The organism is Streptomyces sp. 71268, assembly GCF_029392895.1.
Taxonomy (GTDB): domain Bacteria; phylum Actinomycetota; class Actinomycetes; order Streptomycetales; family Streptomycetaceae; genus Streptomyces.
This window is the reverse complement of sequence record NZ_CP114200.1, coordinates 645,172-702,842: the sequence shown is the minus strand read 5'-3', so window position 1 is coordinate 702,842 and position 57,671 is coordinate 645,172. Positions and strand designations below refer to the sequence as shown.

Sequence of the window (57,671 nt, the reverse complement as noted above, 5' to 3'; positions counted from 1 at the left end):
CTCCAGGGGTACGCCCGCGCACGGGCGGCCGACGGCGACGGGCCGGCGGCAGGTGCCCCGCCGGCCGCCCCGCACTACCCGCACTACCTGCGCTGGCTCGCCGCCCAGGACCGCGCGGCGGCCGGCGCGGCCTGGCGCGCCGCCCTGGCCGGCGTCACCGAGCCCACCCTCGTCGCGCCCGCCACCACGCGCGCCACGGCCGGCGCGCCCGAGGAACTGACCCAGGTCATAGACGCCCAACTGACCGCGGAGTTGAACGCCTTCGCGCGGCGGGCCGAACTCACCCTGGGCACCGTCGTGCAGACCGTGTGGGCCCTGACCCTGGCCGCCTGCACAGGCCGCGCCGACGTCGTCTTCGGCACCGTCGTCTCCGGCCGCCCCGCCGAGGTCCCCGGCGTCACCGACATGATCGGCCTGTTCGTCAACACCATTCCGGTCCGCGTCCGGCTGCGCCCCGACGAACCGCTCGGCGCGCTGCTCGCCCGGGTCCAGGACGAGCTGACCACCCTCCTGCCCCACCAGCACCTGGGCCTGGCCGACATCCAGCGCGACGCCGGCCTCGGCGCCCTCTTCGACACGCTGACGGCCGTCGAGAACTACCCCGTGGACGACCTGGCGGAGCTGACCGAGGGCACCGGCCTGACCGTGGCCGACGTCCAGGGCTGGGACGCCACGCACTACCCGCTCACCTGCGTCGCCATCCCCGGCGACGCGTTGACGCTGCGCCTGAAGTACCAGAGCGACGCGCTGGACGCCCCGACCGTGCGGCGGATCGCGGAGCGCGTCGTACGAGGCCTGCGGGCCGTCGTGACCTCGCCCGACACCCCGGTCGGCGCGCTCGACCCGCTGCTGCCCGCCGAACGGGCCGCACTCGCCGAGCACGGCCAGGGCCCCGCCGCGCCGCCCCCCACCACCTGGGCGCGCCTGGTCGGCGACCAGGTACGGGCCCGCCCACGGGCCGTCGCCGTGACAGGGCCCACCGGCGAACTGACCTACCGGGAACTCGACGCGCGGGCCCGGCACCTGGCCGGGCGGCTCACCGCGCACGGCGCGGGCCGTGGGCGGCTGGTCGCCCTGCTGCTGCCGCGCTCCGTCGACCTGACCGTCGCGCTGCTCGCGGTGCAGTACGCGGGCGCCGCGCAGGTGCCCATCGACCCCGACTACCCGGCCCAGCGCGTCGCGTTCATGCTCGCCGACGCCGCCCCGGCGCTGGTGCTCACCACCCGCGCCCTGGCCGACCAGGTGCCCGCGTCCGACGCCCGCCCCCTGCTCATCGAGGACCTGACCACCGGCGAGGCCCCGGCCACCGGCCCGGGGGAGGGCGGGACGGGCGGCGCGCCCTCGCCGCGCGACGCCGCCTACGTCATCTACACCTCCGGCTCCACCGGCCGGCCCAAGGGCGTGGTGATCGAACAGCACGGCCTGGCGGCGCTCGCGCGGGCCCAGGCAGAGCGGCTGGCCATCGACCCGGACAGCCGCGTCCTGGCGCTCGCCTCGCCCTCGTTCGACGCCTCCGTGATGGAGACGCTGATGGCCCTGGCCACCGGCGCGACGCTGGTCGTCCCGCCGCCCGGGCCGCTGGCCGGCGAACCGCTCGGCGAGGCCATCGCCGAGCACCGCGTCAGCCACGCCCTCATCCCACCCACCGCGCTCACCGGACTCGACCCCGCCGGCCTGGACTGCCTGCGCACCCTGGTCGTCGGCGGCGAGGCGTGCCCGGCCGAGCTGGTGGCCCGCTGGTCGCCCGGGCGACGCATGGTCAACGCGTACGGGCCGACCGAGGCCACCGCCTGCGTGACCATGAGCCAGCCGCTCACCGGCGCCGCCCCGCCCCCGATCGGCGGCCCGCTGCCCGGCACCACCGCGCACGTCCTCGACCCACTGCTGCGCCCGGTGCCGCCCGGCGTGGTGGGGGAGCTGTACGTGGGCGGCGCCGGCGTGGGCCGTGGCTACCTGCGGCGTCCGAGGCTGACCGCGCAGCGCTTCGTGGCCGACCCGTTCGGAGCGCCCGGCGCCCGCCTGTACCGCACCGGGGACCTGGTCTCCTGGGGGCCCGACGGCCAGTTGCGCTACCACGGCCGGGGCGACGACCAGGTCAAGGTCCGGGGCTTCCGGGTCGAACTCGGCGAGATCACCACCGCCCTGACCCGCTCGCCCCAGGTACGCGCGGCCGCCGTCGTGGTCCGCGCCGACGGCGGCGGCCCCAGGCGACTGGTCGGCTACCTGGTCCCGGCCGCGCGGCCCGAGTCCCGGGACGGGCAACGGGCAGACGCGGTGGACACCGACGCGCTACGGGCCGAACTGGCCGCCACGCTGCCCGAGCACATGGTGCCCGCGGCGCTCGTCGTGGTGGACCGGCTGCCCGTCACCGCCAACGGCAAGCTCGACCAGGACGCCCTGCCCGCGCCCGACTTCGCCGCTGCCGTCGGACACGCCAAGCCGGCCGGGCCGACCGAGGAGTTGCTCGCCGAACTGTTCGCGGCGGTGCTCGCGCTGCCGGCGGTCGGCGCCGACGACAGCTTCTTCACGCTCGGCGGCGACAGCATCCTGTCCATGCGACTGGTGGCCCGGGCCCGCGCGGCGGGCCTGCGACTCACCCCGCGCGAGGTGTTCGAGGAGGCCACCGTGCGCCGGCTGGCCGCGCTCGTCGCCGACCGGGCCGAGCCCACGCCGGCCGCCGAGCCCGCCGGGCCGCCCGCCGCGCCGGCCGGGCCCGCCCCGCTGACCCCGATCATGCACTGGCTGGCCGAGCGCGCCGGGCCCACCGGCCGCTTCAGCCAGTCGATGCTGCTCACCCTGCCACCCGGCATCGAACGCGCGGAACTGGAGGCGGTGTTGGCCGCGCTGATCGACCGGCACGCGATGCTGCGGGCCCGCGTGGACCTGACCGCCGAGCACGGCACCTTCGACGTACCGGAGGCGGCCGACGCGGCCTCCGTACCGCCGCTGCGACACGTCGCCGCCGCGCGGCCGCTCACCGAGGACGCGACTCGGGCCGAGGCCGAGGCGGCGGCGGACGGGCTCGACCCGGCGCGCGGACGGATGGTGCGGGCCGTGTGGTTCGACCACGGCCCCGCGCGCCCCGGCCGGCTGCTGCTGGTCATCCACCACCTGGCCGTGGACGGCGTGTCCTGGCGCGTCCTGGTCGACGACCTGCGCGCGGCGTGGCAGGCCGTGGCCGCCGGGCGGCGCCCCGCGCTGCCACCGGTGCCCACCTCCTTCCCGGCCTGGGCCGCCGACCTGCCGAGCGTCGCCGCCCGGCGCCGATCCGAACTCCCGCACTGGCGAGAGGTGTTGTCGGCCCCGGACGGGCTGCCGGGCGGCCGGGCCGACGCACCCGTCACCGACACCGTGGGCGCGGCGCGGCACCGCGTCGTGGTGCTGCCACCGCAGGCCACCGGCCCGCTGCTGACCACCGCGACCGAGCGGTACCGCACCGGGGTCGGCGACCTGTTGCTGACCGCGCTCGCCAGCGCGGTCGGCGCGTGGGGCGGCGCCGCGCGCGCCCGGTTCCTGGTGCACGTCGAGGGGCACGGCCGCGAGGAGCACATCCTCCCGGGCGCCGACCTCTCGCGCACCGTCGGCTGGTTCACCAGCCTCTACCCGGTCCTCCTGGACGCCCCCGTGACCGGCCCCGTCAGGGAGGCGGTGCGCCGCGTACGCGAGGCGACGGCCGCCATCCCCGACAGCGGCATCGGCTACGGGCTGCTGCGCCACCTCGACCCCGAGGGGCGGGCCGCGCTGCGCGAGGCCCCCACGCCACGGATCGCCTTCAACTACCTGGGCCGCTTCGCCGCAGCGTCCGACGACCGGCCCTGGTCGGCGGCGCCCGAGGCCGGCGTGCTCGGCGGCACCATCGACGGCGCGCTGGCGATGGCCCACCCGCTGGAGCTGAACGCCGTCACCCGGGAGACCCCGGACGGGCCCGCCCTGCACACCCGGCTCACCTGGGCGCCCAGCTCGCTGACCGAGGCCGAGGTGACCGAACTCGGCGCGCTGTGGCTCGCCGCCCTGACCCGCCTGGCCCACGGCGACCCGGCCGACCAGCGCCCGTACGACGGCACCGAGCCACAGCCGGCACCCGCACCCGAGCGCGAGCCCGCCGGGCCACCGCTCTCCCCGCTCAGCCCAGAACAGAGCGCCCTGCTCCAAGCACGATGGAGGAACCGGTGAGTGAGCACGACGGCCTGGACGACATCCTTCCGCTGTCCCCGTTGCAGGAGGGCCTGCTGTTCCACTCCGCGTTCGACGCGCGGGCCCTGGACGTCTACACCATGCAGCTCGCCTTCGACCTGCGCGGCCCCGTCGACGGCCGGGCCCTGCGCGCGGCCGGCCAGAGCCTGCTGCGCCGGCACGCCAACCTGCGCGCCGCCTTCCTCCAGGACGGCCTGGACCGCGCCGTCCAGGTCATCCCGCACCACTGCGAACTGCCCTGGTACGAGCACGACCTGTCGGCGTACCCGGCGGCCGAGCGGGAGCGCGAACTCGCCCGGCTGACCGCCGCCGACCGGGCCCGCCGCTTCGACCTGACCGAGCCGCCGCTGCTGCGCATGACGCTGATCAAGCTCGGCGACCAGGCGTGGCACCTGCTGCTGTGCGCCCACCACATCCTCATCGACGGCTGGTCGGTGCCGCTGCTCGGCAAGGAGCTGTTCGCCTGCTACGCGGCCGGCGGCTCGGACGGCGCGCTCCCGCCGGTCCGCCCCTACCGGGACTTCCTGGCCCACCTCGCCGGCCAGGACGACGCGGCGGCCGAGGCCGCCTGGCGCGCCGCGCTCGTCGGCCTCGACGAGCCGACGCTGCTGGTCCCCGGGCCCTTCGGCGGCGTACCCGAACTGCCCCGCCAACTCGACCTGACCCTCCCCGACGGTACCGGCGCCGGGCTCGCCGCGCTGGCCAGCGCGCAGGGCCTGACCAGCAGCACGCTCTACCAGGCCGCCTGGGGCGTCACCCTGGCCCGCTACACCGGCCGACCCGACGTCGCGTTCGGCACCACCGTCTCCGGCCGCCCCGCCGAACTCGACGGCGCCGACACCATGATCGGCCTGTTCATCAACACCCTGCCGGTGGTCGTGCACGCGCCCAGCGCCCGCGCGCTGGCCGACGTCGCCCACACCCTCCAGCGCGACCAGGCCCGCCTCCTGGACCACCAGCACATCGGCCTGGCCCGCGTCCAACAGGCGGCCGGCATCGGCGAACTCTTCGACACGCTCCTGGTGGTGGAGAACTTCGCTGTCGACTCCGAGGGGCTGGCCGCCGCCCAGGCCGCGGGCGGCGTACGGGTCGCCTCCGTACGCGGCGAGGACGCCACCCACTACCCGGTCACCGTCGTCGTCCACCCCGGACCGCACCCACGGATCGCGCTGCGCTACCGCCCCGACCAGCTCACCGCCGAGCGGGCGCGGGCGCTGGGCGCGGCGTACGCGCGCGTGCTCGGCGCGTACGCGCGGGCCGCGGACCGCCCGGTGGGCTCCGTAGAACTCCTCGCCCCGCACGAACGCCGCCGCGCGCTGTCCGACGGCGCCCCGCTGACCACCGAGGCCCCGGCGGACGACGACACGCTCACCGCCCGGTTCGCCCGCGCCGCCCGCCGCGACCCCGACGCCACCGCCGTCACGCACGGCACCACCCACCTCAGCTACCGCGAACTCGACGCCCGCTCCGACCAGTTGGCCGCGCTGCTGCGCGAGCACGGCGCGGCCCCCGGCGAACTGGTCGCGCTCGCCCTCCCGCCGTCCGCCGACCAGATCGCCGCCGTGTTGGCCGTCCTCAAGACGGGCGCCGGCTACCTGCCGCTGGTCGCCGACGGGCCCACCGACCGTGCCGCCACCGTGCTCCGCGACGCGGCCCCCGTCGCGCTGCTCACCCGTGGCGACACGTTCCCGCAGGGGCCCGGCGGCGTGCCGCGCATCGCCCTCGACGACCCGCGCACCGCCGACCGCCTCGCCGAACTGGCCGGCGCGCCCGCCCCCGCGCCCCGGCTGACCGCCGCCCACACCGCGTACGTCATCTACACCTCGGGCTCCACCGGCGCCCCCAAGGGCGTCGTCGTCCCGCACGGCAACGTGCTGCGCCTGTTCGACGCCACCCGCGAACTCTTCGCGTTCCACCACGCCGACGTGTGGACCCTCTTCCACTCCTACGCCTTCGACTTCTCCGTCTGGGAACTCTTCGGCGCCCTGCTGCACGGCGGGCGGCTGGTCGTCGTGGACCCGGCCACCACGCGCGCGCCGGAGGAGTTCCGCGCCCTGCTCGCCGCCGAGCGGGTCACCGTCCTCAGCCAGACCCCGTCGGCGTTCTACCAACTCGCCGAGGTCGAGTGCGCCACCCCGCCCGACGCCGCGCCGCTCGCGCTGCGCACCGTCGTCTTCGGCGGCGAGGCCCTGGACCCGTCCCGCCTCGCGCCGTGGCGGGCCCGACACGGCGCCGACGGCCCCGAACTCGTCAACATGTACGGGATCACCGAGACCACGGTGCACGTCACGCAGCACGTCCTGGAGGCCGAGGCCAGCGGGGTCGGGGAGGTTTCCGAGCCTGCCGAGGCCGGGGAGGGCGCCGAACCCGCCGGGGGAGCCGCCTCGCAGCCGCTCAGCCCCATCGGCCGGCCCATCGACGACCTCGGCGTCTACGTGTTGGACTCCGCCCTGCGGCCCGTCGCCCCCGGCCACCCGGGGGAGCTGTACGTCACCGGGCCCGGGCTCGCCCGTGGCTACCTGGGGCGGCACGCGCTGACCGCGACCCGCTTCGTGGCCGACCCGTTCGGCCCGCCGGGCGCCCGCATGTACCGCAGCGGCGACCTGGCCCGCTGGAGCGACGACGGCGAACTCGACTACCTGGGCCGGGCCGACGAGCAGGTGCAGATCCGCGGGTTCCGGGTCGAGCCCGGCGAGGCCCGCGCGGCGCTCGCCGCCGACCCCGAGGTCGCCGACGCCGTCGTGCTGGCCCGCCCCGCGCCCGACGGCGGCACCCGCCTGATCGGCTACGTCCGCCCCGCCACCGACCACCTGGACGTGGACCGGCTGCGCGCCCGCGTCGCCGACCGACTGCCCGGCTACCTGGTGCCGGCGGCCGTCGTCCCCGTCGAGCGGTGGCCGCTGACCGGCAACGGCAAGCTCGACCGGCGGGCGCTCCCCGAGCCCGAGCGGGCCGTGGCGCGCGCCGGGCGCCCCCCGCGCACCCCGCGGGAGGAGATCGTCGCCGGCCTCTTCCGCGACCTGCTCGACGTCGCGCACGTCGGCGTGGACGAGGACTTCTTCGCCCTCGGCGGGCACTCGCTGCTCGCCACCCGGCTCGCCTCCCGGGTACGGGCCGCCCTGGACGCCGACGTGTCGGTGCGCGACGTGTTCGAGGCGCCCACCGTCGAAGGGCTCGCCCGCCGCGCCGAGCCGGGCAGCTCGCGCCGCGCGCCACTGGTGCCGCGCCCGCGCCCGGAGCGGGTGCCGCTCTCGCCGGCCCAGCGCCGGCTGTGGTTCCTGCACCAACTGCACGGCCCGAACGCCACGTACAACATCCCCTTCGTCGCCCGGCTGACCGGGCCGCTGGACGTGCCGGCGCTGCGCGCCGCGGTGCGCGACGTCCTTGGGCGGCACGAGAGCCTGCGCACCGTCTTCCCGGCCGGGGACGGGCGGCCCCACCAGGCGGTCGTGCCGCTTGCCGAGATCGGCGAGGTGCTGCCGGTGCGCGCGGTCGCGCCGGGGCTCCTGGAGCGCGAGTTGACCCAGCTCACCGGCGCCGCCTTCGACGTGGAGCGGGAGATACCGCTGCGCGCCACGCTGCTGGCCCTCGACGCCGAACAGCACGTCATCGCCCTGGTCGTGCACCACATCGCCGCCGACCAGTGGTCGGCCCGCCCGCTCCTGGCCGACCTGGCCACCGCGTACGCCGCCCGCCGCGAGGGCGCCGCGCCCGCGTGGGCACCGCTGCCGGTCAGCTACGCCGACTTCACCCTCTGGCAGCGCGAGGTGCTCGGCTGGGACGAGGACGGGGCGCTGCCCGGCGGCCCCCTCGAAGCGCAGGTCGAGTACTGGCGAGCCCAACTGGCCGGCCTACCCGACGAGTTGGCCCTGCCCACCGACCGCCCCCGGCCGGCCCAGCCCAGCTACCGGGGCGGCTTCGTACGCTTCGGCGTCCCCGCCGCCACCCACCGCGCCCTGCGCGAGGTGGCCGGCGCCGCCTCCGGGTCGCTGTTCATGGCCGTCCACGCCGGGCTCGCCGCCCTGCTGACCAAGGTCGGCGCCGGCACCGACGTGGTCATCGGCACCCCCGTCGCCGGCCGCGCCGACGCCGCCCTGGACGACCTGGTCGGCTTCTTCGTCAACAACCTGGTGCTGCGCGCCGACACCTCGGGCGACCCCACCTTCCGTACCCTGATCGACCGCGTCCGGGCCGTGGACCTGGCCGCCTACGCCCACGCCGACGTGCCCTTCGAGCACCTGGTGGACGTGGTCAGCCCGCACCGCTCGCTGGCCAGGCACCCGCTGTTCCAGACCATGCTCGCCTACGAGAACCGGTCCGCCGCCGAGATCGGGCTGCCCGGCGTGCGCACCACGGCCGTGCCCGCACTCGGCGAGGCGGCCAAGTTCGACCTGACGTTCACGCTCGCCGAACGGGCCGGCGCCGACGGCCTCGACGGCATCCTCGAATACGCCACCGACCTCTTCGACCGGACCACGGCGGTGGCGCTCGCCGACCGCCTGGTGCGCCTGCTGACCGCCGCCGCCCACGAGCCCGACCTCCCGCTGCACCGCCTCGACGTGCTCTCGGCCGCCGAGCGCGCGGCGCTGACCGCCCCCGCGCCGCCCGCCCCGGCCCGGCTGCCGGCCCCCGCCGGGCCCACCGCGCACGGTCCCGCCCCGCGCTCCGGCGGCCCGTCGACCTTCCCCGCGCTGTTCGGCGCGCGCGTCGCGGCGGACGGCGCCGCGCCCGCCGTCGCCGGCCCCTCCGCGCTCACCGGCGACCACCTCGCCCTTACCTACCGGGAGTTGGACGACGCGGCGAGCCGGCTGGCCCACACCCTCATCGCGCACGGCGTACGGCGGGGCGACCGGGTGGCGATCGCCCTGCCGCGCACCGTGGAGGCCGTCACCGCGCTGCTGGCCGTGCACAAGGCGGGCGCCGTCTACCTGCCCGTCGACCCCGACTACCCCGCCGAGCGGGTGCGGTTCACGCTCACCGACGCCGAGCCCGCCCTGGCCCTGGTCGCGCCCGGCCAGCACCTGCCCACCCCTGCCGACCTGCCTACCCTGACCCTGCCGGTCGGGCCCGCCACGCCCGTGCCGGCCACCGACCCCGGAACGTGGCGGGCGCTGCGGCCCGACTCGGCCGCGTACGTCATCTACACCTCCGGCTCCACCGGCCGGCCCAAGGGCGTCGTCGTCACCCACGCGGGACTGCCCGCCCTCGCCGACACCGTCATCGACGGCTTCGGCGTGGGCCCCGGCTCCCGGGTGCTCCAGTTCGCGTCGCTGAGCTTCGACACCTCCCTGTGGGAGATCGTCATGGCGCTGCTGTCCGGCGGCTGCCTGGAGATCGTCCCGGCCGAGCGGCGACTCGGCGAGCCCCTGGCGCGGTTCGTCGCCGAGCGCCGGATCACCCACCTGACCGTGCCGCCCGCGGTGCTCGCCGCCCTCCCCGAACGGGCCGTCGCGCCCGGCACCACCGTCATCGTCGCCGGCGAGGCGTGCGCCCCCGAACTCGTGCGCGCCTGGGCGCCGCACACCCCGATGTACAACTCGTACGGACCGACCGAGACCACCGTGGACGCGACGCTGTGGCGCTGCGACCCGGACGCCCTGCGCGGCGGCCCGGTACCGGTGGGCCGGCCCGTCACCGGGACGGCCACCTACGTGCTGGACGCCGCGCTGCAACCCGTGCCCCCCGGCACGCCGGGTGAGCTGTACGTCGCGGGCTCCGGTCTCGCCCGTGGCTACCACGCGCGCCCCGGCCTGACCGCCCAGCGCTTCGTCGCCGCCCCGTACGGCCCGCCGGGCACCCGCATGTACCGCACCGGCGACCTGGCCCGCTGGACCGTGACCGGCGACCTGGAGTACCTGGGCCGCGCCGACGACCAGGTCAAGCTGCGCGGGTTCCGCATCGAACTGGGCGAGGTCGAGGCCGCGCTTGGCGCGCTGCCCGGCGTACGACAGGCCGCCGTGCTGCTCCGCGAGGACCAGCCGGGCCAGCCGCTGCTGGTCGGCTACCTGGTGGCCGACCGGGGCAGCACCGGCCCGCTGGAGGACGCCGCGCTCCGGGCGGCCCTGGCTCGGACGCTGCCCGACTACCTGGTCCCGGCCGTCCTGGTGGAGCTGGACGCCCTCCCGCTCAGCCCGAACGGCAAGGTGGACCGCGCGGCGCTGCCCGCGCCCGAGGCGGCCGCCGCCGACGAGCGGCCACTCGAAGGCACCGCCGCCACGCTGGCCGCGCTCTACGGCGAGGTGCTCGGCCGCGCGCCGGCCGGCGGCGCCGACAGCTTCTTCGCCATCGGCGGCGACAGCATCTCCTCCATCCAACTCGTCAGCCGCGCCCGCGCGGCGGGCCTGGCCCTGACCGCCCGACAGGTCTTCGAACACCGCACGCCGCAAGCCCTGGCCGCCGTGGTCAGCCCCGTCGACGACGCCGCGCCCGCCGCGGCGGGCGCCCGCGAGGGCGGCACCGTGCCGCTCACCCCGCTCATGCACTGGCTCGCCGGCCGGCCCGCCGCCTGGCGCACCTTCCACCAGTCCATGCTGGTCCGCGTCCCCGGCACGCTCACTGAGCCGGCCCTCGCCGCCGCCCTGGGCGAACTCGTCGCCACCCACGGCATGCTGCGCGCCACCGTGGTCCGCGATGCCACCGGCGCCCCCGCCCTCACGGCCGACCGGCCCACCGGGACCACGACCCGCGACGCGTACCGACTCACCGTCGTGGACGCGGCCGACGCCGGCCCCGAGCGGCTGCGTGCCCTGGTCGCCGAGCACTCGGCCGCCGCCGTCGAACGGCTGGACCCGGAGCGGGGCCGGCTGGTCGAGGCGGTGTGGTTCGACGCCGGCCACGGCGAGAGCGGCCGACTGCTGCTGACCATTCACCACCTGGTCGTGGACGGCGTCTCCTGGCGCATCCTGCTCGCCGACCTCGCGACCCTGCTCGGCGACCACCGGGGCGACGGCACCGGGCCGCACGCCACGGCCACCGGGGCCGGCCGCACGCTGGAGGCTCCCGGCACCTCCTTCGGCCACTGGGCCAGGGAGCTGCGCGCCGGCGCGGACCGGCACGAGGACGAGCGCGCGCACTGGGAGGCGACCCTGACCGGCGCCGAACCCCCGCTGGGGGCCCGGCTCCTGGACCCCGCGACCGACACCGCCGCCGGTTGCCGCACGCTGCGTACCGTCCTACCGTCCGACCTGGCCGGCCCGCTGCTCGGCGAGGTGCCCGCCGCCTTCCACGCCACCCCCGAGGACGTGCTGCTCGCCGCCCTCGCCCTGGCCGTCACCGCGGAACGAGGCGACGGCGAAGCCGACTCACTGCTGATCGACCTGGAGTCGCACGGCCGCCACGAAGAACTGGTCGAGGGCGCCGAACTCTCCCGTACGGTCGGCTGGTTCACCACCCAGTATCCGGTTCGCGTCGTCCCCGGCGGTGCCGGCGCTACCACCGCGGTCAAGCGCGTGAAGGAGCAACTGCGCGCGGTGCCGCGCCAGGGCACCGGCTACGGGCTGCTGTACGCGCAGGCCCCCAGCGGCGCCCAGGTCGCCTTCAACTACCTGGGCCGCTTCGACGGCGCCGCGCCCGGCGGCGACCCGGTCGCCGGAAGCTGGACGCCGGCCCCCGAGTCCGACGCCGTCACCGCCCCCACCGACCCCGGCCTCCCCGCCGACCACGCGCTGGACGTGCACGCCTCGGCCGTCGGCGGGCCGCACGGCCCCAGCCTGACCGTCCGCTGGACCTACCCGCCGGGCCCGCTGGACGCCGAGCGGGTACGCCGGATCGCCGACCGCTTCACCGCCACGCTGCGCGAGCTGGCCGAGCACGCGGGCCACGGCACCTGCGGCGGACACACCCCCTCCGACTTCCCGCTGGTCCGCCTCGACCAGGGGCGGATCGACGAGTTGGAGCGGGCCCATCCGGACCTGGTGGACGTGCTGCCGCTGTCGCCCCTCCAACAGGGCCTGGCCTACCACGCGCTCGCCGACACCAGCGCCCTCGACGTCTACGTCGTCCAACTCGACCTGGAGCTGACCGGGGCGCTGGACGCGGACCGGCTGCGGCGGGCCGCGCAGGCCGTCGTGGACCGGCACGCGAGCCTGCGCGCCGGATTCCGGCAACTCGCCGACGGCACGCTGGTGCGCTACACGGTGGCGGCCGTGCCCGTGGCCTGGCGCCAGCGCGACCTACGGGCCGAGCCCGACCCGTTCGCCGCGCTCGCCCGACTCGCCGAGGCCGACCGCGTCGAGCGGTTCGACCTGGACCGGCCGCCGCTGCTGCGCTTCACCCTGGCCCGGGTCGCCCCCGACCGGCACCGCCTGCTGTTCACCAGCCACCACCTGCTGATGGACGGCTGGTCGGCGCCGTTGCTGCTGACCGACCTGTTCGCCGCGTACGCGCACCAGCCGTTGCCCGCCCGCCGCCCGTACGCCGACTACCTGCGCTGGTTGGCCGGACGCGACGAACAGGCCGCGCTGGCCGCCTGGCGGCGGGCGCTGGCCGGGCTGGAGCGGCCCACGCTCGTCGCGCCGGCGGCCGGCACGGCCGTGGCCGCCGTCCCCGGCGAGAGCGAGCTGACCCTCTCCGCGCGGGCCACCGCCGCCGCCGATAGCACGGCCCGGGCCGTCGGCGTCACCCTCAGCACCCTGGTGCGGACCGCCTGGGGCCTGGTGCTCGGCCAACTCACCGGCCGCGACGACGTGGTGTTCGGCGCCGCCGTCTCCGGGCGGCCCCCCGAGCTGGCCGGCGTCGAGTCGATGATCGGCCTGTTCGTGAACACCGTGCCGGCGCGCGTACGGCTCACCCCGGGGCGCCCGCTGCGCGAGCTGGTCACCGAGGTGCACGCCGAGCAGGTCGCGCTCCTGGACCACCAGTACCTGGGCCTGGCCGACATCCAGCGGGCCGCCGGGCACGGCGAACTCTTCGACACCATGACGGTGTTCGAGAACTACCCCTTCGACGACGAGGCCCTCAGCGGCAGCGAGCGCGCCGCCGGCCTCGCGGTGCGCGGCGTCGGCGGCCTGGACGCCACCCACTACCCGCTCACCCTCTCCGCCGCCATGCAGGCCGGCCGACTGCGGCTCGTCCTGAAGTACCGCACCGACTTCTGCGACGCCGACGCCGCGCGCGACATCACCCGCCGCGTGGCCGCCGCCATCGACCACCTCGCGCGCGCCCCCGAGTCCCCGGTGGGCTCCGTGGACACCGCCGACCCGCACCGCCCGCCGCGCTGGCGGCTGACCGGCGCCCCGGCCCGCCCGCTACCGGCCGCCCCGCGCGAGGCGGGCGGCGCGGGCATCGCCGAGGCGTTCGCCGCCCAGGCCCAGGCGACCCCCGACGCCACCGCCGTGCGGCGGGCGGACGGCACCGGCCGGCTCAGCTACGCCGAACTCGCCGCCCGCGCGGCCCGGCAGGCCGAGCGGCTGCGGGCGGCCGGCGCGGGCCCGGAGGCCGTGGTCGGCGTGCTGCTGCCGCGCTCGCCCGAACTGGTCACCAGCCTCCTCGCGGTGGCCTGGGCCGGCGCCGGCTACCTGCCGTTGCACCCGAGCTGGCCGGCCGAGCGCTGCCGGGCCGTGCTCGCCGCCGCCGGGGCCGTCGCCCTGGTCGCCGAGGCCGACGACGCCCGGGCGGCCGAGGCCGCGGGCGCGCTCCCGATCCTGCCGCCGCCCCCGGCCGACCCGGCCACCCCGGCACCTGGCGCCGCCGGCACCACCTGGCGGCCGCCCACGCCCGCGCACCCCGAGCAACTCGCCTACGTCATGTACACCTCCGGCTCCACGGGCGCGCCCAAGGGCGTGGCCGTACCGCAGGCGGCCGTGCTGGCGCTGGCGGCCGACGCCCGCTGGGACGGCGCGGCACACCGCGCCGTGCTGCTGCACTCCCCGCACTCCTTCGACGCCGCCAGCTACGAGACGTGGGTGCCGCTGCTACGCGGTGGCGAGGTGATCGTGGCGCCCGACGGCGACGCCGACCCGGCGGCCTGGCGCGCCCTGCTGCCCGCCAGCGGCGCCACCGCGCTGTGGCTGACCGCGGGCCTGTTCGCGCTCCTGGCCCACGAGGCACCGGAGGCGTTCCACGGCGTGCGCGAGGTCTGGACGGGCGGCGACGTCGTTTCGCCCGCCGCCGTACGGGCCGTGCGCGCCGCCGCACCGCACCTGCGGATCGTCAACGGCTACGGCCCCACGGAGACCACCACCTTCGCCACGTCGAGCCAGCTCACCACCGGGCTCACCGGCCGGGCCGGGCAACCCGACGCCGGGCCCGGCACCGCTGAACCCGACACCACCGGGCCCGGCGCCGCTGAACCCGACACCGCCGGGCTCGGCAGCACCGGGCCCGAGGCCGCCGAGGCCGGGGCGCCGTTGCCGATCGGCACCCCGCTGGACGGGATGAGCGCCAGCGTCCTGGACGGGGCGCTGCGTCCCGTGCCGGACGGCGTGCCCGGCGAGCTGTACCTCGGCGGCGCCGGACTGGCCCGTGGCTACCTGGGCCAACCCGCGCTGACAGCGGAGCGGTTCGTCGCCGACCCCGCCGGGCCGCCCGGCGCGCGGCTCTACCGCACCGGCGACGTGGTGCGGGTGCGCCCCGACGGGCGGCTCGACTTCGTCGGCCGCGCCGACGACCAGGTCAAGCTGCGCGGCTACCGCGTCGAACCCGGCGAGGCCGAGGCCGCGCTGCGGGCCCTGCCCGAGGTCGCGCACGCCGCCGTCGTGGCCCGCGCCGACCTGCCGACCGGCCCGGCCCTGGTCGCGTACGTCGTGCCGAACCCCGCGTCGGCCGGCCGGCCGACGGCCGACGCGGGTGCCGACCCGGCCGGCACGATCGCCGCCCCGACCGGCGACGGCGACGCCCTCGGCCGGGCGCTGCGCGAGCGGCTCGCGCGGACGCTGCCGGAGTACCTGGTGCCCGTGGCCGTGGTCTGTCTGGAGCGGCTGCCGCTGACCGCCAACGGCAAGCTGGACCGGGCCGCGCTACCCGCCCCCCGGCTGGCGCCCGCCGCGCCCGCCGTGCCCGCCGTGCCGCTCGGGCAGCGCGAGGAGCTGCTGTGCCGACTGTTCGCTGACGCGCTCGGCGTCGAGTCCGTCGCCCCCGACCAGGACTTCTTCGCCGCCGGCGGGCACTCGCTGTCGGCGATGCGGCTGGTGGGCACCGTACGGGCGGCGCTGGGCGTCTCGCTCGCCGTGCGCGACCTGTTCACCGCCCGTACCCCGGCCGCCACCGCCGCGCTGCTGCGGCCCGCGACGCAGCAGCGGGCGCCGCTGGTGGCGGGCCCGCGCCCGGCCGAGCCGCCGCTGTCACCGGCCCAGCGCCGACTGTGGTTCCTCGACCGGCTCGACACGGGGACCGCCGCGTACAACGTGCCCATCGCGCTGCGGCTGACCGGCCGCGTTGAGCTGCCCGCGCTGCGCGCCGCCCTGCGTGACCTGGTGGTGCGGCACGAGGCGTTGCGCACCGTCTTCCCGGACACCGACGGCGTGCCGCGCCAGCACATCGTGCCCGCCGACCGAGCCCGGGTCGAGCCCGACCTCGTACCGGTGGCCGGACCCGACGACGAGGCGCTGACCTCCGCGCTGCACACCGCCGCCATACGCCCCTTCGACCTGACCCGCGACCTGCCGCTGCGCGCCACGGTGCTGCGCCCACGCCCCGCCGCCACCGGCCCGCGCCCCGCCGAGGCCACTGCCGACGCCGAGGGCGGCCACACCGGGAACGGCGACACCGACGGCGACGTCCTGCTCCTGGTGCTGCACCACATCGCGGGCGACGAGTGGTCCGTACGGCCCCTGCTCGGCGACCTGAGCAGTGCCTACGCCGCCCGGGTGGCCGGGCACGCCCCGCGCTGGACGCCGCTGCCCGTGCAGTACGCCGACTACGCGCTGTGGCAGCGGGAGGTGCTCGGCGACGAGGACGACCCGGACAGCGGCGTCAGCCGGCAGACGGCGTACTGGCGCCAGCGGTTGGCCGGCGCGCCGGGCGAGCTGACGCTGCCGCTGGACCGGCCGCGCGGCGACCACGCCGGGTACGACGGCGAGGTCGTGGAGTTCACCGTCCCCGACGACGTGCGCCGTGGGCTGCGGGAACTGGCCAGGCGCACCGGCGCCACGCCGTTCATGGTGGCGCACGCCGCGCTCGCCGTCCTCCTGGAGCGCTTGGGCGCCGGGTGCGACCTGCCGATCGGCACGCTCATCGCGGGCCGCGACGAGCACGCGCTGCACGACCTCGTCGGCTTCTTCGTCAACACCCTGGTGCTACGCACCGACGTGAGCGGCGAGCCGACGCCGGGCGAGCTGGTGGAGCGGGTCAAGGCCGCCGACCTGGAGGCGTTCGACCACGCCCAGGTGCCCTTCGAGCGGCTGGTGGACGCGCTCGGCGCGGAACGCTCGCTGGCCCGGCACCCGCTGTTCCAGGTGATGCTGAACCACCAGACGCGCACCCCGGCCGGGCCGCGCCTGGCCGACCTGGACAGCGCGCCGGTCGCCGTACACACCCGTACCGCCAAGTTCGACCTGACCTTCACGCTCGTCCAACACCCCGGCCCGGACGGGGCGTTGACGGGCGGCATCACCTACCGCACCGACCTGTTCGACGCGGCCACGGCGCGCCGGCTCGCCACCCACTTCACCCGCGTGCTCGCCGCGTTCGCCGCCCACCCGGACCGCCCCGTCACCGCGATCGACCTGCTGACGGGCGAGGAGCGGCACCGCGTGCTGTGCCAGTGGAACGACACGGCGGCCGAGGTGGCGCCGGCCACGGTGCCGCAGGCGCTCGCCGACGCGGCGGCCCGCACGCCGGACGCGCCCGCCGTCATCGCCGACGACGCCACGCTCAGCCACCGCGAGCTGTACGAGCAAGCCGCTCAGCTCGCCCACGCGCTCGCCCGCCGGGGCGCCGGCCCGGACCGTGTCGTCGCGGTGCTGCTGCCGCGCTCGGCCCGCTCGGTCCTCGCCGCGCACGCCGTGCAGCACGCGGGCGCCGCCTATCTGCCGCTGGACCCCGCGCACCCCGCCGGGCGGCTGGCCGCCCTGCTCGCCGACACCGCCCCGGCGGTGGTCCTCGCCGACGCCGCCACCGCCGCGACGCTGGCCGCCGCGCTGCCCGCGCCCGGCGCCCGCACCGTGCTCCTCGACGACCCGGCGCTGGTCGCCGAGGTCGCCGGGAACCCGACCACGCCACCGGCCGCGACCCACCCGCCGCACCCGCTGAACACCGCGTACGTGCTGCACACCTCGGGGTCGACGGGCCGGCCCAAGGCGGTGGCCGTCCCGCACCGGGCGCTGGTCAACCGCCTGGTGTGGAACCAGCGGCGCTTCCCGCTCGGACCCGGTGACCGGATGCTCCACAAGGCGGCGCCCGGGTTCGACGTGTCGGTGTGGGAACAGTTCGGGCCGCCGCTCGGCGGCGCGGCCCTCGTCGTCGCCCGCCCCGACGGCCACCTCGACCCGGCCTACCTGGCCGAGACGATCCGCACCCGGCGGATCACCGCCGCGCACTTCGTGCCGTCGATGCTCGCGCTCTTCGCCGCCGAGCCGGCCGCCGCCGACCTCGGCGGGCTGCGCTGGGTCTTCAGCGGCGGCGAGGCGCTGCCGGGCCAGTTGGCCGACGCCTGGTACCGGGACCGCGACGCCGCGCTGATCAACCAGTACGGGCCGACCGAGGCGGCCGTGGACGTGACCGCGCGCCGCGCCGAACCCGGCTGGCCGGGGACCGTGCCGCTCGGCGCGCCGGGCGACAACACCCGCGCCTACGTCCTGGACGCCGCGCTGCGACCGGTGCCGGTCGGCGTGGTGGGGGAGCTGTACCTCGCCGGCGCCCAACTCGCGCGCGGCTACCTCGGCGAACCCGTGCGCACCGCCGAGCGGTTCGTCGCCGACCCGTTCGGCCCGCCCGGCACCCGGCTCTACCGCACCGGCGACCTGGCGCGCTGGAACGCGGCGGGCGAGCTGGAGTTCGCCGGCCGCGCCGACGACCAGGTCAAGCTGCGCGGCGTACGGATCGAGCCGGCCGAGGTGCGCGCCGCGCTGCTCGCCCACCCGGCCGTCGCCGACGCGGCCGTCATCGTCCGCGATGACCCGCCGGGCGCCGCCCGTCTGGTCGGCTACGTCACCCCGGCCGGCGGGCCCGCGGGCTCCGGCGACCCCGCCACCATCGACACCGCCGCGCTGCTGCGGCACGCCGCGACGCTGCTGCCGCCGGCGCTCGTCCCCGCCGACCTGGTGGTCCTCGACGCGTTCCCGCTCACCAGCAGCGGCAAGCTCGACCGTGGCGCGCTGCCCGCACCGCCTCGGCCGGCCGAACCCGGCGCGCCGGCGCGGCCGAGCACCGACGCCGAACGGGTGCTGGCCGAGCTGGTGGCCACGCTGCTCGGCCGTGACGATGTCGGCGCCAACGACAGCTTCTTCGCGCTCGGCGGCGACAGCATCTCCTCCATCCAGCTCGTCAGCGCGGCCCGCCGCGCCGGACTGGTGATCACCCCGCGCCAGGTGTTCGAGCACCGCACCGTCGCCGCCCTGGCGCTGGTGGCCGAGCCCGCGCCCCGGGACGCGGCGGCCGAGCACGACGACGGCACCGGAACCGTGCCGCTCACCCCCGTCATGCACGCCATGTTCGAGCGCGGCGGCGACCCGCGCGCCTACAGCCAGTCCCTCCTGGTCACCCTGCCCACCACGGTGGACCACGAGAGCCTGCTCGCCGCCGTGCGGACGGTGCTCGACCACCACGGCATGCTCCGCGCCACCCTCCGACCCACCGGCCCCGACGCGCCACCGCAGGCTCCCTGGGAGCTTGAGGTCCCCGCGCCCGGCACGGTGGACGCCGCCCGGTGCCTGCGCCGGGTATGCGTCGCGCCCGACGACCCCGACGCGCTGCGCGCGGCCGTGCGCGCCGGGTCCCGCGCCGCCACCGAGGCGCTCGACCCCGAGCGCGGCCGGGTCTTCGCGGCCGTCTGGTTCGACCTCGGCCCGGCCACCCCCGGCCGGCTGCTGCTGCTCGCCCACCACCTGGTGGTGGACGCCGTCTCCTGGCGGGTGCTGCTGCCCGACCTGGTCCAGGCGTGGGAGGCCGCCAGCGCCGGGCGGAGGCCGGAGCTGCCACCGGTCGAGGTGTCCTTCCGCGCCTGGGCCCGCGCCCTGGCGGCCCAGGCCGCCGAGCGCGAGGCCGAACTCCCGTACTGGCGCAAGGTGTTGACCGCACCCGACCCGGCCATCGGCGACCGGGAGCCGGACCCGGCCCGGGACGTGCCCCAGACGGTGCGTCGGCTCGCGGTCACCGTGCCGCCCGAGCTGGCCGAGCCGCTGCTGACCGAGGTGCCGGCCGCCTTCCACTGCGGGGAGCACGAGGTGCTGCTCGCGGCGCTGGCGATGGCCGTGCGGCGGTGGCGGACCGGGCGCGACGCGGTCCTGGTGCTCCTGGAGGGCCACGGGCGTAGCGACGCGGTGTTGCCCGGGGGCCGCGAACCCTCGCGCACCGTCGGCTGGTTCACCAGCCTCTACCCGGTGCGACTGACCGCCGACGGCGTCGGCCCACGGGCCCCGTACGAGGACCCGGAGGCGGCCGGGCGGCTGCTCAAGCACCTCAAGGAGCGGCTGCGCGCGGTGCCGGCGGGCGGGGTCGGCTTCGGTCAACTGCGCTACCTGAACCCGGCGGCCGGCGCCGAGCTGGCCAAGGGCCCGCGCCCACAGATCAGCTTCAACTACCTGGGCCGCTTCGACGTGGGCCCCGCCGAGCCGGCGCCGGCACCCTCGGGTGGGCCGGAGCCCGGGCCGGCTGGCGTCGCCGACGGCGCGGCCGGCGGGCACGGGCGGCCGTGGACCCCGGCCGCCGAGTCGGACGCGCTGTGGCGGGACGAGGCGACGGTCGGCGTGGACACCGCGCTCGACCTGAGCATCGCCGCGCTGCGCCGGCCGACCGGCACCGAGCTGTCGGTGACCTGGCACCACGCGAGCCTGCTGCTCGACGCGGCCCAGATCGCCGAACTGCACCAGTGGTGGCGCGAGGCGCTCCAGGCCCTGCTCGACAGCGCGCGGGGCGGCACCACGGCCGGGCACACACCGTCCGACCTGGGACTGGTGTCCCTGAGCCAGGACGAGATCGACGAGTTCGAAGACGAGTGGAGGAATCTGTGAGCAGGGCGAGTTCGGGGCTTTTGGACATCCTGCCGTTGTCCCCCCTGCAAAAGGGCCTGTACTTCCTCTCGTCGTACGACGAGAGCGCGCTCGACGTCTACACCGTCCAACTCGGCTTCGACCTCGACGGGGAACTGGACACGGGGCGGCTGCGCGCCGCCGCCGGCGCGCTGTTGACCCGGCACCCCAACCTCAAGGCGGCCTTCCGGCAGCGCAAGAACGGCGAACCGGTCACGCTGATCCCGGCCCAGGTCGACCTGCCCTGGCAGGAGGCCGACCTGTCCGGGCTGCCCGAGGCCACGCGGCGCGAGCGCCTGGCGCGGATCACCGAAACCGACCGGCGGACCAGGTTCGACCTGGGCAGCCCGCCGCTGGTCCGCTGCACCGTCATCCGCCTCGGCCCCGCGCACCACCGGCTGCTGCTGACCCACCACCACCTGCTCCTCGACGGCTGGTCGACGGCCAAGGTCATCCAGGAGCTGTTCGCGCTCTACGCCGCGGACGGCGACCCGTCCGCCCTGCCGCCCGTCCGCCCCTACCGCGACTACCTCGCCTGGGCAGCGGCCCGGGACGCGGAGGCGGACGAGCGGGCCTGGCGCGCCGGCCTGGCCGGCCTTGAGGGCCCGACGCTGATCGCCCCGGGCGCGGCAGAGCAGCCCCCGGCGGAGCCGGACAGCGTCGCCGTCGAGCTGGACCCGGGCCTGGCCGCCGCGCTCACCGCCACCGCGCGCCGCCTGGACGTCACCGTCCCCACCGCCGTGCAGGCGCTGTGGGCCCTGGTCCTCGCCGACCTCACCGGCCGCCAGGACGTGGTCTTCGGCTCCACCGTCTCCGGCCGCCCCGCCGAGCTACCGGGCGTGGAGTCGATGGTCGGCCTGTTCATCAACACCGTCCCGGTCCGCGTCCGAGCGCGGTACGAGGAGACGCTCGCCGCCCTCGTCGGCCGCCTCCAGACCGAACAGGCCGCCCTGCTGCCCCACCACCACCTCGGCCTCGGTGACATCCAACGCCTCGGCGGCGTCGGCCCGCTCTTCGACACCCTCGCGGTCTTCGAGAACTACCTCGTCGAGACCCCCGACACCGACACCGGGGACGGCGCCGGGGACGGGGCCGTCTTCGCCGGTGTGCGGGTCAGCGCCGTCACCGGGCGGGACGCCACCCACTACCCGCTCACCCTGGTCGCCGCGCCCACCGCGACCGGCGGGCTCGGCCTGACCCTGCGCTACCGCTCCGACGCGCTGTCACCGGAACGGGTACGGGGCGTCGCCGAGCGGCTGCGCCGCGCCGTGCGGGAGTTCACCGCCGACCCCGACCGCCGCCTGGCCCAGCTCGACCTGCTCACCCCCGCCGAGCGCGAGCAGGTCACCCGCGCGTGGAACAGCGACGTCACCCGGGTCGTGCCGCGGACCCTGCCCGAGCTGTTCCAGCGCTGGGCGCACGAGGTGCCCGAGCGGCCCGCCGTCGTCGACGGCGCCATCGAGCTGACGTACCGCGAACTCAACGAGCGTGCCAACCTGCTGGCCCACCAGCTCATCCGGCTCGGCGTGGGCCCCGAACGGCCGGTCGGCGTGGCCCTGCCTCGCGGCGCCGACGTCTACGTGGCCCAACTGGCCGTCGGCAAGGCGGGCGGCGTGTTCCTGCCGCTCAACCCCGACTACCCGGCCGAACGGCTGCGGGCGCTGGTCGCCGACGCCCAGCCACACCTGGTCCTGGCCGCCCCCGACGTGGCCGCGGACCCCTGGGCGCTCGGCACCCCCGTCGTCCGCCTGGCCGACCTGCCCACGGACGGGCCCGCGCACGACCCCACCGACGCCGACCGGCTGGCGCCGCTGCGGCTGGAGAACGCCGCCTACGTCATCTACACCTCCGGCTCCACCGGCACCCCCAAGGGCGTGCTGGTCGCGCACCGGCCGCTGGTCGACCTCGTCGCCTGGGCCCACGCCCGCTTCGGCACCGCGCCGGGCGACCGGGTCACCCAGTTCGCCTCGCCCAGCTTCGACGTCACCTTCTGCGAACTGGCCAACTCCCTGTTCGCCGGCGCCACCCTGGTCGTGGTAGCCGAGGAGGAGCGGGCCGGCGCGCCGCTGGCCGACTTCCTGGTGCGGGCCCGGATCACGCTCGCCGTCATCCCGCCCACCGTGGTGGCCTCGCTGCCCACCGAGGCCACGCTGCCCGCCGACATGACGCTGATCGTCGGCACCGAGGCGCTGCCCGCCGAAGTGGTCCGCGCCTGGGCCCGCCGGCACCGGCTGTTCAACGCGTACGGGCCCACCGAGGCCGTCGTCAACTCCGCCACCTGGCTCGTGCCCGCCTCCTGGGACGGCGGCCCGATCCCCATCGGCCCGCCGGACGTCAACAAGCGGGCCTACGTGCTGGACGGCGCGCTGCGCCCGGTGGCCCCCGGCGTGCTCGGCGAGCTGTACGTCGCCGGGCCCGGCCTCGCCCGTGGCTACGTGGGCCGGCCCGGCACCACCGCGGAGCGCTTCGTCGCCTGCCCCTTCGGCCCGGCCGGCACCCGCATGTACCGCACCGGCGACCTGGCCCGCTGGAACACGGCGGGGGAGTTGGAGTACGCCGGGCGCACCGACCACCAGATCAAGATCCGTGGCTTCCGCGTCGAGCCCGCCGAGATCGAGGCGTTGCTGACCGACCACCCGGCCGTCGCCCGCGCCGTGGTCGTCGCCCGCGCCGACGCGGCCGGCACCAAGCGCCTGGTGGCCTACGTCGTCTTCGAGGCCGGGGCCTCGGCGCCGGCCAGCGAGCTGACCGCGTGGGTCGCCGCCGCGCTGCCTGAACACCTGGTGCCCGCGGCCTTCGTCGCCCTGGACACGCTGCCGGTGACCACCGCCAACAAGATCGACCGCACCGCGCTGCCCGCGCCCGACCTCGCCCCGGCCAGCGAGGGCACCGCCCCGCGCACCGAGCGCGAGCGGGTGCTCGCCGGCCTGGTCGCCGAGGTGCTCGGCCTCGCCGAGGTCGGCGTCCACGACAGCTTCTTCGCGCTGGGCGGCGACAGCATCTCCTCCATCCAGCTCGTCGGCGCGGCCGGCCGGCGCGGCATCAGGCTGCGCCCGCGCGACGTGTTCGAGCGCCGTACCGTCGCGGCCCTGGCCGCCGTGGAGCAGCGGCCGGCCGAACCCGCGCCGGCCACCGTGCCCGCCACCGGCAGCGCGCCGCTGACGCCCATCCTGCGCTGGCTCGTGGAGCGCGGCGGCCCGATCGCCGACTACCACCAGTCCACCGTCCTGCGCACCCCACCCGGCACCCGGCTCGACCACCTCGTGGCGGGCCTGGGCCAGGTCGTCGACCACCACGACGCGCTGCGCGCCACACTCACCCGTACCACCCTGGAGATCCCGGCGCCCGGCACGCTCGACGCGGCCGGCCTCATCGCGCGCGTGGACGCCGCCGAACTGCCGCCCGCGGCACACGCCGAGACGCTGCGCGCGCACGCCGCCGAGGCCGCCCGCGCCCTCGACCCCTTCGGCGGCACCATGCTGCGCCTGGTGTGGCTGGACGCCGGGCCCGGGCGACCCGGCCTGCTCGCCGTCCTCGTCCACCACGCCGTCGTGGACGGCGTCTCCTGGCGGGTGCTCACCGAGGACCTGGCCGCGGCCTTCCGCGCCGCCGCCGACGGCCGCACGGCCACCCTGCCGCCGGTGGGCACCTCGTTGCGCGCCTGGGCCACCGGCCTGGTCGAGGAGGCCGCCTCCGAGCGGCGCGGCGCCGAACTCGCGCACTGGCGCGCCCTGGCCGACGGCGACCCGCTGCGGATCAGCCCGCTGCCGCTGGACCCGGCCACGGACACCCTGGAGACGCTGCGCACCGTCGCCGTCGAGCTTCCGCCGACGGCTACCGGGCCGCTGCTGACCGAGGTCGCCGACGCCTTCCACACCGGCCCCGACGCGGTGCTGCTGACCGCGCTCGCCCTCGCCCTGGCCGCCTGGCGCGGCCGGCCGAGCCCGGTACTGGTGGACATTGAGGGCCACGGGCGCGTCGAGGAGGCCGTACCAGGCGCCGAACTCTCCCGCACCGTCGGCTGGTTCACCAGCGTCCACCCCGTACGCCTGGACCTGACCGGGCTCGACCCCACGGACCCCGACCACCCAGGCGCCGCCCTCAAACGGATCAAGGAACAGGTGCGGGCCGCCCCCGACAGCGGCATCGGCCACGGCCTGCTGCGCCACCTGCGCCCCGACCCGGAGGGCCGGCTCGCCGCGCTGCCCACGGCCGCCATCGGCTACAACTACCTGGGCCGCTTCGGGGCCGGCGGCGACGCCGAGCGCGACTGGGCGCCCGCCGCGCTCACCGGCTCGCTCGGTGGCGGCGCCGACGACAGGCTGCCCGCCTCGCACACCCTCCAGCTCAACGCCTCGACCCTGGACGGGCCGGACGGCCCACGGCTCCAGGCCGCGTTCACCTTCCCGGCCCGTCTGCTGCCCGCCGACGACGTGGAGCGCCTCGCCCAGCTCTGGCTCTCGGCCCTGGAGACCATCGCCACGGCCGGCTCCCGCCCCGGCGCCGGCGGGCACAGCCCCGGCGACTTCCCGCTGGTGACCACGGGTCAGGCGGAGATCGAGACGATCGAGGCGGAGACCGGCGCGCTCGCCGAGCTGCTGCCGCTCTCGCCGCTCCAGCAGGGCCTGTTCTTCCTCTCCTCCTACGGCGCCGACGACGCGGGCCCCGACGTCTACACCACCCAGCTCACCCTGGAGGTCGAGGGGGAGTTGGACGCCGCGCGGCTGCGGGCGGCGGCCGACGCGCTGCTGGCCCGCCACCCCAACCTGCGCGCCGCCTTCCGCGCCAGGCCCGACGCCGAGCCGCTCCAGGTCATCCCCGCGCGGGTGCGCATGCCCTGGCGCGAGGTGCGCCTGGACGACGGGCCGGCCCCCGACGACGGCGCGGCTCCCGGAGCCCCGGCGGCGGCGCGGCCCGACGTCATACCGGAGGCCGTGCGCGCGCGGGCCCGCCAGGTGCTCGCCGAGGAGCGGCAGCGGCGCTTCGCGTTGGACGCGCCGCCGCTGACGCGGCTGACCCTCGTGCGCCTGGCCGAGCGCACCCACCTGCTCTCCCTCACCTCGCACCACCTGCTGCTGGACGGCTGGTCGGGCCCGCTGCTCATCCGCGACCTGCTGGGCCTGTACCACGGCACCCCCGAGCCGGCCCCGCGCCCCTACCGGGACTACCTGCTCTGGCTCGCCGACCGGGACCGGGCCGCCACCGCCGACGCCTGGCGGGCGACCCTGGCCGACATCGACGGGCCCACCCTCCTGGCGCCCGCCGCCTCGGCCGCGCCCGCCAGCGTGCCCAGCCGCGTCGAGGTGGACCTGCCGGCCGACCTGGCCGCCCGGGTCACGGCCTTCGCCCGCGCCGAGGGCGTGACGACCAACGCCGTGCTCCAGGCCGCCTGGGCCGTGCTCCTCGGCTGGCTCACCGGGCGCACCGACGTCGTCTTCGGCGTCACCGTCTCCGGCCGCCCCGCCGACCTGGACGGCGCCGACCGCATGATCGGCCTGTTCATCAACACCGTCCCCACCCGCGTCGCGCTCGCCCCCAACCAGCGGCTGGTCGAGGTCGTGCACGCCGTCCGCGACCAGCAGGCCCGCATGATGGACCACCAGTACGAGTCGCTGGCCGAACTCCAGCGGGCCAGCGGGCAACGGGAACTCTTCGACACGCTGCTGCTGTTCGAGAACTACCCGGTCGACTCCGAGCGGCTGCGCGCCACCGAGCGGCGCGCCGGCCTCACCGTCACCGGCGCCCAGGGGCACGACGCCACCCACTACCCGCTGGTGCTCGTCGCCCTGCCCGGCACCGACCGGCTCGCCCTGGCCATCGACCACCGGCCCGAACTGCTGCCGCGCGAGCGGGCCCAGACGATCGGCGCACACCTGGTCGATGTGCTCGACCACGTCGTCACCCGGCCCGACACGCCCGTGGCGGCGCTGCGACCGGCCGCCGACCAGCGGGGGCTGCGCGGTCCGATGGAGCCGATCACGCCCACGGGGCTCGCCGACCGGTTCGCCCACCAGGCCGCGGCGACCCCCGACGCCACCGCGCTGATCGCCGGCGACCGGGAGCTGACGTACCGGCAGCTCGACCGGCGCGCCGACCTCATCGCCGCCCGCCTGCTCGCGCGCGGCGCGGGCCCCGAGCGGCTGGTGGCCGTCTCGCTGCCGCGCTCGTCCGACCTGGTCGCCACCCTCGTCGCCGTCGCCCGCACCGGCGCCGGCTACGTGCCCGTCGACCCGGAGTTCCCCGCCGAGCGGATCGCCTACCTGCTCGGCGACGTCCGCCCCGTGCTCGTGGTCGACGCGACCTCCCCGGTGCTCGCCCCGCCGGAGCCCGACGAGGCCCAGGCGCCCGCCCGGCGCGCGCCGCACCGGCCGGACGGCCTCGCGTACGTCATCCACACCTCCGGGTCCACCGGCCGGCCCAAGGGCGTCGTCGTCACCCACCGGGGCCTTGACAACCTCCTGGAGGCGATGGCCGACCTGCTCGACACCGGGGCGGGCGACCGGCTGCTCGCCGTGACCACCGTCGGCTTCGACATCGCGGTCCTCGAACTCTTCGTCCCGCTGTGCACCGGCGCCACCATCGTCCTGGCCGGCCGCGACGAGGTCACCGACCCGCGCCGGCTGGCCCGCCTGGCCGAGCGCACCGGGGCCACCCTCATGCAGGCCACCCCGTCACTGTGGCGCGCCGTCGCCGAAGCCGTGCCCGAGGCGCTGACGGGACTGCGCGTCCTGTCCGGTGGCGAGCCGCTCGCCCCCGACCTCGCGGCCACGCTGGCCGGGCGCGGCGCGCGGCTGGTCAACCTGTACGGGCCCACCGAGACCACCGTGTGGTCCACGGCGGGCGACCTGACCGGCGACGAGGCCCCGCACATCGGCCGCCCGCTGCGCAACACCGACCTGCACGTGCTCGACCCGTGGCTACGTCCGGTGCCCGCCGACACCCTGGGCGAGCTGTACGTCGGCGGCGCCGGCCTGGCCCGTGGCTACCTGAACCGGCCGGCGCTGACCGCCGAACGCTTCGTGGCCTCGCCGTTCGGCCCGCCCGGCGCCCGGCTCTACCGCACCGGCGACCTGGCCGCCTGGCGGGCGGACGGCACGCTGCGGGTGGCCGGCCGCGTCGACCACCAGGTCAAGATCCGTGGCCACCGGGTGGAGCCCGGCGAGATCGAGACCGTCCTGCGCGCGCACCCGGGGGTCGAGGACGCGGTCGTGGTCGCCGCCCCCGACGCGTCGGGCACCCAGCGCCTGGTCGCCTACGTCACCGGGGCGCCCGACGGGCTCGCCGGGTTCCTGGCCGACCGGCTGCCCGCGCACCTGGTGCCCTCGCTGACGGTGCCGCTGGAGAAGCTGCCGCTCACCCCAGGCGGCAAGGTGGACCGGGCCGCGCTGCCCGCCCCCGAACTGGCCCAGGCCGAACGGGCCAGGGCCCCCCGCGACCCGCGCGAGGCCGTACTCGTCGGCCTCTTCGCCGACCTGCTCGGCCAGCCCGAGGCCGGGCCCGACGACGACTTCTTCGCCCTCGGCGGACACTCGCTGCTGGCCATGCGGCTGGCCAACCGCGTCCGCTCCGCGCTCGGCGTCGACGTCGCCATCCGCGACGTCTTCGACCACCCGACCCCGGCCGCGCTCGCCGAGGTCGTCCTGCCGCGCGGAACGCGCCGCGCGCCGTTGACGGCGGGGGAGCGCGGCGAGCGCGAGCCGCTGTCCTTCGCGCAGCGGCGCCTGTGGTTCCTGCACCGGCTGGAGGGGCCGAGCGCCACCTACAACCTCTACTTCGCGCTCAGGCTGACCGGCGACCTGGACGCGGGCGCGCTGCGCGCCGCCTTCGCCGACCTCGTCGCCCGCCACGAGCCACTGCGCACCGTCTTCCCCGAGACCGAGGCCCCCACCGAGGACGCCGACCCGCGCGGCGGCCCGGACGGCGTGCCCTACCAGCACGTACTCGACCCCACCGCGGGCGCCGAGGCCCTCGGCGACCTGGCCCCGTCGCCGGTCAGCGCCGAGCGCCTGGACGCGGAGCTGCGCGCGGACGCCACGGCCGCCATCGACATCACGCGCGAGATCCCGCTGCGGGCCCGGCTGTTGCGGCTGGGCGACGACCACGTCCTGTCGGTGACGCTGCACCACATCGCCGGCGACGAGTGGTCCATGCGCCCCCTGGTCCAGGATCTGCGCACGGCGTACGCGGCCCGCCGCCAGGGCGCCGCCCCCGCCTGGCGGCCGCTGCCCGTCGCGTACGCCGACTACGCCCGCTGGCAACGCGAGGTGCTCGGCTCCGAGAGCGACCCCGACAGCCTGCTGTCCCGGCAGGCCGACTACTGGCGCGAGGCCCTGCGCGGCGCGCCCGAGGAGCTGGCCCTGCCCTACGACCGGCCACGCCCGGCCGTGGCCGACAACCGTGGCGGCGCCGTCACCTTCGAGCTGACCCCGCGCACCCACCGGGCGCTGCGCGCGCTCACCGCCGAGGCCGGGGCCAGCGTGTTCATGGCCGCGCAGGCGGCGCTGGCCGCGCTGCTCGGCGCGCACGGCGCCGGCACCGACATCCCCATCGGCACGCCCGTCGCCGGCCGGGGCGACGCGGCCCTGGACGACCTGGTGGGCTTCTTCGTCAACACGCTCGTGTTGCGCACCAGCGTCGCGGGCCGGCCCACCTTCCGCGAAGTGCTGCACCGGGTCCGCGACACCGACCTGTCCGCCTTCGAACACGCCGACCTGCCCTTCGAGCGGCTGGTCGACCTGCTCGCGCCCGAGCGCTCGCTCGCCCGCCACCCGCTGTTCCAGGTGATGCTGGTCTTCCAGAACCTCAGCGGCGAGTCGCCCACGCTGCCCGGTGTGGAGGTCACCCCGCTCGGCGCCGACCCCGGCGTCTCCCGCTTCGACCTCGGCTTCACCCTGGCCGAGCGGCCCGGCGGGCAGGGCATCGCCGGCCTGCTCCACTTCCAGAGCGCCCTGTTCGACGAGGCCACCGCGCGCACGCTGGCCGACCGGTTCGCCGCCCTCGTCGCCCGGCTCGCCGAGCAGCCGGACACGCCGTTGCACCGCGTACCGCAGCTCACCGCGGCCGAGCACGCCCAGGCCCTGGCCAGCGGCGCGGGCGCGGTCCGCGCGCTGCCCGCGCGGACCCTGCCGGCGCTGGTGGCCGCCGCCTGCGCCCGCGACCCGCGGGCCACCGCCCTTATCGCCGACGAGGGTCAACCTCCCTTGTCCTACGCCGAGTTCGACGCCCGCGTCGGCCGGCTCGCCACCGTGCTGCGCGAGCGTGGTGCCGGCCCGCACACCCGGGTCGCCGTCGTGCTGCCCCGCTCCACCGACCTGGTGGTCGCCGTGCACGCGGCGCAGCGCGCCGGCGGCGCGTACGTCCCCGTCGACCCCGGCTACCCGGCCGACCGTGTCGCCCACATGCTGGCCGACAGCGCCCCGCGTGTGACGCTGACGGACGTCGCGCACGCGGCGGAGCTACCGGCCGCCTGCCACCCGCTGGTCCTCGACGCGCCCGAGACCGTTGCCGAACTCGCCGCCGTCACCCCCACGGCGGCCCCGCCTGCCGAACTGACCGGCGCCCACCCCGCGTACGTCATCTACACCTCCGGCTCCACCGGCCGGCCCAAGGGCGTCGTCGTACAGCACGCGGCGGCCGTCAACCGGCTGCTGTGGATGCGCGATGAGTACGCGATCGGCGCCGGCGACCGGGTGCTGCACAAGACGCCGGTCAGCTTCGACGTGTCGGTGTGGGAGCTGTTCCTGCCGCTGCTCGCCGGGGGGACGCTCGTCGTCCTGCCGGACGGGGCGCACCGCGATCCCGCCCAGGTCGCCGCCGCGATCGGGCGCCACCGGGTGACGGTCGCGCACTTCGTGCCGGCCATGCTCGCCGCGTTCGCCGCCCATCTCGCCGACTCCGGGCCGGCCGGCGCCGACCCGGGCACGCTGCGGCTGGTCTTCGCCAGCGGCGAGGCCCTGCCACCGGCCGTCGCCGCCGCCACCCGCCGCGCCCTGCCCGGCGCCGCGCTGCACAACCTGTACGGGCCCACCGAGGCGGCCGTGGACGTCACCGCCTGGCCCACCGGGCCCGCCGACGAGGGCGCCGTGCCCATCGGGCTGCCGGTGTGGAACACCCGCGCCCTGGTGCTCGACCCCTGGCTGCGCCCGCTGCCCACGGGCGTCGTCGGCGAGCTGTACCTCGGCGGCGACCAACTCGCCCTCGGCTACCTGGGCCGGCCCGCGCTGAGCGCCGAGCGCTTCGTGGCCGACCCGTACGGCCCACCAGCAGGCCGCCTCTACCGCACCGGCGACCTGGTGCGACGGCGCGCGGACGGGGCCCTGGTGTTCGTCGGCCGCACCGACGGACAGGTCAAGCTGCGCGGGCTGCGCGTGGAACTCGGCGAGATCGAGGCCGTGCTGGGCGAGCACCCGCGAGTCGCCGCCTGCGCCGCGGTGGTACGCGAGGACCAGCCGGGCCAGCGCTACCTGGCCGGGTACGTCGTCGCCCCGGCCGGCGCCGACGTGGACACCGACGAACTGCTGGTCCACGCGGCGCGCCGGCTACCGGACCACATGGTGCCCACCGCCCTCGTGGTCCTCGACACGCTGCCGCTGGGCCCCAGCGGCAAGCTCGACCGGCGCGCGCTGCCCGCGCCCGACCTGGCCGGCGCCGCCACCCGCAGCACGCCGCGCGACGCCCGCGAGGCGCTGCTGGCCGAACTCTTCGCCGAGCTGCTGCGGATGCCCGAGGTGGGCGTCGAGGACAGCTTCTTCGCCCTGGGCGGCGACAGCATCCTGTCCATCCAACTCGTCGCCCGGGCCCGCAAGGCCGGCCTGGTGATCACCCCGCGCGACGTCTTCGAGCACCGGACCGCCGCCGCCCTGGCCCGCGCCGCCACCCCCGTCACCGGCGCCCGGGCGCTGCCGCCGGTGGCGCCGACCGGCCGGCTGCCGCTCACGCCCATCATGCGCTGGGCCCTGGCCCGGGCCGACATCGACCACCTGCACCAGTTCACCCACCTGGTCGCCCCGCCGGACGCCGACACGGCGTCCCTGACCACCGCCCTGGACTGGCTCCTGGAGCGGCACCCCATGCTGCGCGCCCGACTCGTCCCCGCCGACACCGAGCCCACCCTCGAGGTGCCGCCCCCGGGCGCCGTCACCGGGGCGCGGGTGCTCACCCGCGTCGACGCGAGCGCCGTCGCGCCGGGTGAACTAGCCGCCCTGGTGGCCGAGCACGCGGCCCGCGCCGTCGAGGAACTCGACCCGCGCGCCGGCCAGATGCTGCGCGCCGTCTGGTTCGACGCCGGACCCGACGCGCCGGGACGCCTCCTCCTGGTGGCCCACCACCTGGTGGTGGACGGCGTGTCCTGGCGCGTCCTCACCCCCGACCTGGCCGCCGCGCACGCGGCGGCGCGCGCCGGGCGCGAACTGCCGAACGCCGCCACGGGCGGCACCTCCTTCCGGCAGTGGGCCCTCGGCCTCGCCGCCGCCCGCCGCCCCGCCCTCCGGACCGAGGCCGAACTGTGGCGCTCCCGCGAGGCGGTGCCGGCGCCCCCGCTCGGCCGCCGCCCGCTCGACCCGGCGACCGACACCGCCGACACCCGCGTCCACGCCGAACGCCAGCTCCCCACCGCCCTCACCCAGGCCCTACTGACCACGGTGCCGGCGACCGTGCACGGCGCCGTGCCCGACGTGCTGCTGGCCGCCCTCGCCCTCGCCATGGCCCGCTGGCGCGCGCTGCGCGGCGAGGCGGGCGGCGGCCGGGACGTGATCGCCGTGGAGGGACACGGCCGCGAGGAGAGCGCGGTGCCCGGCGCCGAACTCTCCACCACCGTAGGCTGGTTCACCACCTGGTACCCGGTGGTCCTCGACCCCGTGGACGCCGACCTGGACGAGGCGCTGCGCGGCGGGCCCGCCGCCCATACCGTGCTCGCCCGGATGAAGGAACAGCTCAGGGCCCCGGCCGAGAACGGCATCGGCTACGGACTGCTTCGCTATCCACCGCTCGGCGCCGAGGCCACCGGCGACCAGCCGCCCGGCGCCACCGGTGATCAGCCGCCCGGGGCCGCGACCCACGCCGGCCCGGCGCCCACGGACGCCGCGCCCGGCGAGCCGACCGCCGACACCACCCCGCCCGTGGTCTTCAACTACTTCGGCCGCTTCACCGGGGACGGCCCGGCCGACCCCGAGCACACCACCGCCTGGGCCCCGGCCCCCGAGGCCCTGCCCGCCCCGGGCCCGGGGCGCGGCCGGTTCCCCGTCCTGTTCCCGTTGGAGATCAACGCCTCCACCGTGGACGGCCCCGAGGGGCCGGTGCTCGGCGCCCGCTGGTCCTGCCCGGCCGGCATCCTCGACCAGGCCGCACTGGACGACCTGGCCGACCTGTGGGTGACGGCCCTGACCGGCCTCGCCGCCCACGACGGGCCGGCCACCCACACCCCGTCCGACTTCCCGCTGGTACGCCTCACCGAGCGCGAGGTCGCCACCTTCGACGAGCGCCACCCCGGCCTGACCGACATCTGGCCGCTGACGCCGCTACAGGAGGGCCTGGTCTTCCTGGCCGGCATGGCCGACGACGACGCCGGCACCGGTACCGACGCCGCAGCCGGCACCGCCGCCGACGGCGCGGCGGGCCCGGACCACGCGCCGGTGGACGTCTACACCATGCAGCTCGCGCTGCGCCTTTCCGGCGCCATCGACGCCCCGGCGCTCCGCGAGGCCGCCGCCGAACTCCTGGCCCGGCACGACAACCTGCGTACCGCGTTCGTGTCCACCGCCGCGGGCACGCCCGTACAACTGGTCCTTGACCACGTCGAGCCGGACTGGTCCGTCACCGACCTGTCCGGGCTGCCGGCCGACGAGCGTGACGCCCTCCTCGCGAAGACCACCGCCACCGACCGCGCCCGCAGGTTCGACCCGAGCGCCCCGCCGCTGCTGCGCCTGCACCTTGTGCGCCTGTCCGCCGACCGCGGCGTGCTCGTGGTCACCAACCACCACCTGGTGCTCGACGGCTGGTCGCTGCCGCTGATCGTGCAGGAGCTGTTCCAGCTCTACGCGACCCGCACCTCCGGCGCCCCACGCCCGGCCCGCCGCCGCCCCTTCCGCGACTTCCTCGCCTGGCTGGTCGCGCGCGAGGCGGGCGAGGCCGAACAGGCGTGGCGCGCCGCGCTGGCCGGGGTCAGCGAGCCGACGCTGCTCGCCCCGGCCGACCCGGCCCGCCGCCCGGTGCTCTCCCGGCACCTGCCGTACCAGCTCCCGGACGCGCTCGACCAGGCCCTGACCGGCCTCGCCCGGAGCAGCGGGGTCACCCTGAACACCGTCGTCCAGTTCGCGTGGGGCGTGCTCGTCGCCCGCCTGACCGGGCGCGACGACGTGGTCTTCGGCGCCACCGTCTCCGGCCGGCCCCCGGAGATCGAGGACGTGGAGACCATGGCCGGGCTGTTCATCAACACCCTGCCGGTCCGCCTCGACCTGCGCCCCGGCGGCACCGTGCGCGAGGCGCTGGCCCGGCTCCAGGACGAGCAGTCGGCCCTCTCGGCCCACCAGTACCTCGGACTCTCCGCCATCCAGCGCGTCGCGGGGGTCGGCGAACTCTTCGACACCCTGGTCGTGTTCGAGAGCTACCCGGTGGACGCGGACGGGCTGCGCCGCGCCGAGGAGTCCGGGTCGCTCGCCGTCACCGGCGGGGACAGCGCGGACGCCACGCACTACCCGCTCACCCTGGCCGTGGACCCGGGCAACGCCCGGCTCACCCTGGAGTACCGGCCCGACCTGTTCTCCGACGCCGACGCGCGGACCCTGCTGCGCCGCCTCACCCGGGTCCTGGAGACGCTCGCCGCCCGGCCCGACGAGCGCTGCGCGCGCCTGGAGGTCCTGGACCCGGCCGAGCGGACCCGGATCACCGCCGACTGGAACGCCACCGACCACCCGTACCCCGACCAGACCCTGCCCGCCCTGCTGGCCGACCGGGTCCGGGCCGCTCCCGAGGCCACCGCCCTGGTCTGCGGCGACGTCAGCCTCACCTTCGCCGAGCTGAACCGCCGGGCCAACCAGCTCGCCTGGGAACTCATCGGCCGAGGCGTCGGCCCCGAGGACGTGGTGGCCCTGCTGCTGCCGCGCACCGTCGACCCGGTGATCGCGCTGCTCGCCGTGCACCAGGCGGGGGCCGCCTACCTGCCCATCGACCCCGACTACCCCGCCGAGCGCGTCGACTACCTGCTCGCCGACGCCGCGCCCCGCCTCCTGCTCACCACCACCGGCATCGCGGCGGCCCGACCGGAGCCGGCCGTGCCCGTGCTGACCCTGGACGAGCAGACCGTACGGGAGCGGCTGCGCACCCGACCGGGGACGGACCCGACCGACGCCGACCGGGTGCGCCCCCTGCACCCGCTGCACCCGGCGTACGTCATCTACACCTCCGGTTCGACCGGCGCGCCCAAGGGCGTGCTGATCTCGCACCGCAACGTGCTCAACCTCTTCCACAGCCACCGCAGGGCGCTGTACGAACCGACCATCGCCGCCACCGGTCGCGCCGCCCTGCGCGTCGGCCACGCCTGGTCGTTCTCCTTCGACGCCTCCTGGCAGCCGCAGCTCTGGCTCTTCCACGGGCACGCCGTGCACATCCTCTCCGAGGAACTCCAGGGCGACCCGGAGGCGATGGCCGACTACCTGCGCACGCGGCGGATCGACTTCATCGAGCTGGCCCCCTCGGTGCTGGCCCAGTTGGAGCGGGCCGGCCTCACCGAGGGCGGGCGCTGCCCGCTGGCGCTGCTCGGCGTGGGCGGCGAGGCCGTGCCGGACGCCCAGTGGGGCCGCCTGAAGCGGTTGACCAACACCCGCAGCGTCAACCTGTACGGGCCCACCGAGTGCACCGTGGACTCGCTGCTCGCCCGCGTGGAGGACAGCGACCGGCAGGTCATCGGGCACCCGGTGGACAACGCCCGGGTCTACCTGCTCGACGCGGGGCTGCGGCCCGTGCCGCCCGGCGTCAGCGGCGAGCTGTACATCGCCGGCGCGGGGCTGGCCCGTGGCTATCTGGGGCGGCCCGCGCTGACCGCCCAGCGCTTCGTCGCCGACCCGTTCTCGCGCACCGGCGGACGCCTGTACCGCACGGGCGACCTGGCGCGCTGGACCGAGGAGGGGGCGGTGGAGTTCCTGGGCCGCGTCGACGACCAGGTCAAGATCCGGGGCTTCCGGGTCGAGCTGGGCGAGATCGAGACGGCCACCGGGGGCCACCCGGACGTCGCGCAGGCCGTGGTCGTCGCCCGCGAGGACGCCGGCGTGCGCCGCCTGGTGGGTTACGTCGTGCCGCGCGCGGGCGCCACCGCCGACCCCGCGCGCCTGCGCGCGCACGTGGCCGAACGGCTGCCGGCCCATCTGGTGCCCGCCGCCTTCGTCGTCGTGGACGCGCTGCCGATGACCGCGCACGGCAAGCTCGACCGGAAGCGGCTGCCCGCGCCCGACTTCGGCGCCGTGGCCGTCGGCCGGGAGCCGGAGGGCGACCGGGAGCGGGCGCTGTGCGCGGCCATGGCGGGCGTCCTTGGCCTGCCCCGGATCGGCGCGGACGACGACTTCTTCGCCCTGGGCGGCGACAGCATCGTCGCCATCCAGCTCGTCAGCCGGTTGCGGGCCGACGGCTGGCGGCTCTCGCCGCGCCAGGTCTTCCTGCTGCGTACGCCGGCCGCCCTCGCCGAGGCGCTGACCGGCGCCGCGCGCGGCGCGGTCGAGGAGGAGGCCGCGGGGGTGGGCACCGCGCCCAGCACCCCGATCATCGAGTGGCTGCGCGAACTCGGTGGCCCCATCGGCGAGTACTCCCAGTCCACCGTCCTCCAGGTGCCAGCCGCGCTCGGCCTGACCGAGTTGACCGCCGCCGTGCAGGCGCTGCTCGACCGGCACCACCTGCTGCGCGCCCGCCTCGTGCGGCACCCGGCCGAACCGGCGCCGGGAACGGCCGAACCGGCTCCGGGGGCGGCCGAACCGGCGTCCGGGGCGGGGGAGCGGTGGGAGTTCGACATCCCCGGGCCCGGGGCCGTGCGGGCGGCCGACCTGGTCGAGCGGATCGACGTGTCCCACGTCGCGCCCGGCCGTGAACTGGCCCACGCCATGGGCGAGAAGCTGCTCGGCACGGTCGGCGAACTCGACCCGGAGTCGGGCCGGATGGCACGCCTGGTCTGGTTCGACGCGGGCCCGGCCCGCCCGGGGCGGCTGCTGATGCTGCTGCACCACCTGGTGGTGGACGGCGTCTCCTGGCGGGTCCTCCACCCGGACCTGCGGGCCGCCTGGGAGGCGGCCCGCGCGAGCGGGCGGGCGACGCTGGACGCGGTGCCCACCTCGTTCCGCACCTGGTCCCACGCGCTGGCCGAGGCCGCGACGCGTCCGGAGCGCGAGCGCGAACTGCCGCACTGGCGCGAGACGCTGGCCGCCGCGTCGGCCCCGCTGGCCGCCCGCCCGCTCGACCCGGCCCGCGACACCGTACGCACCCTGACTCACCTCAGCGTCGAGCTGCCGCCCGAGCACACCGGGCCGCTGCTGACGGCGGCCGTGCGGGAGACCGGCGCCAGCGTCAACGAACTGCTGCTCGGCGCCCTCGCGGTGGCCCTCGCGCACTGGCGCGAGCAGCGCGGCGACGCGCGGCCCAGGAGCATGGTGGTGGCGATGGAGGGCCACGGCCGCGAGCAGGACATCGCCCCCGGCACCGACCTCTCGCGCACGGTCGGCTGGTTCACCTCCGTCTACCCCGTACGACTCGACGCGGCCGGCGTGGACCTCGCGGAGGCGCTGACCGGACGGGGCGGCGGGGCCAGGGCGCTGCGCGAGGTGGTGGGACGGATCGGCGACCAACTGGCCGCGGTGGCCGACAACGGCATCGGCTACGGCCTGCTGCGCTACCTCAACCCGCGCACCGGCCCCGAACTCGCCGCGCTCGGCACGCCCGAGGTGCAGTTCAACTACCTGGGCAGGTTCGCCGGCAGCGCGCCGGCCGCGACCGGCACCGACGGCGCGGCCGGCGCCGAAGGGCGGCCGGACGCCGGGCCCGACGGGCGCGGCGACTGGGCCCCGGCCCCCGAGGCGGGGGTCATGGGCGGCGGCCGGGACCTGGACATGCCGGTGGGCTACCTGCTGGACATCACCGCCTCCACGGTCGACGGCCCGGACGGGCCGCGACTGAGCGCGGGGTGGGTCTGGCCGGCCGACCTGCTCCCCGAGGCGAGCGTGCGCGAACTGGCCGAGGCGTGGACCACGGCGCTGCGTGCCCTCTCCCGCCTCGGCGACACGCCGCCGGACGCGGGGGACGGGCCGGCCTGACGAGCGGGCGCCGTACGGCTGGTGCGCCGGGGCCCGCGCCCCGGCGCACCACGGGCACGCGGGGGCGCCGCCCCGCCAGAGGCGCGGGGAGCCCCGGGGCGCCCGTATGTCCGGCGGGGTCTCCCGGCCCGGCGGGGCGACAGGGCCCAGGGCATGCGCCGGGCCCCGCAGGGCCGAGAGCGCCGTGCGGGGCGGAACGGCCGGGCGCGGGGCGGCCGTTGCCACCCCGCGCCCTGGCGCGCGCGTTACAGCTTCCGCAGGATCTTCTCGATCTCGTCCACCGCGCCGTTGGCCCAGCGGTAGGAGCCGACGGTGTAATGCTTGATCGGGAAGGCGTGCCCGGCCTTGACCGCGCGCACCCCCTTCCAGACCTTGTTGTCCAGCAACTGCTGGGTGAGGGCGGGGGCCTTGCCGTCGAAGAGGTGCGGGTAGAGCAGCACGTCGCAGTCGTCCAGGATCTCCAGCTCCTCGTACGACTTCTGGACGAACCCGGCCTCGTCCTTGGCGATCCTGGCGCCGATCCGCAGGCCCAGGTCGCGCATGACGGTCAGCAGTGGCGAGCCGAGGAAGAACGCCCCGTTCTGGCCGCCGCTGAGCGGCGCCCAGGTGGTCTTGGAGATCTGCGCGGCGTGGGCGTCCTTGACCTCCCTCAGCCGTCGGCGGTATTCCGACTTGGCGTCGGTGAGCGCGTCGCGCCGGTTGACCGCGTCGGCGACCTTGTCGAGCTGCTCGTACCACAGGGCCCCGCTGTCGGACCAGTTGAAGTACGCGACCGGGGCGATGGTCTTCAGCGGCGCGGTCTTGTCCTTGTAGAACTGGTCGACGATCAGGTCGGGCTTGAGCGCGCCGATCGCCTGCGCGTTGGGCGTGCCGGCCACGCCGATCGTCTTGACCCGGCGCAGCTTCTGGTAGACGTCCGCGGGCAGCGCGGCCGGGTTCGCGATGCCGTCGGGGATGCCCACCGGCACGATGCCGAGGTCGAGGAGCATCAGGGTGTCCCAGTTCTCGCAGGCGATGACGCGCTGCGGGTGGGCCGGGGCCTCGATGGTTCCGTTGTCGGTCCTGACGCTGCGGGTGTCCTGCTTCCCGCCGCCCTCGCCCCCCTTGTCGTCCTTCTTGTCGTCGTCGTTGGATTCGCTCACCCCGCAGGCTGTCAGTCCGATGGCGGCGGCTGTTCCGGCCAGTCCGCCGAGGAACGCCCGGCGCTTCACAGGCGTGAACGGGGTGGCGGATCGGGTCATCTCAGATCTCCTCGCACGTCGAATACGGCGCGACGATGCCGCGCATGAAAGGTTAGGCTTGCCTAACTTACTCCTTGACCGCAAGATCTAAGGAGTTGGCCGCCGTTGAGGAGTGAGGAGCCCACCAGGATGAGCGGGGCGTCGATCCAAGAGCACCGGTACGCGAGCCGTCGGCCGGGCAGGCTGAACGTCACGAGGGTGCGCCAGGTGCGCCGGATCACCCCGCGTATGACCAGGATCACCTTCGGAGGTGACGACCTGTCAGGCTTTCTGAGCAACGGCACCGACCAGCACGTCGCGCTCTACTTCTACGAGCCGCACGTCGAACTGCCCCGGCCCTTCACCGCCGAGGCGGCCCGCGCCCTGCTGCCCGTCGCCCGCCCCCGGCTGCGCCGCTACACCATCCGCCACCACCGCCCCGAACAGGCCGAGGTGGACATGGACTTCGTCCTGCACGGCGCCGACCAGCTCGCGTCGGGCTGGGCCGAGACCGTACGGCCCGGCGACGAGAGCATCTGGTTCGGGCCCAGCCCCGCCTACCAACTCGACGTCGAAGCCCCCTGGCACCTCTTCCTCGGCGACGAGACGGCCATCCCCGCCATCGCCGTCACGCTGGCCGCGCTGCCCGCCGGGGCCAGGGCCCGGGTGCTCATCGAGATCGCCGACGCGCAGGAGGAGCAGCCGCTGCCCACCGCGGCGGACGCCGAGATCACCTGGCTGCACCGCGACGGTCGCCCGGCGGGGCAGCCGCTGCACGACGCCGCGCTCGCGACGCCCCTGCCGCCTGGGGCCGGCCGGGTGTGGGGCGCGGCCGAACGCGGCGTCGTCAAGGCCCTGCGCGGCCACTACGTCCGCACCCACGGCATGGACCGGGCACACACCCACCTCACCGCGTACTGGACGCGGGGCGAGACCCAGGACAGCGAGGTCTGAGCCCGCCCCATGTCCGGTCACCACCCCCGAACCGGCACCCCGGCCCCCCCGGGCCCGCCCGCGCCCACCAGCCGCGACGCCCCCACCCAGCACGGCCAACGGAGGTCAACCCGACCATGCCCACACTCCCCGCCGGGAGCGGCACATGACGCGCCCGCCCGCCGCCGTGTCACACCCCTCGAACCCCGCCGCCCCCGCCACCCCCGCCGTACGGACCGGCCCCGGTGGCCTGCTGCTGTGGTGCCTGCGCGACAACGCGGGCCGCGTCACCATCGCCGTCGTCGGCGGACTGCTCTACCAACTCGCCCTCATCGGCCTGCCCTGGTGCGTCGAACGCGCCCTCGACCAGGGCATCACGGTGGACGACCCGCCCGCGACGCTGCGCTGGGCCGGCGTCATCGCCGCCGTCAGCGTGGCCGCCGCGCTCGGCGAGATCGTCCTCGGCTGGCAGTCCACGGTCAGCGCGACACTCACCGGAAACCGGCTCTACCTGCGCCTGGCCGACCGGATCGGCGTACTCGACGAGGCCGCCATGGACCGGTACGGCGAGGGCGACCTCAGCATGCGCGGCACGCGCGACGTGGACCTGGTGCGCACCTGGCTGATGGGGTTCGCCTCCTTCGTCACCGGCGTCATCGGCTTCACCGTCATGATCATCGCCATCCTCGGGCTCGACCCGCTGCTCGCCGTCGTCGGCCTCGCCTGCGTACCACCGCTGGTGATCATCAACACGGTGCTGTTTCCCAAGTGGTTCGGAGCGGCCAACGCCGACCTGTCCGCCGCGCACGGCGCCCGGGCCGACGCCGTCGAGGAACTGCTGTCCGCCAGCGCCGCCGTACGCGGCCTCGGCGGCGAGCGGGCGCTGGTCGAACGGCACGACGAACGCAGCTCCCACGTCACCCGGCACACCCTCGTCACCGCCCGCGTCTCCGCGAGTTGGGCCGCCGTCTCGCCCTTCGTGCCCGGGCTGGCCATCGGCGTCGGCCTCGCCGTCGGCGGCCTGGCCGTGTTGCGCGACGACATGACCATCGGCGGCATCGTGGCCTTCACGAGCTGGATGAGCATGCTGGTGCTCTGGGTCGGCGTGCTCACCCTGCGCCTGAGCCAGCTCAGCCAGGCCCGCACCGCCGCCCGCCGCCTGGTGGAGGTCTTCGAGACCGAACCCGCCCTGGCCACACCGGCCGACCCCACCCCGCTGCCCACCGCCGGGGACCTGGTCGCCGACGGCGTCACCGTCCACCGCGAGGGCCGTACGATCCTCGCCCCCACCAGCCTCACCGCACGCCCCGGCGAACTGGTCGCCCTCACCGGCCCGATGGCCTCCGGCAAGACCACGCTGCTACGCGTCCTCGCCCACCTGAGCGCCCCGAGCGAGGGCACCGTACGGTACGGGGCCGTCCCCCTGGACCAGGCCGCCCCCGACGAACTGCGGGCCCGCGTCGCGTACGTACCGCAGCGGCCGGTCACCGTCAGCGGCACCCTCGCCGACAACCTGCGCCTCGGCGGCGAGTTCAGCGACGAGGAGCTGCGCGAGGCGTGCCACCTCGCCGCGCTCGACGACTACCTCGCCGAGCGCCCCGACGGCCTGGAAACCCCGCTGGGAGAGGGCGGCAACACCCTCTCCGGCGGCCAGTCCCAGCGACTCGCGCTGGCCAGGGCGCTGCTGCGCAAGCCGTCCGTGCTGCTGCTCGACGACGTCACCTCAGCGGTCGACACCGAAACCGAGAAGGCCATCGTGGAACGACTCACCAGCCGAGGCGACGGGCTCACCGTCGTGTTCGCCACCCACCGCCCGGCCGTGCTCGCCGCCGCCGACCGCGTCATCACCCTGGCGCACACCGCCCCGGCCGCGGCCGACGAGGAGCGGGTGAGCGCGGGTGGCTGAGCAGCCAGGGCTCTCCGAGACCCCCGACCAGACGGCCGTACTGCGCCGCGCCTGGCCCTACCTGCGCCCCGAGCGGCGCGGCATCGCGCTGGCCCTGGTCGGCAGCGCAGCGGCCACCGCCTGCACGGTCGCCGTGCCGGCCGTCATCGGCGCCGGCGTCGACCAGCTCATCGAGGACGACCGCGACGGCCTGCTCACCGCCGCCGGCGTGCTGGTGGGCCTCGTCGTGGTGCGCCTCGTACTGTTCCGGCAGTCCGAGATCTGGCTCACCACGGTCGGCGAACGCGTCGTGCGCGGCCTGCGCGAACTGGCCGTACGACGCCTGGCCCAGGCCCCGCTGCGCTTTCTTGAGGCACACCGCTCCGGCGATCTGCTGCGGCGCACCACCACGGAGATCGCCGACCTCGCCAACTTCGTCCGTGGCCAGTTGCCCGAGGTCCTCACCGTCCTCGGCTACCTGCTGTTCACCACCGTCCTGCTGCTCAGCTACTCGCCGCTGCTCACCCTCGCGTTGCTCGTGGTGTTCGTGCCCGGCATCGTGTGGGTGCTGCGCCGCTTCAAGCGCGCGGCGGGCCCGGCCTTCGCGGCCGAGGCGGCCGCCGCCGGCACCGTCGCCGCCACCTACCGGGAGCTGGTGACGGCCCGCGAGATGTTGCAGACCAACAACGGTGTGGGCGGCTGGCGAGCGCGGTTCCTGGCCGACAGCGAGCACCGCTACCAGGCCGCGCGGCGCACCCAGAAGTCGCTGTTCATCATCAGCCTCTCGCGCGTCGTGCAGGGCCTGACCACGGTGGTCCTGCTGCTGCTCGGCGGCTGGCTGGCCGCCGACGGCCAGATCAGCGTCGGCACCGTCGTCGTGTTCATCCTGGCCACCCGGCAACTCTTCGACTCGGCCACCCAGGCGTCCAACCTCGTCGGCCAGTTGCAACTCACCAAGGTCGGCCTGGCCCGGCTGCTCGACCTGCTCACGACGACCGCCCCGCACGTCGCCGAGACCACCGAGAACGACGCGGCGCCCGACACCGCACACCCCCGCGAGCCGACGGCCGCGCCCCCGAAGCAGGCCTCCACGGACGAGGCGGCCCCGCCGGACCGGCCGCTACAGGCCGTACGCGGCACGGCCCCGATCCCTTCAACGACGCCCGCGCGGGGTGACCTTGAGGTGCGCGACGTGCGCTACTCCTACGTCGCCGACGCCGAGGTCCTGCACGGCCTGAGCCTGTCCATCCCGGCCGGCGACCGGGTGGCCCTGATCGGCCCGACCGGGGCGGGCAAGACCACCCTGGCCAAGCTGATCACCGGCCTGTACACCCCCGACGCGGGCAGCGTCAGCTACGCCGGCGTTGACCTGCGCGCGCTGCCGCCCGGCGAACTGCGCCGGCGTGTCGTCCTGGTGCCGCAGCGGGTGCACCTGATCAGCGGGACGCTCCAGGACAACCTGGCCCTGGTCCCGCGCCGGCCCACCGACGACGAGGTCCGCCAGGCCGTGGCCCGCCTCGGCCTGGAGGACTGGGTGGCCGGGTTGCCGGACGGCCTGACGACCCGGCTCGGCGGCGGCGAGGGCCGGCTGTCGGCCGGCGAGGTGCAGTTGGTCGGCCTGGTACGGGCGGCCCTGGTCGACCCCGCCGTGCTGGTTCTGGACGAGGCCACGGCCGACATCGACCCGCAGACGGCCCACAAGCTGGAGACGGCCATCGACGTGCTGCGCACCGACCGCACCCTGATCGTCATCGCCCACCGCGAGTCCACGATCGAGCGGCTGCCCCGGGTCATCCGCCTCGAACACGGCGGCCTCGACCCGCTGCCGGCGCCCCGGGGCGCGCCTTCGTAGGTGTGACGGAGGGACGACGAAAGGCGGTCAACGACGGGGTTTCCGGGTTTCCTCGTCGGTGACCGCCCCGGGCCGGCGCCCGGTCGCCCGTGGCTAGACGGGCCGCACGCGGGCGCGCAACAGGCAGAACACGTTGCCCTCCGGGTCCGCCAGCACGTGCCAGTCCTCGGCGCCCGTCTGGCCGACGTCGGCGGGCCTGGCGCCGAGCGCGAGCAGCCGTTCCAACTCGGCGTCCTGGTCGCGGTCGGTGGGGTTGACGTCGATGTGCAGCCGTGGCTTCGCGGTGGGCGGGGCGTCGTTGGGGCTCAGGATGATGGTGGGCTGCGGACCGCCGAAGCCGACCTCGGGCGGACCGATCTCGATGCCCCCGTCGTCCTCCCGGCCGATCTCTACGTAGCCGAGCACCTCGCACCAGAAGGCGGCGAGTCGCTCGGGATCGGTGCATTCGAGGATCAGCTCACTGATGCGGCATGCCATGCCGGGCAGTGTACGGAGCCCTCGCCGCGCCGCGCGATCATGTTTCGCGGCCCGGCGGCACGCCTCCCACCAGGCAGTCGGCGGCGGGACATCGGGACATTCGGGCGGCGGCGGGCGGGGAGGGGCCCGGTGGTGCGCCGGCCCCGAACCCCGGGGCCGGCGCCGGGTCACACCTTGCGGTAGCCGTACGCCTCCTCGGCCGCCGCCGCCACGGCGTCGAGGTCGGCGCCGGTGGCCGAGGTGACCACCGCCGCCACCGCCCCCTCCACCAGCGGCGCGTCCACCAGCCGGGTGCCGGCCGGCAGTTCGTCCCCCTCGGCCAGCAGCGCCTTCACCGTGAGGACGGCGCTGCCCAGATCCACCAGGAGGGCCACGCCTGCGCCGCCGTCCACCGCCCGCGCCGCCTCGACGACGAGATCCGCGCTTGTGCCGAGACCGCCGTCCCGGGTGCCGCCGGCCGGCGCGACCGGTGCCGTCGTCAGCCCGGCCAGCCCGCGCGCCAGCTCGGCGACCGCCTCCGCGACCGGCCCGCTGTGCGAGACCACGACCACCCCGACCCGCCCCTCCTGCGCCACCCGCTGCACCGCGCTCACCGCGCCACCTCCGCGAGCGTCGCGAACAACAGGGCCGACGAGCTGGCCCCCGGGTCCAGGTGTCCGACGCTGCGCTCACCGAGATAGCTGGCCCGGCCCTTGCGGGCCCGCAGCGCCTCCGTGGCCCGCGCGCCCTCCTCCGCCGCGGCCCGCACCGCGTCGAACGGGTCGCCCGCCGCGTCGGACGCGCCGAGCGCGTCCGCGCCGGGCACCAGCGCGTCCAGCATCGTCTTGTCGCCCGGCGCGGAGCCGCCGAGCTGCGCCACCGCCGCGACGCCCGCGCGCAGCGCCGCGCCCAGCTCGGCGACGCTCACCCGTTGCGCGTCGCCGAGCTCCTTGCCCGTACGCCGCAGCAGGGTGCCGTACAGCGGCCCGGAGGCGCCTCCCACCGTCGAGATCAACTGCCGGCCGGCCAGCGCCAGCACCGCCCCCGGGGTGCCCGGTGGGCCCGCGTCCAGGGCGGTGGCCACGGCGGCGAATCCGCGTCGCAGGTTGCTGCCGTGGTCGGCGTCCCCGATCGCCGCGTCGAGTTCGGTGAGGCGGTCCGCCTCGCGGTCCACGGCGGCGGCGGCCGCCGCCAGCCACCGCAGGAAGAACGCGGCGTCCAACCCCTCGTCGGGGCCGCCGCCCGACCCCGCGTCGGGGTGGGCGTGCGCGGGGGCGGGGTCGCTGTTGGAGGCGGATGCAGTGCCGGACACGGGTGGGTCCCTTCGCTCGTACGACCGGCCGGGGCCGGTCGTTCTCCGTCGCTCTACGCCAGCGTACGCAGCGCGTGCGCATCAACCGCCCGCCGCCGCGCGCCACGTGCGCTGGCGCGGGCGCGGGTTACAGCCCCCACCGCAGCGCGGGCGTGCGCACCGGCGCGTCCCACAGGCGCAGCAACTCCTCGTCGGCCTGGCACAGCGTCACCGCGCAGCCCGCCATGTCCAGCGAGGTGACGTAGTTGCCCACGAGGCTGCGCAGCACCGGCACACCACGCTCGGCCAACACCCGGTGCACCTCGGCGGCGAACCCGTACAGCTCAAGCAGCGGCGTCGCGCCCGCGCCGCCCACCAGCAGGAGCACCGGGTTGGTGGGCCGCAGGTCCTCAAGGACGGCGTCCACGGAGAAGTCCGCGATCTCCCGCGAGGTCATCATGGGCCGCCGCTCCCGGCCGGGCTCGCCGTGGATGCCCACCCCCAGCTCCAGCTCGCCGTCGGGCAGCGCGAACGTCGGCCCGCCCTTGGCCGGCGTGGAGCAGGCGCTGAGCGCGACGCCGAAGCTCCGGGACGACGCGTTGACCTGGCGGGCGATCGCCTCCACCCGCTCCAGCGGCGCGCCCTCCTCGGCGGCGGCGCCCGCGATCTTCTCCACGAACAGCGTGGCCCCGGTGCCACGACGGCCCGCCGTGTGCGTGCTGTCCGTCACGGCGACGTCGTCGTCCACGAGCACCTTGGCCACCCGCACGCCCTCGTCCTCGGCGAGTTCCATGGCCATGTCGAAGTTGAGCACGTCGCCGGTGTAGTTCTTGACCACGAACAGCACCCCCTGGCCACTGTCCACGGCGGCCGCCGCCTTGACCATCTGGTCCGGCACGGGCGAGGTGAACACCTCACCGGGGCACGCCGCGTCAAGCATCCCGGTGCCCACGAAACCCCCGTGCAGCGGCTCGTGCCCGGACCCGCCGCCCGACACCAGGGCCACCTTTCCGGCCACCGGCGCGTCGCGGCGTACGATCACCCGCCCCTCCACGTCCACGGTCAGCTCCGGATGCGTGGCGGCCATCCCGCGCAGCGCGTCGGCGACCACGGTCTCGGGCACGTTGATGAGCATCCTCAACTGTCTCTCCTCGGCAGGTCAAAGACGGGGTTGTGAGCTGTGTCTGTGCGGGTCAGAGCGAATGCCAGCCGTTATCGATCTTGGTGCTTCACGGTGGTCGAAGGTGGGTTCCGGCGATACTGGTTCCCACTCCCTGACAAGGCGTCAGGCGTTGGTGCCCGGGCCCGGGTTTCCGGGAGCGAACACTCGAACCAATATCAGGCGCGGGCGTCTCTTGGCCAGGATGGCATCACCACTCCAGGCGGTCTCTCCTACCGCGCTTTGGTCCGCCGTTGCCCGTGCGGTGCGGACCTGTCCGGATGAGCACGTTCGTCGCCAGATGGTGAGGCGCGGCGGCTGCGGTGCCACGGTGGAGGTAGCCGCGTTCGCCACCTCCACCAAGTGGGCGACCACGCCGATGACGACTCTCGGCGGGAACAAGAGATCGCCCCCACACCTCGCTCGCCAACGGATGCCGCTCCCGGGTCGGATCCCGTCAAGGTCGTGTCAGTCGGTGCCCGGGCGGCCGTGCCAGTCCAGGCACACGACCAGCGCGTCGTCCGCCGCCGGCCCGGAGCCGCGGTGTCCCAGCAGCTCCTGCAACATTGTCCTGGGCACCTGGGAAGCGGGCAGGAGACGTGTACTGGTGATCGCCCTGGCCAACGCCCACTGACCGTACTTCTCACCCGCCGGCGAGAGGGCGTCGTAGACGCCGTCGCTGATGAACAACAGCCGGTCCCCGGACTCGACCTTGAAGCGCTGCGTGGTGTAGGTCGTGTCCTCGAACATCCCCAGGGGGATCTGCGCATCGAATTCGATGGCCTCGACGACATCCCGGCGAAGCCGCCAGATGCGGGGCGAGCCAGCGTCGATGATCTCCACGTCTCCGGTGGGAAGGCAGAAGCGGAGCATGAGCGTGGACAGGAACTGCCGGCCGTGGTATTGGCCGTAGACGGCCTGGTCGGCCAGGTACGCCTGGTCGGCGAGGTTCAGCCCGGCGCGGCGGGCGTTGCGCAGGGCGTTGGTCGCGAGGTTGGTGAGCAAGGCCGCGTCGATGCCCTGGCCCATGCCGTTGCTCACGGTCAGGAGGAGGTCGTCGGCGGACGACGACCAGTCGAAGCTGTCACCGAAGATCGCGTAAGCGGGCTCCAGCTGCGCGCCGACGTCGTACTCGGGTCGCGAGCAGGAGCGCCCGGGCAGGAGCTGCCACTGCATCTCGGCGGCGAGGGTGAGCCGTTCCGCGCGGCGGGCCTGCAGGAAGAGATCGGTGTCCCGCTCCGCGACGGCGATCTCGTGCGCCAGCGCGGCCGCGCACTGCGCGAGGTCCGCCAGAGTGTCGGGGCTGACGTCGCTCTCACGGCCGGGCAACCGCACGCTGAGCACGCCGAGCCGGTCACCACGGACACTGACCGGCAGGTGGACCGTTACGGTGGAGGACGCGGCGTCGGGCACACAGTGCGCTTCCTGGGCGATGAAGGCGTGACCCGGGGCAGTGTCATGGACCGGCAGCGAATGGTGGGTGTGCGGGAGAACGCCTACGGGCTGCAGTTGCGTCATGGCATAGTCAGCCATCAGGAGATCGACCGCCACAGCGCCGTGTCGCCGCTCGATCACCGAGCGGACCACGTCGAAAACCTCATGAGGCGCGGCCTCGCGCAACAGGCGCTCAACCGCGCTGGGTCTGTCCACCGGTATCGGACCTTGCCTTCCTTGACATATCTTCATGCATGCGACTTCTTATACCGACCAGCCGGATCGAGCACAAAACGCTCACACGGGAGTGTCACATGCGCGAGGACCCCATGGCTCTCCAGCAACAGGCCACCGCCGCAGTGCCTGAGGTCAGCCGTGTCCTTGAGCTCCTGGAGATCGCCTGGGAACGGGGCCGGGACGCCCTGAGCACCGCTCCTGTCTCCACGGCACAGATTCGTGTGATGTACATCATCGAACGCGAGCCAGGCATCAACCTCAGTGCCCTCCGTCGTCACCTGGCGGTGGCCGCTCCCACGGCCACGCGCCTGTGTGACCGCCTTCAGGCCGCCGGATTCCTCCGCAGGACTCCCCGCCCCGAGGACCGCCGCGAGATGCAGCTGACGCTCACCGACGCCGGCACCGCGCACCTGCGCGAGGTCCGGCGACGCCGTGAGCAAGCCCTCCGTCAGGCCATGAACCGGATGACCCCCCTCACACGCGACGCCTTGGCCACTGGCCTCGCCGCCCTCTGCGAAGCCGTCGCCGAGCCCCTCCCGTACGCGCGGGAGCAGCTCGTCGAAGAGAGCGGCTGAGCGCAGCCTCGGGACGCCGGTCTGGTCTGCGCGCACCGCCCGGGTCCGAAGGTCGGGCGGCTCCCGTGGCCGGTGTGGCGCGGTGATCGCTACGCATCCGGACGGTGAGTCGTCGGGACATGTGGAGGACCGTCTGGAGGCGGCGGTTCGGGGCACCTGGTCAGTTCCCGGGGCGGCCCATGCGAACGGCGAGGGCGAGCGTGTCGTCCGGGTGCAGTACGACCGTTCGCATGTCTGTCGCGATGGCTCCGGGAAGGGAGGCTGTCGGGTCCCGTGACCGCTTCCGGGCCGAGTCGATGAGGCGCGCCTCGCCCTCGATGGGATCGCGGCGACTCTCGGTGAGTCCGTCGGTGTACAGCAAGAGCAGGTCGCCCGGTTCCATCCGGGTCTGAAGCACCCTGTCGCTGCCGGCCAACGGGAAGCCGATGCCGCGTCCTCGTACGTTGAGGAAGTCCGCCCGGCCGTCCGTGCGGACGAGGAGCGCTGGAGGGTGGCTGCCGTTGGCCAGGCTGAGTTCGCCCGTCGCCGGGTTGAGTCGGGCCAGGAGCACGGTGGCCAGGAGATCGCCGTCCAGAGGCATGAGTATCTCGTCGGCCCGTTTGACGATCGCGGTCAGCGGGTGTCCGTCCAGCGCCAGGGTCCGCACGGCGTGGGTCACGTTCAGGGCGCTTCGGGTGCTGGTGATGCCGTGTCCGAGGGCGTCGACGACCGTGATGTGGACGGTTCCGTCGGGCAGACGGAACCAGTCGTAGAGGTCGCCACCGGTGGGGTCGTGCGTGTCGGCGGGTTCGTAGTGGACGGCGAGTTCCAGGCCCTCCACTGCCAGGGGAGGGGGACGAAGGGCGTTCTCCATGTCCTGCAGCATCCGGCCGTGCGCCTGGCGCAGTTGCTCGTCGCGTTCTTCGAGCTGGATGTACAGGGCGAGGACGCCGCTGTTGGTCTCGGCCAGTTCGTGCTTGAGGACGCGGTGTTCGGCGGCGAAGGCGTCCACGCGTGCGAGTGAGGCCCGTAGTTCCTGTTCCAGCTCTTCGCTCTCTGATCTCCGCGCCACGCGCGGTGCGCACGCGTCGGGGGGCGGCTCGGCTCCCTCCGGGACAGGCACGTGCCAGGTGGCCGTGGTGTCGCAGACCGCCTGGGCGGCGAGGGGGAGCCCGGCCAACGGCAGCGGGCTCCGCGACGCCGGCGACACCAGGCTGACGGAGAGAAGCGTCGGCTGCCCCTTGGAGCCTGGTTGGCAGGTGGAGCCGAGCCTGACCGTGCGTCCGGCTCGCAGTTCGTGGCCGGCGACGCCGCTGATCGAGAGAACCAGCCGCGCGCGCACTTCGAGGGGGAGACCGTAGGCGTCGGCCACCTGGCGCAGGGCGCGGCGCAAGGACCGCAGCGTCCGGAAGGTGTCAGACAAAACGGCCACCCGGTGCCCTGGCGGCGAGGAAGGTCGCGTCGTCCCGCGTCGAACGGTGAGCGTGAGCCACTGCCGCCGCGAGCAGCGCGGGCGGCAGCCGGAGCAGGAAGCGCGAGGGCGCGTGGGCCCACCGCGGGAGGATCCCGTCGGAGTGCAGCACAGCGATGACTCCCGGGCCCGTGGGCAGGGTGTGTGTGCGCGGGGTGGGCATGTTCCACCCGACGACACCGGGCAGGCCGGTCATCCCGTGGCGGATGGTCTCGGGAGTCACGACCAGGGCGCGGATGTTGCCGACGCCGCAGTACTCGGTCCGGTCGTGGTGCAGCCGCATGATGCCGACCGCGGCACCGCGGGTGTGGCGTAGCGCCCGGTGGACGGCGAAGAGCATGTCGTGGAGCGCGCGGTCGGGTGCGCGGTGAAACACGCGCAGGGCGGCCTGTGCCGCCTCCGATGCCTCGGGGCCGTGTCCGAGGCCGTCCACGACGAAGGCCGTACGACAATCCGCGGTGTCCGCCGAGGCGCACGCGTCACCACAGGGCTGTTCCCCGTCGACGGGAAGAGAGAGGGAACCGATCTCCTGGTGGGCCTTCGGCCGGTGGTCGGCATCGGTGAGCCGGGCACAGGCGAGGGTCGCGGTGCCTGGCTCGGTGCGGATGGTGAAGTCCGTGGCGATGCGACGGACGGCGCCCAGGCCGGCGCCGAGGGTCGCGGTGGTGCTGTATCCGTCGGTGAGGGCGCGGGGAAGGTCGGCGATGCCGGGCCCGCGATCGACGGCGAGAATCTCCATCCCGCCTCCGAGGAGGAGCGGCTGCAGGTACACCGAGCCGCCGGTGGCGTGCTTGGCGAGGTTCCCGGCGAGTTCCGACGCCAGCACGGCGGCCTGGTCGGGGAGGGAACCGGTCAGACCGCACGACTCGGCGACGGTGCGGGCGGCTTCCGCGGCGAGCTGGACGGCGCTGTGGTGGTCGACACGGACCTGAACGGTCGATGTGGCGGGTGCCGGTGTCACGGTGTCGTCCATCGGGTGGCCGTGACGGTGGTGCCCCGGCCCGGCGCCGAGTCGATGCGGAAATCATCCATCAGCCGTCGTGCCCCGCCCAGTCCATGGCCCAGTCCGGCCCCCGTGGTGTACCCGTCGGTGAGGGCCTGCTGGACGTCATGGATACCCGGCCCGTCATCGCTGATGACCAGCCGTAGACCCCGTGCGCCCGGACGTTCGAGCAGGGTGAGGGTGAGGGTGCCGCCCCCGCCGTGGATGTAGGCGTTGCGTACGAGCTCGCTGGCGGCGGTGACGATGCGGGTCTGGTCGACGATGCCGAATCCGAGGGCCAGGGTGGCCGCGCGGACGGCGTGACGGGCCGTCAGCAGGTCCTCCTCCGTACGCACCGGGTATGAGTTCGGCTCACCCGCCCGTGGATCGAGGCGGGGGGCGGTTTCGGAGGAAGGGGACTGTTCAGTGGAACGCAGCACTGGGTGCCCCCTCGGGGAGCTGGCGGTTTTGTTGCCATCCGAGCAAAGCCATGCCCCGTTCGGCGTTGAGCGCGGTCTCGACCCCGTCCAGGTGCAGACCCAGTTCCACCAGGGTGATCGCCACCGGAGGCAGCATGCCCGCCACGATGACCCGGGCTCCGAGAAGCCTGGCCATGGTGGTGAGCTCCATGAGGGTGCGGGCTACGAAGGAGTCGATGATCTCCAGTCGGGAGATGTCGATGAGGACACCGCTCGCGTCCTCCGCCGCGATGCGCTGGGTGAGTTCGTCGGTGAAGGCCAGGGCGGCCTTATCGTCGAGTTCGTCGAGGAGCCCGGTGACCAGCACGTTGCCCAGCCGCAGTATGGGCACACCCGCCACGGGCCGGGCGTTCATCGCACTGCCGATGATTCGGCCTTCAGCTGATCACCTTCGGTGATCTTGATGGCGACGGACAGGGCATCGGCGAGGGTGGACCGGGTGAGGATGGAGGAGAGATCGATACCGAGCTGGGCGATGGTCACCGCGATGGGGGGCCGGATCCCGCTGATAACGCAGTCGGCGCCCATCAGCCGTACCGCGTTGACCGTCTGCATCAGGTGCTGCGCGACGGCCGTGTCCACCGTGGGAACAGCGGTGATGTCGATGATCGCGACGAGCGCTTCGTGATCCTGGATGCCCTGCAGCAGGTTCTCCATGACCACCTGGGTGCGTGCGGTGTCGAGGGTCCCGATCAGCGGTACGGCGAGCACGTGACGCCACAGACGCACCACGGGAGTCGACAGCTCCAGCAACTGCCGGCTCTGCCGCCCGATGATCTCCTCCCGGCCCTCGACGTAGGTGTTGAACGAGAGTGCGCCAGCGGCGTCCAGCAGCCTGTTGATCAGCAGCGCGACGGCGAGCGCTTCGTCAGCGGCCCGCACGGACTCCTGCACGGACTCCAGCAGGGCTTCCTTGAGGGTGAGGACCGCGAGGGACGTGTCGGTGGGTGAGGCCCCACCCCGCGCGCGGCGCAGCGAGAGCTCGGTGATCGCGCGGTGCAACTCGGGATGCGCCGTCACCACGCGCTCCACCGGCAGACCGCCCGCCAGACTCGCCGAGAGGGCGGCGACCACGGCGTCCGCCTCCTCATGCAACTCCGCTTCACTGATCCCGGAACCAGCCTCGCTACGCTGCAGTTGCAGCTGCACCCACCGGTCGGCGATCTTGTCGGCACGCTCGTTGAGTGCGTTACTCACGCGCTCTCGCGTAGCGGTCTCACTACTACTCACCAGATGCTCCTCACGTGCGACGCCCAGCACACCGTCACGAGTCGGAGTCGAGTAGGTGCGGAAGAGCGGGTGCCTCCTGCGCCCAACAATATTTGTCGGCGGCTAAATATTAGCGACATGCGCAGTACGCGCAAGCGAGCATCACGCGATGCGCCCGTGGCGATAAGGGACTTAAGCGAAAGAACGGCTGGACGCTGGCGGAGGAAGCCACGCCCCGGATCGACAGGCGTCTCTGGCAGCGCCCGCCTGGTGTCGCCGAGCGAGGCAAACGAGCGGCGAGAGCCGACCGACCGCCGGAGCTTCGGGCGCTACTCCACCCGAGTGAGCGCCGTGGCGAATTCGTAGGGTGACTGGCGCTACTGGTAGTGACGGACGACGGCGACCGCCGAGCGGGTGCGCCAACGGCTCAGACCGGGCCGCAGGGTGTTCCCGTAACGCAGGGTGATGGCTGCCCGGGCCCCGCTGGCGAGCGTGCTCCGCCGTCCTGTCACCCCAGCGGACGAGCGTTCGTGCCCGCCGACACCGGTGCCTACGGTGAGAGCGACAGGGCTTGCCCGCACGCCGCGCCCCCCGGACGCGGGCCGGGACCGTGGCCCACGGTCGCCCTGATGGCGCGAGGTCCGTCCGGGCGAGACGAGACACCCACAGGTGAGGGACATCATGGAGCTCTACTCCACCGTGCGCGAGGGCGGTTGGCTTCCGTCGGATCAAGGTCTCCTGCGGGACTGGCTGGACGAACGAATCGCGAGGATCGCGGAGGACGCCCGACTGAGCAGGCTGGAGGACCTCAAGCCCTCCGTCGCCGCCCTCCGTGACCTGATCGACAGAGACCCGAAGATCCACATGCTCTTCCACGACATGCTGTGGCAGTTGTCCCACCGCGAGACACCGACCGGCTCGCCACAGGTCACAACGGTGGACCAACTGCTCCTGCTGTTCGACGACGCCATCGAGAGCGCCCCCGAGTTCAACGGGACCCAACTCGTCGGCTTCCCGATCAACGCGATCCTCAACTGGGCGATGGGTACCCAGGCTGGTTTCGCCGCGTTCCTCGACAGCGACGTCAACAAGGCACTCAAGGACATGCTCGATGAGTGGTGCGTGTACCTGAAGAGCTCCGCGTCGACCTATGTGCTCGACGCGGAGAAGAACCACTGGTTCAGCAAGGAAGCGCTCGACGCGATGCCCGGCTTCGCCAAGACCTTCGTGTGCGACCCCGACACCCCACATTACGGTTTCACGTCGTGGGACGACTTCTTCACGCGCGGACTCAAGCCCGGCGTGCGCCCCGTCGCCACGGACCAGAACACCGTCACGAGCGCAGCCGAGTCCGTCCCCTACCGACTGGCCCGCAAGGTTCAGTTGCGGGACACGTTCTGGCTCAAGGGGCAGCCGTACGCCCTCGCGTACCTGCTCGACTCCGCGAACAAGGGCGCGGCCGAACCGACGCCCGAGGACTTCGTCGGAGGCACCGTTTACCAGGCGTTTCTCAGCGCCCTCAACTACCACCGCTGGCACAGCCCGGTCGACGGTACGGTCAAGGCCGTCCGCAACATCCCCGGCACGTACTACTCCCAGACCCCGGCCGCCCTGTGTGACGTCGCCGCCCCCGACCTGTCACAGGGGTACATCGCTCACCTCGCCGCCCGCGCGGTGGTCTACATCGAGGCCACGCGACCGGCTGTCGGCCTGATGGCCTTCATCGCCATCGGTATGGCCGAGGTCTCCTCCTGCGAGGTCACCGTGAAGGCCGGCCAGCAGGTCAAGCGCGGTGACGGGCTCGGCTCGTTCCACTACGGCGGCTCCACTCACTGCCTGGTCTTCAAACCAGGCGTGAACCTGGACTTCGTTCCCACGGAGTTCCCCGGGAAGTCCAACGTCCTCGTCAACGCCCCACTCGCGAAACTGAGGACGTGACCCGCGCCTGACGGCTCGCCTCGCAACCACGGCTGCCGTGGCCCACCCCCCCTGGTCCCAAGGAGCAGGAGACATGACTACCAGCGATGAACTGGTCGACAGCGATGAACTGGTCGACGCTATAGGCAAGTTGAGCGACAGCGCGGTCGCGGACCTGATGGACTTCATCAGGATCCGGTCGGTCTACGACGAGAAGGACCTGAGACCGGTGAAGGACGCCGCGAACTGGTGCCAGAAGAAGCTGACGGGCGCGGGCGTCAAACCCGAACACGTCGAGCAGAAGTGCATCGGCGACCCCACCAAGAACGCGCCGTTGGTCTACGCCACGTGCGGACCCGACGAGGTCCCCGCAGGGACGCCCACGGTGCTGCTGTACGCCCACTACGACGTGGTGGACGACGGCGGGTGGGAAGAGGCATGGGACCCGAAGCTCGTCGACGACAAGAAGCGGGTGCGGGGCCGGGGAGCGGCTGACGACAAGTCGGGGGTCATGATGCACCTCGGTGCGCTCCGCGCCTTCAAGGGCAAGCCACCGGTCCCGCTGAAGATCGTTCTGGAGGGCGAAGAGGAGTCCGGCGACACCCTCGAAGGGTACGTGCGTAAGAACAAGGATCTGTTCACGGCAGACGTCATCGTCATCGCCGACACCGGCAACTACAAACTCGGCGAACCGACCCTCACCACCAGCCTGCGCGGCGTGGTGGCCGTGGACGTCACTGTGAGCACGCTGAGAAAGCCCAAGCACAGCGGCGTGTACGGCGGTCCGCCACCGGACGCCTTCATGGCGCTGACGCGCATCCTCTGGGCCCTCCTCGACGACAAGGGCGATGTCGCGATACCGGGCCTGGTGCGCGACCACTGGAGCGGCGAGGAATCCGACGAAGCCGCCTTCCGCGCCGAGGCGGGCATCCTGCCGCAGGTGAAGCTCATCGGCAGCGACACCCTCGGCAGCCGGCTCTACGTCCGACCATCCGTCAACGTCACCGGCCTCAGCGGCCCGCGACCGTACGCCAAGCCCGTCAACCAGCTCACCGATACGGCGAGCGCACGGGTCAGCTTGCGCATCGCTCCGTCGCAGGATCCGGAGGACGCCATCGCGAAACTGGAGCGGTTCATCGAGCGGCCCGAGCTGAACCCCTGGAACGCCGAGGTCACGGTCGAGAGGGCGGACTCCGGTGCGGGATTCCAGGCGGACACCACCCAGCCCGGCTACACGGTGGCCAGGAAAGCCATGGAGAAGGCGTACCCCGGCAAGGAGACCGTGTACGTCGGGGACGGGGGTACGATCCCGCTGGTCACCGAGCTCCAGCAGATCAACCCCAAGGCGACGGTGCTCCTGATCGGCTGCGAGGAGCCGCTGTGCAACATCCACTCCTCACCCGAGAGCGTCGACATCGACGAACTGGCGGCCATGACCCTCGCCGAGTGCTCCCTGCTACGGCTCCTGGCCTCGAAGCGGTGACCCACCCCCGAACGCCCTCGTGGTTCGCAACGCGGCCACAGCGCCCAGCCGCGGCCGGACCCGGGCGCGCTGGCGCGCCCCGTTCAGGCGTCCTCGTCCAGCTTCTCCACGACGCGGACGGAGATCTCAGCCAGGGTGCGGAGTTCCGCCGGGGTGAGGTGGTCCAGGAAGAGGGACCGGACGGCCTGTACGTGCAGGGGGGCCGCCGCCGCGATGGCCTCGCGTCCCGCCTCCGTGATCACCGCGTAGGCGGCCCGGCCGTCGTCCGGGGACTCCTCGCGTGCTACCAGCCCGCGCCCGATCATGCGCGTGATGTGGTGGGACATCCGGCTCTTCTCCCACTCCAGCGCCCGCGCGAGGTCCTGGTACTGCCGACGGCCGTCTGGCACGTCCGTCAGGTTGACCAGGACCGCGTAGTCCGTCGCCGACAGACGGGATTCCGTCTGGAGCAGATGTGCCAGGCGGCCGATGAGCCGCTCGTGCAGGCGGACGAAGCTGCGCCACGCGTGCTGCTCCTCCGCCGTCAGCCAGTTCACCCCGTCAGCCACGAGGGCGAGTGTAGTGAAGTGGTTGACGCGTCATCGGGCCGGCCGGGGGTGCGAGCCACCGTTACGTCGCGCCCCGGGAGCGCCCCGGGGCGCGACGGCTGGCGGCGGGGACGGCTGGGACGGTCGCGTGCCGGGCGGGGCCGGGGGCGGCGCTCCGTACCGAGACCGCCCCCGGCTCCCGTGCCGTTACGCCGCGGCCGTCTCGGCGACCGGGGTGTTCAGGAGCTGCTGCTCCCAGACCGTCGCGACCCCGGTGGCGCCCGCGTGCTCCAGGACGGCCATCTGGTCCTCCGGCGTGACGCGGTCCGTCCGGGCCCAGTCGCGCTGCCACTCGGACATCACGGCCAGCCAGGTGATCGGCACGACCCCGGCCTGGGTCATGCGCCGTACCGCCATGTCGTGAGCCTCGGCCGACACGCCACCGGACGCGTCGGTGACGACGTGGACATGGAACCCTTCCCCCGCCGCCTGGATGGCGGGCATGGCCACGCAGACCTCCGTCCACAGGCCGGCGATGATCAGCTTCCTGCGTCCGGTGGCCTTCACGGCGTCCACCACGACCTGGTCCTCCCAGGTGTTGATGAGCGTCCTGTTGATCGGCTTCTGGTCCGGAAAGACGTCCTGGAGCGCCTGGATCAGCAGGCCCCCGCGCTCCTCCACGACCGTGGTCAGGATCGTGGGGACGCCGTAGCCCTTGGCGGCCTTGGCCAGGCCCACGACGTTGTTGGTGACCATCATCGGCTCGTGGCTGTGCAGGTTCGCGAACTGGTACGGCTGGTGGTCGATCAGCACCAGGACGCTCTCCTCGGGGGTCAGCAGGGCTTCGAGGCCGGCCTTCGGGGGCGTGCTCATCGAGATCTCCTTCAGGAGTGCGGGCGCGCACGAACCAGTTTGGTTGACGCGTCATCTTTCTATATGACACGTCAACTACTTGTCCACCGCGCGCCGTTCAGGGGGC

At 75.1% G+C, this 57,671-nt stretch carries 22 protein-coding genes (1 of these 22 running past the window's edge); 9 read left to right on the top strand and 13 right to left on the bottom strand.

Translation table 11 applies throughout. From position 1 onward, the window contains the following. The 3 genes in view from OYE22_RS02425 to OYE22_RS02415 are tightly spaced (each overlapping or abutting the next) and all read left to right on the top strand, a layout consistent with a single transcriptional unit that may run on beyond the window. Positions 1–4,173, top strand: the end of a protein-coding gene (locus OYE22_RS02425; RefSeq protein WP_277318845.1) for a non-ribosomal peptide synthetase. It extends 13,479 nt beyond the left edge of the window; the window shows 4,173 of its 17,652 coding nt (coding positions 13,480–17,652); the start codon falls outside the window, past its left edge; the stop codon is at positions 4,171–4,173. Further along, a complete protein-coding gene (locus OYE22_RS02420) occupies positions 4,170–20,300 on the top strand; it encodes a non-ribosomal peptide synthetase (protein WP_277318843.1) in 16,131 nt (5,376 codons plus the stop codon). The genes OYE22_RS02425 and OYE22_RS02420 overlap by 4 nt, the downstream gene beginning before the upstream one ends. Beyond that, the gene (locus OYE22_RS02415) at positions 20,297–37,603 is read left to right on the top strand and encodes a non-ribosomal peptide synthetase (RefSeq protein WP_277318842.1); all 17,307 of its coding nucleotides are present in this window, start codon (positions 20,297–20,299) and stop codon (positions 37,601–37,603) included. Before OYE22_RS02420 ends, OYE22_RS02415 begins: the two co-directional genes overlap by 4 nt. Positions 37,604–37,848: 245 nt before the next feature. Here OYE22_RS02415 and OYE22_RS02410 read toward each other — a convergent pair whose 3' ends face one another. Further along, the gene (locus OYE22_RS02410) at positions 37,849–38,844 is read right to left on the bottom strand and encodes an ABC transporter substrate-binding protein (protein ID WP_277318840.1); all 996 of its coding nucleotides are present in this window, start codon (positions 38,842–38,844) and stop codon (positions 37,849–37,851) included. A gap of 129 nt (positions 38,845–38,973) precedes the next feature. Here OYE22_RS02410 and OYE22_RS02405 point away from each other — a divergent pair, with 129 nt between their 5' ends. The 3 genes from OYE22_RS02405 to OYE22_RS02395 all read left to right on the top strand — a co-directional run bounded on the left by OYE22_RS02405 (position 38,974) and on the right by OYE22_RS02395 (position 43,493). Further along, positions 38,974–39,777: a siderophore-interacting protein gene (locus tag OYE22_RS02405; RefSeq protein ID WP_277318839.1), complete on the top strand. Its 804-nt coding sequence runs from the start codon at positions 38,974–38,976 to the stop codon at positions 39,775–39,777. A gap of 145 nt (positions 39,778–39,922) precedes the next feature. Then, the gene (locus OYE22_RS02400; RefSeq protein WP_277318838.1) at positions 39,923–41,662 is read left to right on the top strand and encodes an ABC transporter ATP-binding protein; all 1,740 of its coding nucleotides are present in this window, start codon (positions 39,923–39,925) and stop codon (positions 41,660–41,662) included. Next, positions 41,655–43,493, top strand: a complete 1,839-nt coding sequence (locus OYE22_RS02395) for an ABC transporter ATP-binding protein (RefSeq protein ID WP_277318837.1) — start codon at positions 41,655–41,657, stop codon at positions 43,491–43,493. The genes OYE22_RS02400 and OYE22_RS02395 overlap by 8 nt, the downstream gene beginning before the upstream one ends. A gap of 93 nt (positions 43,494–43,586) precedes the next feature. On the opposite strand, the gene OYE22_RS02390 is transcribed toward OYE22_RS02395, so the two are convergent. From OYE22_RS02390 to OYE22_RS02370, 5 genes are all read right to left on the bottom strand, one after another. Next, complete coding sequence (locus OYE22_RS02390; protein ID WP_277318836.1) at positions 43,587–43,970, bottom strand: VOC family protein; 384 nt, start codon at positions 43,968–43,970, stop codon at positions 43,587–43,589. Positions 43,971–44,137: 167 nt separating this feature from the next. Then, on the bottom strand, positions 44,138–44,545 hold the full coding sequence (locus tag OYE22_RS02385) for a PTS fructose transporter subunit IIA (protein ID WP_277323949.1): 408 nt from the start codon (positions 44,543–44,545) through the stop codon (positions 44,138–44,140). A 14-nt stretch (positions 44,546–44,559) separates the two neighbouring features. After that, positions 44,560–45,171 carry a dihydroxyacetone kinase subunit DhaL gene (dhaL, locus tag OYE22_RS02380; RefSeq protein ID WP_277323948.1) on the bottom strand — a complete coding sequence of 204 codons (612 nt, stop codon included), beginning with the start codon at positions 45,169–45,171 and terminating at the stop codon, positions 44,560–44,562. Positions 45,172–45,388: 217 nt separating this feature from the next. Further along, positions 45,389–46,381, bottom strand: coding sequence for a dihydroxyacetone kinase subunit DhaK (gene dhaK / locus OYE22_RS02375; protein ID WP_277318835.1), 993 nt, complete (start codon positions 46,379–46,381; stop codon positions 45,389–45,391). A 486-nt stretch (positions 46,382–46,867) separates the two neighbouring features. Further along, positions 46,868–48,049, bottom strand: coding sequence for a PP2C family protein-serine/threonine phosphatase (locus tag OYE22_RS02370; RefSeq protein WP_277318834.1), 1,182 nt, complete (start codon positions 48,047–48,049; stop codon positions 46,868–46,870). A gap of 98 nt (positions 48,050–48,147) precedes the next feature. Between OYE22_RS02370 and OYE22_RS02365 the strand changes: the two genes are divergently transcribed. Beyond that, positions 48,148–48,645, top strand: a complete 498-nt coding sequence (locus tag OYE22_RS02365) for a MarR family transcriptional regulator (protein ID WP_277318833.1) — start codon at positions 48,148–48,150, stop codon at positions 48,643–48,645. Between the two features lie 160 nt (positions 48,646–48,805). Here the strand turns inward: OYE22_RS02365 and OYE22_RS02360 are convergent, their stop codons facing one another. Genes OYE22_RS02360 through OYE22_RS02340 form a run of 5 tightly spaced genes read right to left on the bottom strand, consistent with a single transcriptional unit; the run spans position 48,806 to position 52,786 of the window. Next, positions 48,806–50,056 carry a PP2C family protein-serine/threonine phosphatase gene (locus tag OYE22_RS02360; RefSeq protein ID WP_348652176.1) on the bottom strand — a complete coding sequence of 417 codons (1,251 nt, stop codon included), beginning with the start codon at positions 50,054–50,056 and terminating at the stop codon, positions 48,806–48,808. Next, a complete protein-coding gene (locus tag OYE22_RS02355; protein ID WP_277318831.1) occupies positions 50,040–51,068 on the bottom strand; it encodes a SpoIIE family protein phosphatase in 1,029 nt (342 codons plus the stop codon). The genes OYE22_RS02360 and OYE22_RS02355 overlap by 17 nt, the downstream gene beginning before the upstream one ends. Further along, positions 51,053–51,517, bottom strand: coding sequence for an ATP-binding protein (locus OYE22_RS02350; RefSeq protein WP_277318830.1), 465 nt, complete (start codon positions 51,515–51,517; stop codon positions 51,053–51,055). The genes OYE22_RS02355 and OYE22_RS02350 overlap by 16 nt, the downstream gene beginning before the upstream one ends. Continuing rightward, the gene (locus OYE22_RS02345) at positions 51,501–51,911 is read right to left on the bottom strand and encodes an STAS domain-containing protein (protein ID WP_277318829.1); all 411 of its coding nucleotides are present in this window, start codon (positions 51,909–51,911) and stop codon (positions 51,501–51,503) included. The genes OYE22_RS02350 and OYE22_RS02345 overlap by 17 nt, the downstream gene beginning before the upstream one ends. Further along, the gene (locus OYE22_RS02340) at positions 51,908–52,786 is read right to left on the bottom strand and encodes an STAS domain-containing protein (RefSeq protein ID WP_277318828.1); all 879 of its coding nucleotides are present in this window, start codon (positions 52,784–52,786) and stop codon (positions 51,908–51,910) included. The genes OYE22_RS02345 and OYE22_RS02340 overlap by 4 nt, the downstream gene beginning before the upstream one ends. A gap of 660 nt (positions 52,787–53,446) precedes the next feature. On the opposite strand from OYE22_RS02340, the gene OYE22_RS02335 reads away from it, so the two are divergent. Then, positions 53,447–54,703, top strand: a complete 1,257-nt coding sequence (locus OYE22_RS02335; RefSeq protein WP_277318827.1) for a phosphatidylserine decarboxylase family protein — start codon at positions 53,447–53,449, stop codon at positions 54,701–54,703. Positions 54,704–54,776: 73 nt separating this feature from the next. Continuing rightward, complete coding sequence (locus OYE22_RS02330) at positions 54,777–56,165, top strand: M20/M25/M40 family metallo-hydrolase (protein WP_277318826.1); 1,389 nt, start codon at positions 54,777–54,779, stop codon at positions 56,163–56,165. Between the two features lie 83 nt (positions 56,166–56,248). Here OYE22_RS02330 and OYE22_RS02325 read toward each other — a convergent pair whose 3' ends face one another. Next, on the bottom strand, positions 56,249–56,713 hold the full coding sequence (locus tag OYE22_RS02325; RefSeq protein WP_277318825.1) for a MarR family winged helix-turn-helix transcriptional regulator: 465 nt from the start codon (positions 56,711–56,713) through the stop codon (positions 56,249–56,251). Positions 56,714–56,899: 186 nt separating this feature from the next. Continuing rightward, positions 56,900–57,565, bottom strand: a complete 666-nt coding sequence (locus OYE22_RS02320) for a hydrolase (protein ID WP_277318824.1) — start codon at positions 57,563–57,565, stop codon at positions 56,900–56,902. Positions 57,566–57,671: the final 106 nt, after the last annotated feature.

What these genes read in the sequence shown, in the direction of transcription:
- OYE22_RS02410 (WP_277318840.1), bottom strand. Translation starts at nt 38,844, where the DNA reads ATGACCCGATCCGCCACCCCGTTCACGCCTGTGAAGCGCCGGGCGTTC.
- OYE22_RS02405 (WP_277318839.1), top strand. Translation starts at nt 38,974, where the DNA reads ATGAGCGGGGCGTCGATCCAAGAGCACCGGTACGCGAGCCGTCGGCCG.
- OYE22_RS02400 (WP_277318838.1), top strand. Translation starts at nt 39,923, where the DNA reads ATGACGCGCCCGCCCGCCGCCGTGTCACACCCCTCGAACCCCGCCGCC.
- OYE22_RS02390 (WP_277318836.1), bottom strand. Translation starts at nt 43,970, where the DNA reads ATGGCATGCCGCATCAGTGAGCTGATCCTCGAATGCACCGATCCCGAG.
- OYE22_RS02365 (WP_277318833.1), top strand. Translation starts at nt 48,148, where the DNA reads ATGCGCGAGGACCCCATGGCTCTCCAGCAACAGGCCACCGCCGCAGTG.
- OYE22_RS02355 (WP_277318831.1), bottom strand. Translation starts at nt 51,068, where the DNA reads ATGGACGACACCGTGACACCGGCACCCGCCACATCGACCGTTCAGGTC.
- OYE22_RS02345 (WP_277318829.1), bottom strand. Translation starts at nt 51,911, where the DNA reads ATGAACGCCCGGCCCGTGGCGGGTGTGCCCATACTGCGGCTGGGCAAC.
- OYE22_RS02335 (WP_277318827.1), top strand. Translation starts at nt 53,447, where the DNA reads ATGGAGCTCTACTCCACCGTGCGCGAGGGCGGTTGGCTTCCGTCGGAT.
- OYE22_RS02330 (WP_277318826.1), top strand. Translation starts at nt 54,777, where the DNA reads ATGACTACCAGCGATGAACTGGTCGACAGCGATGAACTGGTCGACGCT.
- OYE22_RS02320 (WP_277318824.1), bottom strand. Translation starts at nt 57,565, where the DNA reads ATGAGCACGCCCCCGAAGGCCGGCCTCGAAGCCCTGCTGACCCCCGAG.